The sequence below is a fragment of the Candidatus Ruminimicrobium bovinum genome, from assembly GCF_902760015.1.
GTDB lineage: Bacteria > Elusimicrobiota > Endomicrobiia > Endomicrobiales > Endomicrobiaceae > Ruminimicrobium > Ruminimicrobium bovinum.
In genome coordinates this window covers 1-57,671 of record NZ_CACWEU010000091.1, presented here as the reverse complement: position 1 = coordinate 57,671, position 57,671 = coordinate 1, and the positions used below count along the sequence as shown (strand labels likewise).

Sequence of the window (57,671 nt, the reverse complement as noted above, 5' to 3'; positions counted from 1 at the left end):
ACCGGCAACGGGGTCCTGTTGCAAAACAACACCTTCTTCATATTTGACGGATGCTTTTTTTGTAAGTTCCCCCAAAACAAGTCCGGATGCTCTTAACAAAATAGTTGCCGAACGAATGGTTTCTCCGGTTAAATTGGGAACATAAACTATTTCACCGCCCATACTGACTGTTATTCTTATGGTTTTACCTTCTTTTACGTTTGTTCCGGCAGGAGGGAACTGTCTTATCACAACACCGCTGGGAACATCCTGGTTATATTCGGCATCTTCTTTTATCATTGCCAATTTTGCTTGGGAAAGGGCTTCCAAACTGTCAATTAAAGTTTTGCCTTGCAAATCCGGAACCAAAACTTCACCTGTTTCTCTTACAAAAGAACTCATCACGGCATTTATTGCATAATAACCTAACCCTGCAAGAACCGCTAAAACAAAAATAATTTTTAATAAAATAATAAATAATTTTTTCATAATTAAAGTATCCCGTAAAATTTATATTATATCAAATTAACTTCCATATATTGTATAATATTGAAAATAATATTGAAAATGAAGGTGCTAAATTGCAAATTTGGAACATTTTTAAACAAAATATAATTGAAAACAAGCTTGTTGTTACGGGTGATAAAATTTTATTGGCGGTTTCCGGCGGTCCGGATTCGGTTGTAATGGCAGACCTTTTTAATAAGTTAAAAAACATATTACGAATAGAGTTTTTAATAGTTAATTTCAATCATAAACTCAGAAAAGAATCCGAAAAAGAAACAGAGCTTGTTTATTCCTTGGCAAACAGATATAAAGTAAAATTTATTTCAAAAACCATTGCAACAAAAAAATATGCTTCTTCAAATAAAATATCAATAGAAGCTGCAGGCAGGCAATTAAGATATAAATATCTTGAAGAAATAGCAAAACAAAATAAATGTAATAAAATAGCAACGGCTCATAATATGAATGACAATGCCGAAACCGTTTTAATGTGGCTTATACGGGGGACCGGTACTAACGGTTTGTCAGGTATTCCTTGTGAAAGAAAAATAGGTAAAAATTTATCAATAATCCGTCCGTTATTGGCAATAAACAGAGAGCTTATTGAAGAACATATCAAAAAAAATAATTTAAAATGCAGTATAGATAAATCCAATTTTTCACTCGACTATACAAGGAATAAAATAAGACTCGGTATAATTCCGGAACTTAAAAAAATAAATCCGCTTGTTGTAAAACATATTTATGAACTTTCAAATATTATTCGTAACCAAAATTTATATTTGGAAGATAAAATTAAAAGCTTTATCGGTAAAAATATAACAAAACAAAAAAATAAAATAACTTTAAACATAAAAACTTTTTCAAAAAAAAGTAAATTTTTGCAATATATGATTTTACGTGAAATTTTACCCGATAAAAAAAGAGCCGTTCAAATAAAAAGTATTATTAAATTTATCAATGATAAAAAACAGTTAAATTATAAACTTTCAAAAAATTGGTCTGCAGTAAAAACAAAACAAAATATCATTTTAAAATCCGTTCAATAATTTTGAAAATGAAATTATTTTTATTAAATGAATTTTAATTTTCTTTAATTTAATAGTATAATATTAAGGATAGTATTTTGAAAGGCAGTATTAAATTTGTCATTAAAAAATTATAAATTAATTTTTTTAAGGAAAATAAATTGTTAAGTTCCGAAATTTTATCAAAAATAAAAAAAATAGAACTAAGGTCAAAAAAACTTGTCGATGATGTTTTTTCGGGTAAATATCACAGTGTTTTTAAAGGACAGGGGCTGGAATTCAGTGAAGTAAGAGAATATGTTCCGGGCGATGATATAAGAAGAATATCCTGGACCGTTACAGCCAGGCGTGATAAAGCATATATTAAAAAATATGACGAGGAAAGAGAACAAACCGTTATGTTTGTTACCGATTTAAGTGCTTCCGGAACGTTCGGAAGCAGTGACAAAACAAAAAACGATTTGATAGCCGAACTTACTGCCGTTCTTGCATTTTCCGCATTAAAAAATAATGACAAAGCGGGACTGCTTGCTTTTACCGACATTATTGAACAATATGTTAAGCCGCAAAAAAACAGAAAACATATTTTACGGCTTATAGATGTAATACTGAGTTATAAACCTAAAAATACAAAAACAAATATTGAAAATGCCCTTCAATATTTGAATAAACTTTGTAAAAGGAAAGCACTTATTTTTTTAATATCGGATTTTCAAGACAAAAATTTTGATAAATTATTAAAAGCTACAGCCAACAAACACGATTTGGTTTGTGTTAAAATTACAGACCCCAAAGAAACCGAAATTCCAAAAAAAGGAATATTTACTTTACAAGATGGCGAAACCGGTATGCTTATTGATGTTGATTTTGCTTCAAAAGAAGTTCAGACGGAATATTATAAAAATTTTAACGAACATGAAAATTATTTAAACGATACTTTTAAAACGGCTAAGGCCGATGTGATAGATATACGAACGGATAAACCTTATATAATAGAACTTATAAAGTTTTTTAAGAGCAGGGAAACAAAAGTATTAAAAAAATATTAAAATGAAAAAATTATTAATTTTATTATTATTGTTTTTTGTATCAAACATATTTGCTTTTGACGAAACTTTTGAGCCGAAAGAAAATTTAACCGTAGGTGACAGAGCCGTATTATCCGTAAAAGCAAACGGTTTAACACTTGACAGTTTGGATAAAGAAAAATTGTCCGGTTTAAATTTCGGTGATTTTGAATTGCTTGATATAAAACAGGGTACGAATGGTGCAGTTGATTTTGTTTTAACAAGTTTTAAAGCGGGTAAAGTTGAATTATTATCCGTTGATATTCCTTACATTGTAAACGGCGACAGCAAATTCATTAAAACAACGGCACTTCCAATAGAAATAAAAAGTGTTATGGACCCGCAGAAACCAAGTTCCGATATAGCCGATATTAAAGGTATTTTTGTTTACGGACACGGTATAAGTTGGTATTTAGTTTTATTATTGATATTTGTATTGATTGCAGTAACAGGTTACCTTATATACCTTTATATCAAAAAAAGAAACAGAAAACCTACACGGGAAGAAATTATTATGGCAATACCGCCGAAAGAATATGCAATAAGTCAGCTTGAAAAGTTAAAGGAAGAAAATCTTATAGAAAAAGGACAAATAAAAGAATATTATGACAAGCTATCGGATATTTTGAGATTTTACGTTTCAAGGGTATATCAAATAGACGGTATGGAAAAAACTACAACGGAATTATATCATTTGTTAAAAAATTATGCTCCGGCGGATTTTAACAGAGATTTAAAACAATACTTAATAGCATGCGATTTTGTTAAATTTGCAAAAGTTGTTCCGTCCGAACAAGATATGCAGGACGATTTTGTAAAAGCAAAAGGATTTGTGGAAAGAATATGAGATTTTTATATGTTTACTTACTTGCTTTAATACCGGTAATTTTTATTTTGTTTTTCTTAAAGGAAAAATATTATAAAAAAACTACCGTTAAATTTTCTTCCGTTTCTTATTTTAACAACAAAAAGAGTTTACGTGTAAAATTTCTGTGGCTCCCGAGTTTATTTATTTTGTTGGGGTTAAGCTTTTGCATTGCCGCACTTGCAAGGCCGCAAAGCTCGTCAAAATATGAAACTTTTTTTGCCGAAGGTATAGATATTATGCTTGTTATGGATACATCAACAAGTATGCAGGCAATAGACCCTTCGGCTAATATTTCAAGAATAGATTCGGCAAAACAACAAGCCAAAAATTTTATATTAAAAAGAGTAAACGACAGAATAGGTATAGTGGTTTTCAGCAGCATAGCATTTACACAATGTCCGCTTACGCTTGATAAAGATGCTTTAATAAATTTTGTTAATTCCATTGATACCGATATAACAAAAGCCGACGGAACGGCTATCGGCAGTGCATTGGCAACGGCAGTTAACAGATTGTCTAAAATAGAAGCAAAAAGCAAAGTTATTATTTTATTAACCGACGGTAATAATAATTCCGGTGAAATAGATCCGCTTGTTGCCGCACAACTTGCAAAAGATACAAATATAAAAGTTTATACCGTAGGTATCGGAAGCACTAAAGATTACTATATAATTAACGATTCTTTTTTCGGTTCAAGGCGAATACAGGCACAAGATGACCTAAACGAAATATTATTAAAAGAAATAGCAAAAAAAGCCGACGGAGAATATTTTGCAGCTAAAACTTCAAAAGGTTTGGAAAATGCTTTTGACAGCATAGATAAATTGGAAAAAACAAAACAGGAATGGACAAAGTCGGTAAATTATAACGAACAGTATTTAAAATTTTTAATACCCGGTTTTTGGCTTTTGGTATTGGGATTTTTATTAAGAAGAACTGTTTTTAAAAGGTTACCTTAACAATGTTTGAACATTTTTCATGGCTTTTAGGATTATTTGCCGTAATATTTATTTTATTGATAATTTATGTTATTACATATAAATTATCATCAAAAACAATCTGTAATTTTACAAGTAATTTTTCTTTAATAAATATAAACTTTAAAAGAAATTTACTTAAAAATATTTGTTTCTTTTTGGCTTTAATTTTTATTGCATTTGCAATAGCCCGTCCTAAATGGGGTTTAAAGCAGGTTGAGGCAAAAAGTTTATCAAGTGATATTGTTATAGCAATAGATGTTTCAAACAGTATGTTAGCACAGGATTTAAAGCCCGACAGATTAACACGTGCAAAGATGGTATTTAAGGATTTAACCGAACATTTGAAAGGGCAAAGAATAGGTTTAATTGCTTTTGCCGGTAAAGCATATTGGCAATGTCCGTTAACTTCGGATATGAAAGTATTTGAAATGTTTTTATCTTTGCTTGATACCGATACCGTTCCTTTTGCCGGAACCGATATCGCCGCGGCAATAAATTTGGCATGTAAAAGTTTGGAAAAAATTCCTTCAAACACAAAAGCGGTAATAATTATTACCGACGGTGAAGATTTGGAAGGTAACATTAAAGAAGCAATTGATTTTGCAACAGAAAGCCAAACTAAAATTTTTACAATAGGTATAGGAACAGATAAAGGTGAACCGATACCTACTTATGAAAACGGACAATTTAAAGAATATTTAAAAGATGAAAAAGGTAAAACCGTTATTACAAAACTTGATTCTGCAACATTGGAAAACATTGCAACGGCAACCGGCGGAAAATATTATAATTTAAACCAAAATCCTACATTAACCGGTTTGGTCGGCAAACTTAATAAACTTGATAAAACGGAAGGCACATCAAATATTTTCAATAATTTGGAAGACAGGTTTTATTATCCGTTAACAATCGGAATAATTTTCCTTTTAATATTTTTATTTATTCCGGTAAGAAGTAAGGACAAATAAAAAATGAAACAGATATTATTTATATTATTTATGTTATTGTTTGTAACCGTTTCTTATGCGGATGAAACACTGTATAAAGGTTCAAAACTTTATCAAAAACAAAAATTTAACGAAGCCGTTGAAAAATTTCAGCAAGCTCAAAAAGAAAACCCCGATGACCCGATTATTAATTATAACTTGGCTTCTTCTTATTACAGAATAGGCGATTATGATAAAGCTTTGGAATGTTATGATACTGCTTTAAAAAATTCAAAAGATATAAAGTTTAAAAGTACCGTTTTATATAATATGGGCAACTGTTGTTACAGAAAGCAGGATAACGATAAAGCAATGCAGTATTATAAGGAAGCTTTAAAACTTAACAGTTCCGATATTGCCGCAAAACATAATGTTGAATTTTTACAGAGTGACCAAAGTAAACAGCAGCAACAAAATAATAAGGATAATAAAGATAACAAAAACGACAAAAACAATCAGCAAAACCAACAAAATCAGCAGAATAATAAAGACAACAAAGATAAAAACAAAGATAATCAAAATAATGATAAACAAGATAAAGATGACAAAAACAATGATGATAAAAATCAACAGGATAAAGATAAAAACGGTAACGATAAAAATGATAATGACAAAAATCAAAACAAAGATAATAAGGATAACGGGCAGGATAAGCAAAACAATAATGACAAACAAAAGCAAAATAAAAACCAACATTTGTTAGACTATTTTGATAAACAGGATAAACAAAACCAAGGCAAAGCAAAGGATTATGTTCCCGTTAAAGCCAATAAAAAAGGAAAAAATTGGTGAACTGTATGAAATTAAAAAAATTATTTTTTTCATGTTTAGTTTGTATTTTTATATTCGTGTTTGCATTTGCGGATAATTTGCAAATGGATTCTTCCGTATCAAAAACAACCGTAGCTTTAAATGAAACTTTTCAATTAACCGTATCTTTTACCACCGATTCAAAATCTTTACCTGATTTTACAATTCCGCAATTAAATGATTTTAATATTTACTCAACTTCACAATCTAAAAATATTTCCATAATCAACGGTAAAGTAAAAAATACGGTATATTATGTTTATACATTAAGCCCTAAAAAAATGGGAGAATTTTATATTCCGCCTTTTACTTTGAATTATCAGGGAGAACGTTATGAAACAAAAGAAATTAAAATAACGGTTGAAAAAGCAAAAACGGTAAGTTCGGTTCCTGCAAGCCAAACATCAGCCGGTAATGCAAGTTCGTCGACAAACGGTAACCTGGTACAAAATAATAAACAACCTGTTTATAATTTGGATACAACAAAAGCTGTTTTTGTGCAGGCAACCACCGATAAGAAAACGGCTTATGTGAACGAAAAAATAATTTATACATTTTATTTTTATACATCGGTAAATATTTTATCAAACCCTGCATACAGGGGACCCGATTTCAGCGGTTTTTTTATAGGTGAAACTTCGCAAAAAAATTACAGAACATATATAAAAGGCAGAGAATATGTTGTAACCGAAGTTTCAACCGAATTGTTTCCGCAAAAACCCGGAACACTTACAATAGATAAAGCAATGTTGCAGGTATCGATTGAAGATTTTTCAAAAATGCACGACGATTTTTTTGCAAGTTTTTTCAGAAGTGCAAGAGCCGTTGACCTTGCTACCGATGAAATAAAAATTAAAGTGTTACAAACTCCTGCCGATGTTGATATGATAGGTAAATATAATATAAGTGCATTTGTAGATAAAAAACAAAAAAAAGTTGACGAACCTTTTGATTTAATCATAAAAATAACCGGAAACGGAAATATAAAAACAATTAAAGAACCGGAAATAATGTTATCTGAAAATTTAAAAAAATATGAAACTTCCGAACAGATAATTAAAGACGGTGAAAAAGAAACAGGTAAACAGTTTACAACATTAATTATGCCTTTGGAACAAGGAGAGGGCACAATCAAAATACTTCCGATGAAGTATTTTGATTTGGAAACAAAAATAACAAAAAGTTTACCGCAGAAACAAATACAGGTTCAAATTGATGAAAACAAAGACAGAAAAATTCAACAACCTGTTGCGGAACAAACAATAGAAGCGGATAGCACAAAACAAAATCAATTGCCGCAAAATATGGATTTATCATTTTTGTTTAAAATTTATGCAATTGTTACAAGTGCAATGTTTTGGAAAATTGTAGGGTTACTTGTATTATTGTATTTAATAATAAAATTATTATTAAGATATAGGGCATATTTGAATAAAGACCAACAAAAGTTAAAAAATAAAAAAGCATACAGAAAGTCAAAAAAATATTTTCAAAAAGCCAAGAAAGCAAAAAACACAAAAGATTTTTACGAAAATATGTATAAAGGATTACTTGAATATTTTGCATCCGTCTTGGGACAGTCGGCGGAAGGTTTAACTTCATATAAAATAGGAATGGGTTTAAAAGATAAAAATATTGACGATAATTTAATAACCGAAGTAGACGGTATATTGGAAGAATGTACAATGTTTTTATATGCAAAACAATCGGATAATTTAACAAAACAAGATTATAATAAATTTTATAATAAAACTTTTGATATACTCAAAAAAATGCCTTAAAAATTGTAATAAGATTTTTAGTATAACATAAAATAAATTTATGAAGTAAATTATAAAAAGGAGACAGAAAAAGATGAAAAGTTTTTTTAATGAATTTAAGAAGTTTATCGCAAGAGGAAATGTAATGGACATGGCAGTAGGTATTATAATCGGTGCCGCATTTACAAAAATTGTAAATTCTTTGGTTGCCGATATTATAATGCCGCCTTTGGGAATTCTTTTAGGCAACATTGATTTTACAAACTGGTTTGTAGTTTTAAAAGACGGTGCGGAAACCGCAGCTCCTTATGTATCTTTGGAAGCTGCAAAAGCAGCAGGTGCCGTAACAATAAATATAGGTTTTTTTATTAACAGCATAATTTCATTTTTAATAGTTGCTTTGGCAATATTCTCAATTTTAAAAGTTATAAACAAAATGAAAGAAGAACCGGCACCGGCTCCTTCAGAACCTACAACAAAGGAATGTCCTCATTGCTTTTCTACAATTAATATAAAAGCAACAAAATGTCCTAATTGTACATCAGATTTAAAATAATGAGAGACATTAATAAATTTATAAACAAAGTTATAAATTTAGCTGTTGTAAATGTAACGAAAAAAAACGGTGGTCCGTTTGCCGCTTTGATAGTTAAAGATAACAGAATAGTATCTTACGGCTATAATAAAGTCACTTCAAAATGCGACCCGACTTTGCATGCGGAAATTGATGCCATAAGAAAAGCTGCAAAAAAATTAAAAACATTTGACTTGGCAGGCAGTGAAATTTATTGTTCCTGCCAGCCGTGTCCTATGTGTTTGGCTGCAATTTATTGGGCAAATATAAAAACGGTATATTATGCAGGCACAAAAGAAATTGCGGAAAAATATAAGTTTCAGGATAATAAAATTTATAAAGAGTTAAAAACAAAAATAAAATCGGTTAATTTAATTCCGATAAAAACCGGTAATGCCGAACATGCTTTTATTGCATGGAATAATAAAAAAGATAAAATTTTATATTAGATAATGAATAAGTTTTTAAAAATTCTTATAGCACCTTTGGGAGTTATTATATTTATTGTGGCTATTGTTTTGTTAAGCCACGAGATGAAAAACTACAGTTACCAACAAATACTTGATACATTAAAAGCAATTCCTTCCGTTAAAATTACAATGGCATTAATATTATCTTTATTGTATTATTTAATTTTGGGCGGTTATGATGTAGTTGCATTCAAATATATTAATGTTCCTTTAAAATTTAAAAATGTACTATTTACCTGTTTTATAAGTAATGCTTTGGGAAACAATACCGGTTATTCAATGTTGTTCGGCGGTTCAATAAGATACAGGTTATATTCGTTATACAACGTGTCTATGATGAATGTAACAAAAGTTTTATTTTTTTCGTCGGCAACAATATGGTTCGGGTTATTAATAATAGGCGGTTTTGTTTTTACTTTTTTCCCTGTAGATTTTTCAAATACGAATTTCTTTTTTAATACATCATTACCTTTGGGAATATTTTTTTCAACAATAATTTGTTTATATGTATTACTTAGTTTGTTCAAATCTCATCCGATAAAATTATTTAACAAATGGACTATAACATTTCCAAACATTAAAATAACTTTATGGCAAATATTACTTGCATGTTCGGACTGGATTATTGCTTCCTGCACATTATATATTTTACTTCCTCCGGGCGAAATTCCTTACATTACATTATTGCAAATTTTTCTTGTTGCACAAATGCTCGGTATATTAAGTCAGGTTCCCGGCGGTATGGGTGTTTTTGAAACTGCCATTGTTATGTTGTTACCGCAAGCTACGGAAAGTTCTTATGTTATGGGTGCACTTCTTGCATACAGAGCAATTTTTTATTTTTTCCCTCTTTCAATAGCATTACTTCTTCTTGCAAGCCACGAATTTTTCAGAGCAAAAAAAAGGTTTAAAGTTCTTGCAAGGTTTTACGGCGGAAGAATGGCTTCCATTATACCGCAGGCATTATCGGTAAGTATATTTTTCAGCGGAACAATAATTTTATTTTCCGGTGTGACAACTGTATCATCTTCAATAATAAAAACACTTGTTGCATATATTCCTTCAATAATTTTGGATTCCCTTCATTTTTTAATAAGTGTTATAGGAATAATGCTTTTGTTTATTTCAAAAGGATTGCTCTCGAGAATAAAAAGGGCTTACACTTTTGCCGTTACTTTGTTGGCTTTGCTTTTTCCGTTGGCTTTAATAAACGGATACGGATATGAAAAAATTTTGTTTCTTATAGTTATGCTTGCACTCATAATTCCGGCAAAAAAATATTTTTACAGACCGTTAAGTTTGTTGTCGGTAAAAATTAATATGTTGTGGTTTTGGTCAATAACCGGTGTATTCGTAACTTCAATATGGTTATGCCTTTTTATTTACAGAACCGATATTTACGGTTGGACAAATTTTTGGACGGGAATATTTTCCGCAACAGATGCTTCAAGAGCCGTAAGAATTTGTATAGGTATGCTTATAACAATTGCACTTGTTATAATATCGGAAGCATGGAAAAGATACAGATATAAACAAACATCGGTTGAAATTGACGACATAAAAAAACTTACCGCTTCATCGAATTATATTTACGGCAGTTACGGTTTTGATAATAAAAAAATTTTTAGTATGAACGATGATTCTTTTCTTATGTATTCGCAAATAAACAACAGTGCAATAGTTTTCGGTGACCCGATAGGAATAAATAAAGCAAACCGTGAACTTATATGGAATTTTAAAGAGATGACGGATTTAAAAAGAATAGTTCCTGCTTTTGTTTATTTGGGATATAAAAATTTAAAAGTTTATGATGATATAGGGCTTGATATTGCTTCATTCGGTGTGGATGCAAATATTTTGTTAAATAAGTTTAATCCGCAATCCGAAACACTTACCGATATCAAAATTTTATCGGAAAAAATAAAAAAAGAAAATTATTCTTTTGAAGTTATTGAGAAAGAAGAATTTGTAAAAAATAAAAAATATATCGGTTTTGTGGATTACCAGTGGGAAAAAGAGTTCGGTAATGTTAAAAATAAAATGTTTGATGTATCTGCAGATATAGCAAACAAATATATAATAGTCAAAAAAGATAATTTTATTTCCGCTTATGCATATTTGTTGTTAAGCAAAAATAAATATGAAGCATTTGTTTCAAACATCAGGTACGGAACTGATTGCCCGCAAGATATTTTCAAATTTATTTTATTTAGTGCTGTAATATGGGCAAAAGATAACGGTTACAGATGGTTTAACATGGGCTTAACGCCCGACAACAAAATAATAATAGATGACGATTTTACAAAGAAAGTTAAAATTTTTGTCTTTGCCGAACATTTTAAATACGATATGAACATGCTGAAAGAATTTAAAGCTAAATTTAACCCTGTTTGGAAAAATAAATATGTTGCTTTTTACACAGGCAAACAGGTAATTCATTTCTTAAAAGATTTCTTATATATATATTCTTAAAGGTATATAATGCTGCCTATTCATTTTATTTTGTGCGGTATAATAAGCATTTTGTTGCAAGTTTTTTTGCTTAGGGAAATTGCCCCCGTATTTCACGGGAACGAATTTACCATAGCTATTGTTTTGGCAAATTGGCTTTTTGCATCTGCTTTTGCAAATTTTACGGCACATAAAAAATTGCAAATACAAACCGGCAATATTGTAATATTTTTTTTATGTTTAATAATATCCGTTATTTTTTCTTTTGTTTTTATAAGAAGTGCAAATTTAATATCACCTACAAGTATAACAGACGGATTTTCTTTAAAATTTTCGTTGATACTTTCTTTAATTGTTATTTTCCCGGTAAGTTTTTTTATTAATTTAATTTTCAGTTTATTTGTTACAAACAGTAAATTCAGTATATTAAACATATTTTATAATATAGGTATTATTGCAGGCGGAATAATTTGTTCTTTTTATATGAGTTCTTTTTTAACAGCCGTTATAATTGCAATAATTATTTCATTGATTTTTTGTGATTTAATTATTTTATGTGATGGGATATTTTTAAAAATTTTAATGTTTATAAGTTTATGTTTAATAATTTATACTGCATTTAATTATACCGATAAATTTGAAAAAAAGACAATTCATAATAATTATAAAACAGCTGAAAGTGTAGATATAAGTTATTTTGCAAACCAGCAATATATTTGGACAAAAACAAAAGGAGAAGATGCTTTTTACAATAACGGGGTTTTAAACTTTGCTTTTCCGAGTCCGACAATTTTTGAAGATGAAGATTTTGCACACCTTGCGATTTTACATCATACAAATCCTGAAAATTTGCTTCTTATAGGCGGTATAAGATATCTGTCGTCAATAGTAAAATACAAATTTAATGAAATAGATTATCTTGAACCGGATAAAGTAATTATTGAAAAATTAAAACAAAATATTTATGCAATTAATGAAGTTTTTAACGATGAAAGAATTCATACTTACAGTTTAAATATAAGAGATTTTTTTAAAGTTAATAATAAACAATACGATGTTATTTTAATAGGTTTGGATTTACCGATAAACACAAATATCAATCGTTTTTATACAAAAGATTTTTTTGAAATAGCAAAACAGCATTTAACCGATGACGGTTTTATTGCTTTAAAATTGCCCGGGAACCTTGTTTACTGGGACGAGCTTATGAGCAAATTAAATTCCTCCGTATATTACACTTTAAAAAATGTTTTTGAAAATGTTCAAATAATTCCCGGGACACAAAATATTTTGGTAGCCACAAAATATAAAATTCCTTACAGGTTGCATTTAAAAAAAAGGTTGCAACATGTTCAAGGTTCAACTTTTGTTCTTTCAAAATATTATGTAGATGAAAAAATGGATACACAAAAAACAAAATGGCTTAAATTTCAATTAGAAAAAGTTTCAAAGAAAAAATTGATAAATACCGATAAAATTCAAAAGACAATGATATATTCCATTATGTATTGGCAATCAAAATTTTCTCCGTTTTTAGCTAAATTTTTGCAAACGGTTATAAATTATTCTTACATATTTTTTCTTATACCGGTAATATTATTTTTTTTACCGAGGCATATTCATAAAATAACTTCGTTTATTGCAGGTGCAAGTGATGTTTGGGTTCAAATGGTATGTTTTTGGGCTTTCCAAATTTATGCGGGACATATTTATAAGTGGTTTGGTATTCTTATTGCAATATTTGTTGCGGGTAATATTTTAGGTATAATAAGCTGCCGTTTTAACAAACCGAAAGTAAATAAATTATTTGCACAAAGCGAAATTGCATATTTGTTATGGATTATTTTATGTGTTGTTGCAATAAAAACGGATTTTCTTAATTGGTTTAATATTTTAATATTTCTTTTCGGAACCGGTATTTTAAGCGGATGGCAGTTTGAAGAAATTTTAAAAATTTATTCACATGTTAGGGATACAGCTTCACAAATGAAAATTTATGCTTCAAATTCTTTAGGCGGTGCATTTGCGGCAATATTGGGCGGAGCTTTTTTAATTCCGGTATGGGGAATAGAAAAATCTTTAATGTTTATTTTGTTTTTAAAATTTTTAACTTTTTCCTGGTGGAAATATTATAAAAAAAATGAATTGTAAAAAATGATTTTATTTTCAATTAGTTTGATATTTTTATTATTGTATATTATTTTTAATAAATCGGCTAAAGCCAATAATATTTTAGGTGTTTTAGCTTTTATATTTATATGTTTTGTTTATGTTGTTTTGGTAACAAATTCTACAAAGCCCGAGTTTTTTTATCCTAAAAAACAATTGCAAATATATCCGTTTACCGGAAATTATTATAATTGGCTTACTATTAATTTAACAAAATTTAAATTGGATTTGGGAATTGATGAACAATTTATAAATGATTTAACAAATAATATTGATAAAAGTTTATTAAAAGCCGATAAAGTTGATATTTCGGTAAAAATGTTGTACGACACAAGTATTTATAAAAATAAAGTTTATCTTTATTTTGGATTAACTCCGGTAATATTATTTTATTTGCCTTTTTATTTAGCAACAAAATATTTTATATCAGACCATATTATTGTTTTAATTTTATCTATATTTATTTTTCTTTTACACATATTAATTTATAGAAAAATATTAAATTTATTGAATAGACAAAATTATTTTACCGTAATACCGATACTTATATTTGGGTTGGCAAGTGGAATAGTATTAACTTATGTTTCAATAACAATTCATTTAATACCGATACTTACCTCTGTTTTTTGCTCACTTACAGCATTGTATGTTTTTTTACTTTTGTCCGATGCTAAGTATAAAAATTTAAAAATGTTTTTAATAGGTTTATTTTTGGCACTTGCCATCGGTGCAAGACCAATAAGTATAATACTTGCAATTTTTATTTTTATTGCCATTTTAATAATGGATTCAAAAAAATATATTTATAATTTCTCAAAGTTTCAAAACTTCCAATCTTCCAATCTTATAAAAAAATATTTATGTTTTTTTGTGCCGCTTATTATATACGGAATAATTTTGGCACTATACAACTATTTTAGATTTGATTCAATTTTTAATTTCGGATATACTTATCAATTTTCTCCGATTTATCAAAAAGGTTTTGCTCAAAATTTAAATCATTCATTGATAGATTTTATTAAACATATTTTTTTAAATCTTTTTCATTTACCTGTATTTACTTCAATTAATCCGTTATGTGTTTTTAAAAATTATGAAAATGTATCTTATTTTGAACCTATGATAGGCGGCTTTATTATTTATCCTATAGTAATTTTTATATTATTTATTAAAAATTTTCTTACAAAAACTTCTAAAAAAAATAAAAATATTCATGTATTATTTATTATAATGTTAAGTGTAGGATTTATATATTTTTTGATAAATTCTTATATAGGTTCAAATGCAAGGTTTGTTGCCGAGTATTTATCTTTACTTTTAGTTCCGAGTTTGGTGTTATTTTATAATTTGATAGAAATTGTAAATAATGATATATTAAAGAACATAATAAAATTTTTGTTTTTATGTTTTATAATTTTTAGTTTATATGTAAATACAAATTTAATAAATTGTATTATTTTAATGTCAAAAAACGGTTTGATTTAAACTGATTTGAAAATATTATTGTTTAAGACCGCGGTATGAAAAAAATAACAATAAAAGTTATTTTTATTTTTTTTGTTTAGTGTTTAATATTTAGTATAATAAAGATATGTATTTTATTGAAAATGAGGGCTGAAGTGAAGAAAAAAGATGTAGGTATAGTTAAAACCGAATATTTTACTTTTAAAAATTTTACTCTTGAAAACGGTAAAATATTACCGGAAGTTACAATAGCTTACGAAACTTACGGAAAATTAAACGATAAAAAAACAAATGCCGTTTTGATAACACATGCTTTTACCGGTAATGCACATTGTGCAGGTTATCATGAAGGTGATGAAAAACCCGGATGGTGGAATATGTTGGTTGGTCCGGGTAAGGCATTCAATACGGATAAGTATTTTATTATATGTTCAAATGTGTTGGGCGGTTGTGCGGGTTCAACCGGACCCTCATCAATAAATCCTGCTACCGGTATTGAATACGGAACCGATTTTCCGGCAATAACAATTTCGGATATGGTCCGAGCTCAAAAAAAATTAGTTGAATTTTTCGGCATAGAAAAACTTTTATGTGTTGCAGGCGGCTCTATGGGCGGTATGCAGGTTTTACAGTGGGTTATGGATTATCCGGAATATATATACTCGGCAATTCCTATAGCGATAACTTTAAAATCGACTCCTCAGCAAATTGCTTTTAATGAAGTTGGAAGGCAATCCATAATGGGTGATGTTGCATGGAAAAAAGGGCATTATTACGGCGGTCCCGAACCTGATAAAGGGCTTGCCGTTGCAAGAATGTTAGGGCATATTACATATATGAGCGACTATTCCATGCAAAAAAAATTTCCCGTTAAAAATCCTGAACTTAACGAAAATTTTGACTTTAATGCGGATTTTGAAGTGGAAGAATATTTAAGATACAGGGGCAGTTCTTTTGTAAAAAGGTTTGATGCCAACAGTTATTTGTATTTATCAAAAGCAATGGATTATTTTGATGTTCAAAAAGATAATTTTTTACCGGAAGAAAAAAATTTGAATATAAAATTTTTAGTAATATCTTTTAAATCGGATTGGCTATATCCTCCGTATCAATCCGAAAATATAGTAAAACAATTAAAAGCTAAAGGACAGGAAGTAACTTATTGTAATATATATTCTACTTACGGACATGATGCATTTTTACTTGAAGTAAAAGATGAAACAAATTTAATAAGAAATTTTATTGATAATTTATACAAAGAGGTTTTTGAAGGTGGCAAGTAATAAAAATCTTTTATTATCGCATTTTAAAATTGCCGATATTGTTACCGAGAAATCTAAAATTTTGGATTTGGGTTGCGGTAATGGGGATTTAATGCAATATTTGGAGCAAACGAAAAAAGTTAATGCACAAGGTGTTGAAATTTCCGAGGATGCAATATATAAATGTGTTGAAAAAGGTTTATGTGTTTTGCATTCAGATATAGATAATTCGTTGGATTCGTATCCTAATAACAGTTTTGATTTTGTTATTTTAAGCCAAAGTATGCAGCAGGTAAAAAAAATAGATGAAGTTTTTAAACAATGTACAAGAATCGGTAAAAAAATTATAGTTTCATTTCCTAATTTTGCACACATAGCATTAAGAAGTATGCTTTTTTTTAAAGGTATGGCTCCGGTTGCAAAAGCATTGCCTAATCAATGGAATGATACCCCTAATATCAGATTTTTCAGTATCAAAGACTTTGAAAATTTTTGTAATTATAACGGTTATAAAATTTTAGAAAAATATTTTATAAGTAACAGTAAATATGTTCATGTAATGCCGAATTTATTTGCACAACAAGCAGTATTTGTAATAACAAAATAAATTTAACATTTTGAATTTTACTAATGAAAAAATTTTCTAAATTATTATTAACGGTAATATTTTCGCTTTATTTGGTTCAATTTATTTTTTCAATTCCCGTAAATTATAATACGGATACAAAACAACTTTATCAAAATATAAACACCGGAATATTTTCACAAATACTGCTTTGGTATAATCTTGATTCAAATATTGATTTCATAAGTAATTCAAAACAGGTATATATTGATGAAAATGAACAAGTTGCATTGGAACTTGAAACACCGTATATGACGGAATTTGATTATGAACCCGACACAGAAACAACGTTATTAGAGTATGATAAACAAGATATAATTTCAATTAAAAGCGAAGGTAATACCGTCATACATGTAAAATATATTGATGCATACAACAATAAAGTATCGGCAGGATATCCGAAAATTTATTACAGGAAATTAAATTCCGAAGAATCTTTTACGGAAGAAAGTTTAAAAAGCAAAGGAGACAATAATTTTTATACCGATTTGAATTTGGACTACGGACAGTATGAATATTATTTTACGGCTAAAAATGATTATTATCCTAACGAATATATAACACATCCACAAAAACTTGTAATAACCGAAAGACCCAAAAATTTTACGGTTATTTCTCCTGAAAATATAGAAATTGACGATGAGAAAAAAGCAATACTTGATACAAATATAATTTTTAAATGGAATGTTCAACCGGGTAGCGACGGAGATATTTTAACAAATACTTTTTATTACGGAACAAATAAAACAGATATGAAACAGGTTGATTTGGCGGAACAAACGGAATATGAAATTGCAAAACTTGCCCCGAGAACAAGATATTATTGGAAAGTATCCGTGCAGAACCAATACGGAGCAAAGTTGGAAGAAGAACAAATTTACACTTTTATAACCGGAGGTAATATTAAAAAAGTTTACAATGCTCCAAATCCTTTCAATCCGCAAAAAGGTGAAAAAACCGATATAGTTTTTTACATGGCGGATTCCGGCAAAATTGAAATAAATATATATTCGGAATATGGTGATAAAATAAGAAATTTTTCGGTCAATAATTTATCAGGCGGTAACAATTATGTTACTTACGACGGCAGAGATGATAAAGGAAATATTCTTTATAACGGAACATATCTTTGCATAATAAAGAAAAAATATACGGAAAGAGAAGAAACCGAAAAATGCAGATTATTAATAATAAAATAATTATTATTTTTAGTTTGGTAATTTTAGCTGCGGTAAATATTTGTGCCGGGCAAAGAAAAAATTTTTTTTCACACGGACCGTCGGTTTCTTCTTTTGCACAAGGTGAAACGGTTTTAAATAATTTAAATGAACCGTCGATAATTTTTTATAACGGTTCGTTAATGTCTTTTTTTAATTATAATTCCGTAAGTTTGGCAAGATATAATTTATTTGAAGGGTCATCATACAACAGTGCATCTGCAAATATCAAAATATTAAATAATTTACATTTGGGTTTTTCTGCAATCAATTTGGCAAGCGGTGATGTTGAAATAAGAAAAAGTATTTTTGATACGGCAAAAATAATTAATACAAATCAATGGGAATATATTTTAGCGGCATCTTTTATGATACAAAAAATAGAAACTTCCGTAGGTGTAAATGCAAAGTATTTTGTTATGGATTTGTATGAAGCAAAAGATTCCGGAGCAGGTTTTGATTTTTCCGTATCTAAATTTTTTAAAAATGTGGATTTACACTTAACACAGGCAACAATAGGTGTGGGACTTTCGGCAAATAATATTATCGGAACGGGAATTAAACTTGATACGTATAAAGAGGATTTTCAGAATATTTTTATATTAAGTTCGATGCTTTCAATTCCCACAAAATTAAGATTACAATCGCAGGATACTTTTACCGTTTCAGTTGATATAAGAAATGAAGATTCGTATAACGATATATATACCGGCTTGGAATATAAACTTCTCAATAAATATTCCATAAGGGCAGGTTATTATCCCGAACACATTACTGCGGGCTTCGGTTTGGCAATTTCTTATTTTGTTATAAATTATAGTATGGACTTTAATGAAATAGATTTGATAAACAGATTTTCGCTTGCTTTCAGATGGGCAAATAAAAATAAAGTAAAATCGGATAATGACCAATTAAAACTTGAAGCCGAACAAATGCTTGCTACCGAAAAATTGTCTCAAAAGGAAGCTGATAAAACTTTTGTTGAAGCAAAAAATTTCTATTCAAAAAAACAATATTTATATGCGACCGAATTATTACAAAAATTAATAATAAATTATCCGTCTTACGACTCTCCGTTATTTTACTACAACAAAATAAAAAAACAAATGACGGACAATTCGGTTTCGGCAGCAGAAACCGATTTTGCTTCTTATGCTTATTGGGCAGGATATAAGTATTATTATGAAGCAAATTATGAACAAGCATCAAAAGAATGGGCAAAATATTTACAATTCGATAAAGAAAATAATGAAATAAGCGAATATTATGATAAAGTTCAAAATATTTTAAAAGATGAATTTGAAAAACAGGAACAGAAAAAATTTGAACTTGAAGCAAATACTTTATTGGAAGACGGAATACTTAAATTTGATAATAAAAAATGGATAGCATGTATAAAACAAATGGAAAAACTGCAAAACTTTGTTACGTCTTCAAACAGAACTTCATCATTTAATTATTATCAAAAAGCAAAAGATTATATAGACAAAGCCGTTTACAACCTTTCTTTAACTTTAAAACAAAATAACAGTATTCCTGCTCAAACAAAGCAAAATGAAAAAGTTACAAAAGAAGAAATTGTTGAAATTGATGAAAAAACCGCCGATATAAAATATAAAGAAGGATTAAGTTTATATGCAAAGGGGAAATATTTTGAAGCCGAAAGGATGTGGGAACTTACTTTAAGGTTAAATCCCAATCACATAAAAGCCCGGACAGCCCTAACTCATATAAGAAATAAAAATACAAAATGAAAAAAATTTTAAATTATTTTATAAATTTTTTCTTTCCGAAAGTATGTTCGTGTTGTAAACAAAATTTACCGATAAATTATAACGGTAATATTTGTGATAATTGTTTGGATAAATTACCTAAAAACGACGGTTTAAAATGCTCTGTATGTGATGTTCAAATAGATTCGCAAAAACATTGTTACGATTGTTCCCGTAATAAAAATTATTTTGATTTAATAAAAGCACCGTATAAATATGAAAAATCCGTTAAAATATTAATACATAATTTTAAATATTCAAACAGATTTTTTTTGGCAAAAGATTTTTCAGATATGATGGTCAACGTAATTTTACAAAATAATTGGGATAAACAAACTGATATTGTAATACCTGTTCCTTTATTTATAACAAGAAGGTTTTTAAGAGGTTATAATCAGGCCGGTTTAATAGCCGAAGAAATATCAAAAAAAATAAATATAAAATGCAATAATAAAATTTTGATAAGAAAATTTTATACAAAAGCTCAATTTTTGTTAAACAGAAAAGCAAGGCAGGAAAATTTGCAGCAGTCGTTTTACGTTAATAAAAAATATATTGATAAAATAAAAAACAAAAATATTTTACTTGTTGATGATATAGTTACAACTTGTGCTACGGTTAATTCCTGTGCAAAAGTTTTAAAACAGGCAGGTGCCAAAAAAATTTTTGTAATATCAATTGCAAGGACGGGTTTTTAGTATTCGGCAGTAGTTAATTTTTTAAAGCCCGTTTTTGTAACAAGAACGGTATCTTCTATTCTGACGCCGAATTTGTTTTTTAAATAAATCCCCGGTTCTATAGTTATAACCATACCTTCCTTTAAAATTGCTTCGTTTTTGTGCGAAATTGCAGGGGCTTCATGTATATCAATACCTACACCATGTCCGGTAGTATGTATAAAATATTTTTCAAATCCGTCAGTTTTAATAATATTTCTTGCCGTTAAATCTATATCACAAGCTTTTATATTCGGTTTAATTTTTTCCATTGCTTCGTCGTGGGCTTGTTTTACCGTGTTCCATATTTTTTGTTGATATTGTGTAGGTTTACCGACGAAAAAAGTTCTTGTAAGGTCGGAACAATATCCGTTGCAAATACAACCCATATCAATTAAAACAATATCGTTTTTTTTAATTTTTCTTTCACCGCTTATATGGTGAGGATTTGCAGCATTAGGGCCTGATGCAACTATTGTTTTGAAACTTGCAACCGTGTGATGTTTTGCAAATTCCTGTTCAATTAAAAAATGAATATCAATTTCTTTCATGCCGCAAATAATTTTATTTTTAACGGTTTCAAATATTTTTGAAACAAGTTCACATGCAGTTTTAATATTGTTTATTTCATCTTTGTTTTTAATAATTCTTAAATTGTTTGTAACGGAATTTATTTGTTTAACGGTGATATTGCTTAATTTAAGTATTTTTTCAATTAAAGTAAAAGTTGAAACCGAAAGCTCCGTGGTATCGACAAGTAATCGGTTTACGTTATATTGCTTGATTATTGCAACAAGTGCTTTTATAAAAGAAGTATCGGTAACAATTTTTATTTTATTTTTAAATTCGGTTTCAATTTGTCCTTTAATCATTTGTGAGGTAATTGCAAAAAGTTTTTTCTTTGCCAAAAGCAGCCAAAAACCTTCAAATTCCGCATCCGTTAAATAAAAAATATCTTTAGGGTTTGTAATTAAAATAAAATCTTTCGGATACTGTTTAAAAATTTTATTAATTTTATTATTCATCAAAAAAAATCTCCCCGGAATTTAAAATTACATGTTTGTTATTTGAATTTATAATTAAATTTCCGTTATTATTTATACCTTCAATTTTCCCTTTAAATTTTTCCCCGTCTATATAATAAATAACAGTTCTATTTGTTATTAAATATTTTTTATATTCGGTTATTATTTGTTCGTTGGTTGCATTATTATATAAATCAAAAAAATTATTTGTAATTTCCGCAATAAATTTATTTCTTGAAATACGGACATTTAAAGAAGTTGCAATATTTTTTAATTCTTCCGGAAAAATTTTGGTGTTAATATTAAGGCCTATGCCGATTATTACACTTTCTGTTTTATTTATTTGTGTGTTAAAAACGGTTTCGGTTAATATGCCTGCAATTTTTTTATCGTTAAAAAAAATATCATTTACCCATTTTATATTTACGGTAATACCTGTCAAATTTTTAATCGCTCGGACAACGGCAACGGCAGCCGTTAATGTTACAAGTAAGATATCTTCGACGTCTTTTTCCGGAAATATGACAAAAGTCATATAAATACCTGTTTGTGCAGGTGAAAAAAACTTTCTGTCAAATCTGCCTCTGCCTGCAGTTTGAGTATTTGCCGTTATTAAAGAATTTTCGGTTATTTGTTTTTGCCAAACGGCATTTTTTGCATAATCATTTGTTGAAGTAATAGTATCAAAAATTTCTATTTTGATGTTGTGATTTTTTTTATCTAAAAAATTTTTTATTTCTTGTTCGGATAAATTCATTTTTTAATTAAATATTTTTACAAAATAGTTTGTAATCAACGAAAAATTATTTGTTATAACCAAAATACCGACTATAATCAACAAACTTCCGGTAATTATTTCAATAAGTTTATAATGTTGTTTTATCTTTTCAAATAAAAATAAAAATTTGTTAACAAACAATGCCGTTAAAATAAAAGGAACGGCAAGTCCCGCGGAATAAACAAGTAATAAAAAAGTTCCTTGCCCTATAGTTTGGCTTGTTGATGCAAGTAAAAGTATTGAAGCAAGTATCGGGTCAACACAAGGTGTCCAACTTAAAGCAAAGGCACAACCTATTAAATAAATTGTAAAATAATTTGAAGTTTTTTTAATTTTATCTGTCCAGGAAAATTGTTTGTATAAGAGAGGAATTTTAATAATTCCCAAAAGATGTATTCCGAAAATTATTACTACCGTTCCGCCTATCCATCTTAAAAGATTTATGTTGTTTAAAACAATTTGTCCTATTACCGTTACCGATAAACCGAGTATTACAAAAATTGTGGTAAACCCGGCAATAAATGTAAGTGAACATAAAAGTGCCGGTAAGATATTTTTTTTATTATTTAATTGGTCTATGGAAAAACCGGTAATAAGTGTGATGTATACGGGAATCAAAGGTAAAATGCAAGGACTTATAAAAGTTAAAATCCCTGCAATAAAACTTGTAATGACCGGAAAATTTCCTAAATTTTCCATTATGAAGGTTTAACCTCTAACATTCTTTGTATAGGTATAATTGCTTTATCTGCAATTTCTTTAGGAACTTTCACTTCGTTTGTCATTTCTTCAAGAACATTTAAAACTTTTTCAAGGTTATTTTTCTTCATGTTCGGACACACTGCCAAATCCGTAACAGGATAAAATTTTTTATCGGGATATTGTCTTTGTAATTTGAATGTTATTTCGTTTTCGGTTCCTATAATAAATTCTTTTGCATCGCTTTTTGCTACATAATTTAAAATTCCGGTGGTGGATAAAACTTCATCGGCAAGTGCAACCGTTTGCGGCGGACATTCCGGATGAACCAAAAACAAAGCATTCGGATGTATTTCTTTTTGCAATGCAACATATTCCGGCAACATTTTCATGTGTGTAGGGCAAAAACCGTTCCACAAAATAAGTTTTTTATTTAATACTTTTTGTGCATAAGAACCTAAATTTCTGTCGGGACAAAAAATTATTTTGTCGTTTTTAACACTTTTAACTACATTGATTGCATTTGATGATGTGCAACAAATATCGGTTTCTGCTTTTACAGCAGCCGAAGAATTTATATATGTAACTACGGTTGCACCGGGATTTTCTTTTTTAAATTGAATAAGCTGCTCGGCAGTTATCATATCGGCCATCGGGCAACCTGAAGCCGAATCCGGCAACAAAACTTTTTTATCAGGGCTTAATATTGAGGCGGTTTCCGCCATAAAATGAACCCCGCAAAAAACAATAACATCTGCCGTTGTATTTGCGGCTTTTCTGCTGAGTTCCAACGAATCACCGGTAAAATCGGCAATATCCTGCACTTCTTTTTTTTGATAATTATGCACAAGTATTACCGCATTTCTTTGTTTTTTCAATTCCGATATTTTTTGTATAATCTCTTCTTTCATAAAAAGTTCCTCAATTTGTTTTAAAACAGTATTATACTATATTATAAAACTTTTGTCCGCAAAATTTGCTTCGAAAATTGTTAAAAATGCTATAATCTAAAAATGAATACTAAAGCAGAAATTTCTGAAATAAAAGAAATAACGGAATTTATTAAATATTTACAGGGTGAAAGGAATTATTCAAAACTTACTGCCAAATCATATAAAACCGATATGTATTTATTTGTCGATTTTTTGAATACAAATTATAACGGTGTAGGACTTACAAAATGTTCAAGAAATATTATCAGGGCATATTTGGCTTATTTGTATAATCAGAAACTGCAAAAAAGTTCCATTATCAGAAAGTTTGCAACATTAAGATCTTTTTATAAATTTTTGGTTTTGAATTCATATATTGAAATAAATCCGATATCGGCAATGTCAACACCGAAAGCCGAAAAGAAAATACCTAAATTTTTAACCGAACAGGATATGTTAAAACTTTTTGATATGGAAGATATTTCTTTACGTGATAGGGCAATGCTTGAGCTTTTATATTCTTCCGGTATAAGAATAGAAGAAATGGTATCATTGAATTTAAAAGATATTGATTTGCTTTACGGAACGGTAAAAGTGTTCGGGAAAGGTTCAACCGAAAGAATAGTTCCTATAGGTTATAAATGCTGCATTGCAATAAAAAAATATCTTGATCAAAGGAAACAAACAGACGGCTTTAATTCGCCTTTGTTCCTAAACAAAGATAATGTAAGAATAACATCAAGAGGAGCAAGAAAAATTTTACATAATTGGTTTGTAAAGGCGGGATTTATAAAAAAAGTTTCACCGCATACAATAAGGCATTCGTTTGCTACACATTTACTTGACAGGGGTTGTGATATAAAAAGTGTTCAGCAAATGTTAGGACATAAAAATTTGGCAACTACACAAATTTATACACATGTTACACTTGAAAGTTTAAGAAAGGTTTACGATAAAACACATCCAAGGGTTTAACTTATGATTACGGAAAATATAAAAATATTAATGGAAGATACGGGTTGTAGCCAGCATGAAGCCGAGCAGGCATTGGAAGTTGCCGGCGGTAATTTGGAACAGGCAATTATAAATATAGGCGTTATGTTAAAAAACATAACAGCATATAAAGCCAAAATAAAAAACAAACAAAAAAATATTTACGGGCTTATCCATATAATTACGAATAACAAAAATTTAGACTTGTTAAGGTTTAGTTCGGTAATGACATATAACCCCGTTGTTTACGAACAGGAAGTATCAATGGATTGGTTTTCGTTTGAAAAAGCAATTTTTTATTATCGTTTGGAACCCGGCACAATAGAACAATATACAAGAATGGTGGATACCGATTTTGCGATATTTATAACCGATAAATTAAAACAGCATCAAATTATATCTTTGGAAGATATGAAAAATATGATTGAAGAGTTTTTTGTTTTGGAAGATGTGGAAATTGAAATAATTGCACAAGAATTAACTTTAAGAGAATTTAAAAGACTTCCTAACAGCGAGCATATAATAATTTCCGAAACAATAAAATCAAATGATGCGGGCGAAATAAAACTTGATACCGTTATTATGGAAGATGATTTGGGCAAAAAAATTGATAATATTGTTGCCGAAGATGTTGTTCTTGCAACAATTACCGATACCAGAGATATAGCTCACTATTTAGGTCATTTAATCGGTGCAAGAAAAGATAATGAAATGATTTCTATTCCCGTTACTGTAAAAAATGTAATAAAAAAAGAAGAAGTTTATACGGTTTATTTAAAATATGCCGATTTAATTACCGGAGTTGCAAAAGTTAAAAGCGGTAAAAAATTAAAAGTTCTTTCAACAAAAAAGAAACCGTGGTGGATGAGCTTGAAATTGAAATCAATTTTTACCAAAAATTAAAATTACATTTTAAAATTTTTAACTCTTTTTATTTCATCATTGCGGGGCAACTTGTTGCCGTGGCAATCCGTGAGTTTTTTCTTTAAAAGTATTTTTCTTTTTTCTGTGCCGGAACTATTCACTCGTATTTTTTAGGCACGGGCTCCAACTGTGTTTTTCTAACAACCTAATGTAACGAAAAACGCCACGAACAATGTCGCCCTAAGAATTAAAGTAAAAAATTCTTACCTAAAAATATATCATTCATAAGCAGTTCCTAAGGCACTTTCAAAAAGAAAATATTTCTAAAATTTTGTTTGTCGTTCAACTCTAAGCTCTCAGCTCTAAACTTTAAACTAAAAAAATTTGCACTGCAAAATTTTTTAATGTATAATACCTAACATAGTTAGTTAAAAATAAAGTCGGTAAATTTACCGACTTAAAACAAAAGGAGAGAAAAAGTAAAATGAAAAAAAGTTTATTGGCAATGTTGTTGGCAGTAGCACTTGTAGCACCTGTTTTTGCAGCAAAAGATATGTGGATCGGCGGAAGTTTAGGGTATGAAAATGTCAGTATGACAAACGGACCTAAAGATTCATCAGTTTCCTGGTCAATCAGTCCTGAATTCGGATACAGCATAAATGAAACTTGGGATATCGGTATTGATTTAAGTTATTCATCTGACGAAAATTCCGGAGAATTTAGAAAAATAAATATTGGAGACAGTAAAGTAACGGCAGTTGAAATTGCACCTTTTGCAAGATATAAATTATTTTCAATAGGTTCTTTTGATGTTTTAGCCAAAGGTAAACTCTTTTTTGTAAGTGCAAAAGCAGATGATGCCGATGCTACAATTGACGGTTATGGAATAGCAATAGCACCTGTTATAACATACAGCATAAACGAAACTTGGTCAATCGGTTGCACACTTAACTTTGCAGAACTCGGATATACACATGTAAAAGGTGATAAAAATCTTAACGATCAAGAAGCTAATATATTCGGATTTAATGCAAACGACGGTTCAATAATAAGTGTAGGTTTCTCATACCATTTCTAAAAAATTGCCGAAAGGCAATTTTGGGCTGATAAGCTTAAATGCTTAAAAGTTTAAAAACGGAATATAAAATAATAAAAAAGAGCAGAAGATTTTTCTTCTGCTCTTTTTTGTTTAAGTTTTATTATTCTAACGGAATACATTTTACCGTTTTTTAAAAGATAAAATTGCCTTTTTTATTACAATCTTCCAATTCACTGTAGTAAACAATAATTAAATTTTGTAAAATCAATATTCAGTGTTAAAAGGGGGATTTTTTAATGATTAAATTTAAAATAGTTTTTATGCTTTTTAGTATAATATTAATTTCGTCTTGTGCTACAACGTATAAAAGGGCAAGTTCTCCCGAAAGTGTCGGTTATTACGATAGTCTTTTACAACAAAATATGTACGAAGTAACTTTTAACGGAAATTCAGATGTTTCAACAACAACGGCACAAGATTATGCTTTATTAAGAGCAGCGGAAATTTGTATTGAAAACGGCTATAAAACGTTTGATATCATAAATTCAAAAGATAATTCAAAAACAGAAACCGGTGCATATACAAATCATTACGGAAGATTTCAATCGGCTACATATATTTCTTCAAGTACATATCCTAAGATAGCATTGATAATAAAATGTTCAAAAGAAAATAATCTAACCTTTATAGCTGAACAGATAAAAGAAAATTTAAGAAAAAAATATAAACTTGAAGATAAAAATAAATAGATTATTAATATATCATTTGATAATTGATAAATTATATAATAAAGTTTCGGTTTTGTTTGACAAAAGCTTTATATTTTGATATTCTAATGACTCCGAGAATATGTAGTATACTTTATATGCATGCCGACGTAGCTCAGCTGGTAGAGCAACGGTTTTGTAAACCGTAGGTCGAAGGTTCAAACCCTTTCGTCGGCTTTCTTTAAATATCTGGCAATTTTATGAAAAGTGAAATGAGATACAGTCTCAGTTTTAAATTCACGTTAGTAATTTCAATAGTTATCATAATTACCTCCGTAGTGTTAAGTTGGTTTTTTATCAACGGACAATCATTGTTGTTACAAAGTTCAATAGAAAATAAAGGTATTATAATAGCGCACGGTTTAGCCGGTTCTTGTGAATACGGTGTTGTTGCCAAAAATCATGATTTTCTTTTAAGTTTAACAAAAGATACAATAAAAAAAGACGATGTCCTTTATGCCGTTATTTATGACGAACTTGGTAATACTTTAGCTGAATCGTTGGTTTCCACAACAGATATTAATAATTTTGTTACGGCATCTTCTTTTGATCAAAAATATATTGCTTCTCTCGATAAAAACGGTTTACAAACAAAAATATTAAATATCAAAGAAATAGGTGATGTAGTTGAAATATTTGTTCCCATGGTATCATATAATACGGGGTCATATACTTTTATACCGACAAATCCAATGATGATGCCGAAAGCAAAAACTACTAAAGTAATCGGGCTTGTTCGTGTAGGGCTTACTTTGGAAAGAATAAAATATCAGATATCCAAAGTTAAAAGAAGTATCATTATTTTGACGGTAGTTGTAATTTTAGCCGCAATTATAATATCAATATTTTTAATCAAAATAATTATACGGCCTATCAACGAATTGTTAATAGGAACAAATCAAATAGCAAAAGGGATATTAAGTTACAGAGTTCCGTTAATATCGAAAGATGAATTCAGAGATTTGGCTATTTCATTTAATTCAATGGCGTCGGATATGGAAGCTCAAATAAAAGAATTAAACAGAGAAAAGAAAAATTTATTGACACTTAAGATTGCATTTGAAGAAAGAAGTCGCGAACTTGAAAAAACTTTGGATAAAGTTCAAAGCATACAAAAAGATTTGATAAGTGCCGAAAAATTTGCAACTATCGGTAGATTATCTTCATCTGTTGCACATGAATTAAGAAATCCGCTGGCAAGTATTAAAAATATTTCTTACTTTTTATTAAAAATGGGAAATTATACAAATGAAAAAGAAAAGAAGATGATTCAAATGTTATCCGATGAAGTTGTTCGAGCAAACAAAATTATTACCGAGCTTCTTGATTACTCAAAAACTAAACAGATAAATAAATTGGAAATAGATGTAGGTGTGTTAATAGATAAAGCCATAAAATCGGTTCCTGTTGCCGAAAATATTAAAGTTATAGATCAATCGGGCAGATTTATTGTTTCAGTCGATCCGGACAGAATAGTACAGGTTTTAATAAACCTTATTGCAAATGCAAGGGATGCAATGCCGCAAACAGGCGGAACAATTACCTTATCGTCATCAGTATCGACGGATAATAAATTTATGATAAAAGTATCTGATACGGCTTCGGGAATGACTGATGAAACAATTGCAAAGTTATTTGAACCTTTGTTTACAACAAAATTAAAAGGTATCGGTTTAGGTTTACCTATAGTAAAAGAAATAATAGAAGCCCATGGCGGAGTAATAACCGTTACAAGCAAAGTGGGTGTTGGAACCGAATTTATAGTTTTGTTACCGATTAAATAAAAAAAGGGTTTTTTATGGATGAAAAACATTTGAAAATTTTAATAGTTGATGATGAAGAAGCATTAAGGGAATCTACTTCAAGTATTTTGGATTTATACGGATACGAAACAAAAACGGCATCTTGCGGTACCGAAGCTATTGAAATGGTGAAAAAAGAACAATTTGATATGCTTTTTTCCGATATGAGAATGCCCGATATTACGGGGACCGACGTTATAAGAGCCGTAAAGCAAATTCAGCCGGACTTAATTTGTATTATAATGACAGCTTATGCTTTAAATGAATTGATAGTTGAAGCTTTGGAATTAGGTGCAAATTTTTGTTTAACGAAGCCCTTTGAAATAGAAAAGATGTTAGATATAATAACCGAATTATCAAATCAACCTTTTGTTGTGGTTATTGATGAAAAGAAAAATATTTCCAGAAATTTTTTATCCAACTTAAAACAAGACGGCTTAAATACAGTTTTTATAGAAAAAACAACGGCCGATATAAGTTTTATGAAAAGACACTATCCGGATAATTTAATTATTGGTATTAACGATAGTGTTGACCAACAGGCACAAACAATAATAAATAATATAAAATCTTTAAACGATAAATTACCTAAAATTATTTTAACAGGTCCGAAAAGTGCCGAATCTTTTATTGATAACATTAAAAATTTAACGGATCAACCTGTAAACTTTTTAGAAACGCCTGTTAATATTAATAATATTTTTTATTTAATTACGGGCAGGGCAAGAAAATTAAATATAGCTGCTATTGCCATAAATGACGTTAATTTTAAACAGTTATTTCCTGAAGATAAATACAACGTATTTGAATATGAAACTCAACAAAAATTTTTAGACGAGTTGAAAAATGATTTTTTTGATATAGTAATAGTAAATATTAATAATGAAGATTTATTGTTAGAATTTCATAAACAAATTCATCAATTAATGCCTAACGAAAAAATTCTTTATTTGGTTAACAATACGGGAATTTTATCTTCTTTGGAAGAAAATACTTTTTATTATATAGCAAAACCGTATTTACCGCAACAACTTTTGGAACAGGTTACTGATATTATAGGCGGTGCAAATAATGGAAAATAAAGTTTATAATTTAACGAAAAAAGAATTGAATACCGAAAAAAATAAAGTAATTGCAAGGTTTGCTTCAATTGCTTCACATGATTTAAAAAACAGTCTCGGCGGTTTGTCGAATATTTCATATTATTTTTCAAAAGTTTTTAAAATTGAAGGCGAAGTCCCTAATAAAATGTTGGAATTATTGTCGTCCGAAGTTAAGCATTTAAACCAGCTTATTACTGATTTGTTGGATAAAACAAGAGTAAAACAAATAACAAAAACCGAGTGTGATTTAAAGCAGATAATTGAGCAGGCAATTGAAAATTCAAAAACTGATAAAATAACATTTAAAACAAATTTAACATCCGCAAATATTTATGCCGATAAAGATAAAATGGTACTTGTCTTTTTTAATATAATAAAAAATGCAAAAGATGCAATGGAAAATAGCGGTGCAGTTGATGTAAATATGGCAATTTCGGATAATAAAGTAACAGTTACGGTTAAAGATAACGGTATAGGAATGGATGAACAAACGCTTGAAAATTGTTTTGACCCTATGTTCTCTACAAAAACAGCTAAAGCCATGGGGATGGGGCTTTCGGTTGCTTTACAAATAGTTGAAGCTTGTGACGGAACAATAAATATTGAAAGCCGAAAAAATGAAGGAACTTCCGTTGCAGTAACGCTTCCGTGTAAATAACTTAAAAATTTAATTTCATTAAAAGTGCGTTAGAAGAATTGTTGTAATATTTTTCTCTTAACGAATATTGTTTAAATCCTGCATTTTTATAAAGGTTTTGAGCAACAATATTATTTTGATGAACTTCCAAAAAAATAACATTACAATTTTTTTCCTTAATATCTTTAATCGCAAAGTTTAAAATATATTTACCCGCTTTTATACCTCTGAAATTTTTATCAATTACAATATCTAAAATTTCGGCTTCATCAAATACAATTCTGTAAATTATAAATCCTATAATTTGATTATCTTTTTTTATAATTTTAAATACGGAGAATTTATTTTTATACTCATCCAAAAACATTTGTTTGGTCCAATGTGAATATTCGGATTGTTTTTCTATTTCAATAATTTTATCGATGAGTGTTTTGTTGAAATCGGAAATGTTAAATTTTAAAATCACTTTTTATATTGCCTGTTTGTTTTATTACAAATTGTTTGATAATTAAATGATGTCTGAAATATACAAATAAATTTGTTTTGTAGGAAACATTATTAAAATAATTTTTTACATTAATATAAGAATCTTCATTTTTATATTCGTAAACAAATGCTCCGGTTGAATTTCTAAATTCATCCGGTAACGGCCATAAATCATATTGACTTTTTTTTGTTTGATGCGGCAAAACCGCAGTTTTTATTTTATTTTTTGAATAGTATGCTATTGTTGATGAAAGTTGATGAGAAGGCGTCATAACAAAAGAATAATTTTCATTTAACAATTTTTTTGTTAATTCATCATAACTGTAAAACCAATTTGTAGTATCGGCAACAGCAGCATCCTCGGATATAAGTTCAACGGGAAATATTGTAAATTTTGCATGAAGGCCTACTAAAACGGATATTACTATATTAAAAATAATACTTATCTTTAATATCTTTTTTTTAAATTTACTGCCGTCCAAAAAATATACCGCCGCAATTATTGCAAATGTAAAATATGCGGGTATTGGCCAATTGCCTCCGGGTAATCTTTTTAATGCGGTTATTACGTAAAATAAAATTACCGGAACTGAAAATGAAGCAAGAAATATATTTTTTGTGTTTTTTGAAAATAAATATTTTATACCGATATACAAAATCGGTAAAAATAAAAAAACGTTGAAAACACCTGCTTGTGTTGCCAAATATTCGCCTATATAATTAAATCTTATTCCTTCATTTGATAACCCGTGTCCTATTTGATAGGAAAAAGATGCCCAGTTATATTGCCAGTTCCAATATATTACCGGTAAAAAACAAATAAAAGAAATTATTAATCCCAAATATAATTGGTAACTTTTGAACCAATATAATTTTTTATCGAGTAACATATAAATAAACAGACTCATTAAAAATAAACAAGCCGTATATTTTGATAACATGGATAAACCGAAAAATAATCCTATTATATACCAATAGTTTTGATTTTCGGTTTTTATTAATTTCCAAACAAAAAAAGTTGCTAACGATAAAAACAAAAATACCGGAGTATCCGGTGTTGTTATAATTGAAACCGAAAATAAAATCGGCATTGAATGTAAAATTATTACCGAAGCCGAAGAAATAACTTCATTTTTAAATAATTCTTTTACCAATTTCCACAGTAAAAAACTTAAAATAACCGTTACTATTATTGTGGAAAATCGAACTGCAAGTTCCGATGATGAAAATAAAGTTGTAAGTTTTATAAAGTATGCAACCATAGGAGCATGGTCATAATAACTTAATTGCAGTTTTGTCGACCATAACCAATAATATGCTTCATCAGGATGCAAACATAAAGCAGCTGCCAAAAATATTTTCCAGAAAATTGAAAAACATACAAAAATTATAGTGTTTTTTAAATTAAAGATTTTTTCCACTTGTTCCCCAAAGGATAAGCCATACAAAAACAAAACCTATAAGAACAGGAATCATTGTTTCGGGTAGTATTACGCTGTGTGTATTTGCGGTAAATAAATTTGCAAAATAAAATAATGCACAGTCGAAAAACAATGCAAATAATAAACTTATAAAGCGGATTATTGTTTTAAATTTAAAAATTGATAAAAATACAAATATAAAAGATATTATCATATAAAAACTTAAAATATATTTTGCTTTAGTATAAGTTAAATAATTTATTAGTGCATAAAACGGTTCAAAAATATATCTTATGATCGATTGATTTCCTCTGACATTATGAACTATAACCTGTACTTGCGGTTTTTCTTTTAACAATTCAAATAAATTTTTGTTTCCGTCATTTCTTATTACGGACCAAACGTTTGTCATATAACCGTAGCCGTGCCAATCGGTTGAACCCAACATAAGTAAGTTGTTTTGTTTGCATATATCAATAAGTTCCTTTCTTGTTGAATCCGTAATATATCTGTACCCGCAGTTGTATATTTCAAATCCGTCAATTCCGCAGGATACAACTTCATTTAAATCAGGTCTGTGCCATTTCCACCAATGCGGCATAATTACCAGCATATTGTTTTTGTGTGCCAAATTTATTAAATCTTTAAGAGAATTTTTTGCGAAATCTTCGTAACGAAAAAATTTTGAAGAAAGAAGTAAAACCGAAATTCCTTCGGTTGTTCTTATTTGTATTCCTGGAAAAACATGGTTCCTTTTTTGTCCCGAAGGGAATAAAAAGAAACCTCTTGTAGTATCATGTTCCGTTATAAAAAAGTCCGTATAACCCTGTGAAAAATGAAAATTCATACTTGAATAAATATTTGAAATTACATCTCTTGATGAAATTGTATGCGAATGCGGATCAAAAACAGTGTAATTATTCGAGGACGGTATAATTTTAGGTCCTTGAACCGGTAACAGTATTACAAGACAAATTATTGAAGCCACTAAAAATACGGAAAATACGGGGAAAAAAATTTTCGCTTTTCTGCTTAAATTTTTTGCTTTGGCAAAAACTATTGCAAAAACTGTTGTCCAAACAAACCATGAGACAAGTGCAAAAATGTAACCTGAGCGTTCCATGGTCAAAATATGGTATGCGAATGCATAAAACGGCTCAATAAAAAGTCTTAATAAAGGCCATTGTAAATGAAAAGAATTTACCGTTTGTCCGGTTGCAATATCAATTAAATTCGGAGCATAGCAAAAATAATTTATTAAAAAAGATACAAATAATACAGATATTAAAATATAAACTTTTTTCATTTTTATTTTTTTGAACTTTTTGTATCAACGGCTAATGCAAATTTTGTAACCCCCGTTTTTTTTGCCTTATCTATTATTTGAATTATTAAATCGTATTGAACATTTTTGTCGCCTTTAATAACTACGGCTTTATCGGGGTTTGATCTTGTAAGTTTAAAAATTGCCTCTTCAAGATATGCCATGTGAACTTGTTTGTTATCGATATATATAAAACCGTCTTTATCCGCCGTAATTTCTATATTTTTAGATTTTGCATTTTCGGTAACTTCCGCTTTTGGCAGATTAATTTTTATTTCGTTATTTGACAACATTGGTGTTGTTATCATAAAAATTATAAGCAGCACCAAAACCACATCGGTAAAAGGAGTTATATTTATATCTGAAACTATTTTATTTTTTCTTTTCATTATTATTTATAAACCGATTCCTTTGGTAATAACTTTATAATATCATCCGTTGCAGATACGGCATATTCCATATCAACCGTAAAATTATCAATTGCTTTTGAAAGAAAATTATATGCTACAACAGCAGGTATTGCAACTAATAAACCGGTTGCCGTTGCAATTAACGATTCTGCCACACCGCCTATAACAACACTTATTCCTCCGGAACCTGCCAGTGAAATATTATGAAATGAATGAATAATACCTATTACCGTTCCGAATAAACCTATATAAACCGACACGCTTCCGATAGTTCCTATTATTGTTGTATATCTTTCCAATTTTACCGTTTCCAATAAGATTTCTCTTTTCATTGCTTCTTTTACATTTGGTTTTCCCGTATGCAAGAATTGGGTTAAACCGGCTTTTACAATATTTGCTACAGGAGAATTTATTCTTTTACAAAATAAAATTACTTCCGTAATATTATTATTTTCTTGCAGAAGCTTATGAATTTTTTTCATAAAGTTTTGAACCGAAATTTTATTTTTACTTTTAAATTCAAGTATTTTAAAAATAATTACGGTAACCGAAATTATTGAAGCAAACAACAATACATACAGGGTTGCCCCGCCCATTGATAAAATTTCAAAAATGCTTTTATTTTCAAACATAATTTCTCCAAAAATGAAAATCAGTTAGACCACGCCGGAGTGAAAGAACTTCCCGGAATATCGGCCAATTTTCTAATGCCCGAGCCGTCAACTCCCATTATATATATTTCACTTTTACCCGACCTTGTGGAACTGAATGCTATAAATCTTCCGTCGGCAGACCATACCGGTGACTCATTGTTTCCCTGAGCTTCCGTTAATCTGAATAATTTGGCTTTCGGTAAATCATAAATAAAAATATCATAAAATCTGTCTGCTTTCATTGTAAAAACAATTTTATCACCTTTAGGGGACCATACCGGAGTATCACAAGGTCCTTTTGAAGTAAGTCTTCTTAAATTTACTCCGTCTATATCCATTATATAAACCTGCGGATATCCCGCTCTGTCGGAAATGAATGTTATTTCTTTACCGCTCGGTGAAAACGACGGGCTTGTGTCAATATATTTTCCTTCCGTCAATCTTCTTAAAACAACACCGTTACTGTCCAAAAGGTATAAATTAGGAAAATTTCCTCTTGATAAAGTTGCAACCATTGTTTTCCCGTTAGGTGCAAATGATGTAGGGGCATTTAAACCTTGAATTGTGGAAAGTGCCTTTCTTTTATTTTTGGTTATATCCACAAGAAATAAGTCCGGGTTATTGTAAAGATAAGTTGTGTAAATTATTTGGTTTGTATGCGGAACCCATTTCGGAAGAATGTTTATTCCGTTGTCTTTTGTTATTCTTCTTAAATTATAGCCGTCATAATCTATTACATAAATTTCTTTATATTTTGTATTGTTATTTGAAAATGCTATTTTTGAAGTGGCAATTCCAACTTCTCCGGTGAACCTTTTTACAATTTCATCACTTATTTGATGAGCTACGATTCTATAATTTACCGTAGTATTATTATATTTGTCTTCCCAAATAAGCTGCCTGCTGTCAACGTCATACATCTTAACCGTAATTATTAATTTTGTCAATTCAACTACGGAAACTTCTCCTGTTAAAATTACGGAAACATTTTTTTGTGCCCAATAAGAAAAATGAGATTTCATGTCGAATTTATATGAAGTATTTGCCGTAGCTACATTAAAATGTCTTGATAAAATTAAATCGTTTTCCAATACATCTCTAAAATCTTTTGCTGTTTCCATTTCTTCAAATGTTCCGTTTACGGGAACAAAATCCGCAAGCCCTATTCCCGACCTGCTTGCATTGCTTCCGGACAAAGACAAATAAATGTCGTCCTGACAAAAACCTGCCGTAAAATATGAAAACAAAATGAATAATGTTACAAAAAAGATGTTTGTTAATTTAGTTAAATTTAAATTCAAAATAAACTCCTAAATCATCTTCCGTATATGCCTCCGGTAAAGGAGCAAAAGGACTTGATAATATAATTGCTCTTGTTGCATTTTCATCAAAGTCGCTGTTTCCGGAAGATTCTTTTATTCTTGTGGCAACAACATCGCCATCTCTGTTAATTTTAAAATATATAACGGCTCTTAATGCCCTGTATGCACCGGCCCATTGCCAATTTCTTCTTATTTTCTTAACTATGGAATTTGCATAGTAAGAAAATTTAAAGTTTGTGTTTTCAAACATAACGCCTTTGCTTCCGCTGTTTGAAGGAACATTAAAAGGATCCGTATCACTGCCTGTTTTTGCATCCGCAAAAACATCATTTTCTTTTTGAACTGAAGTTTCTTTGGTTACTTCCTTATTTACTTCTTTTTTCGGTTTTTCTTTAACTTTTTGTTTTTTTTCTTCAGTTTTTTTCTTTGCTTCTTTTTTCTTTGACTTCTTCTCTATTTTTATACTGTCATTATCAATTTCTTTTTTTGTTTCCTTCACCACGGCTTTCTTTTCATATTTTTCAGTTGCGGATTCGGACTTAGCCGGGTTGTTATTTGCAAAATTATTTGTTTCTACAGGTGAAATAAAATTAACATCTATCGGAATTTGTATAAAATTTTCTTCTTTTTTTGTGTTATAAAAAATTGCAAATAATACAACCAAATGTAAACAAAGCGAAAAAACAAAAAAAGGAAAAAGTTTATTTGATTTATCAATTTGCATATACTTTCAGCTTTTCTTTAGCCGTAAATGCCTCGGCACTTTTCGGAAAATCCTGCAATATGGATTTCAATACTATAACCGTTTCGTTTTTCTTTCCCAAAAGTTCCAAACATAAAGCCATTTTTAATCTTGCCGAGGATGCAAATTCGGAAGTTTGATAAGAAGATTCCACTTTTTTATATTCTTCGTAAGCATCAGCCCAACTGTTTCTTGAATATAAACATTCTCCTATATAATATTGAGCATGTACGGCTAATTCATGTTCCGGATATTTTTTTAAAAATGATTTAAAACCCATTTCCGCAAGTTCATACCTTCCGACAAGAAAATCATTATAAGCATTATTATAAACTTCCGACGGACTTGCCTGCAAGTCGGGTTGCTTTGTGTCCGAAATTTGATTGTTTTTCTGGATAAATTCCAAATCCTGAATTTTTTGTTTTAATGAAGAAACCGTTTTGTTAAGCGCCTGTATTGAAGCATTCATTGTATCTATCGTCGCTAAACTTGCATCATATTTGGAATATAAATCTACTTGCTTTTCCTGTAAATTTTTATTGGCAACCTGTAATTGTGCAACTTCGCTTCGCAAATCGGAATCGGTTTGTTGGTTTAACGCCGCGCACCCCGATATAAAAAATAAAACCGGTAAAAAAAATATAAATTTATTGTATTTCATTTAGTTTACTTAACGATAACTTTTGTTTCGGCTCTTCTGTTTTTAGCCCAAGCAGACTCATTGCTTCTTTTATCCTCGGGTTTTTCTTCACCGTAAGAAATTGTAGCTATTCTGCTTGGCAAAATACCAAGTTGAACGTAATATTCTTTTACTTTTAATGCTCTTCTTTGTCCCAATGATAAATTATATTCGGAAGTTCCTCTTTCGTCGCAATGACCTTCAACAACAAGTTTTAAATTTGCATTGTTTTTTAAATATTTTGCATTTTCTTTTAAAATTTCTTTTGCTTCTTCGGTTATGGAATTACTGTCGTAATCAAAATATATGGTAGCTAAGCCGGCTCTTTTATCCGTAGCAGAATTTCTTAAAGAAGGTTCATCCGTAAATCTTATATCATCAATTGATATCGGCTCACCTTGAGAAGAAAAAGCATCATCTCCTCCCAAAGTACCGTCAGGGTTTGTTGTTTGTTTTTTTGCACAAGCTCCGATACATAAACATAATGCCAACAACATAATTACAGATAAATTTTTCATATATCCTCCGTTTATTTTTATTCTAACAAATATTTAGATTATTTTATCTAAATAATAATTTTTCGTCAACATATATAAACGGTATAATTTAAGTACAAATTTAACGTTTTGATACTGTTAAATATTTTCCCAATTTTATATAATTCTACGATAATTGAAGGTATTAACGGTTAATAAAAATTATTAAGAGGTAATAAAGATGAAAGACGAATCAAAATGTTTGCATTCCGGATACACTCCGGTAAACGGCGGTCCGCGAGTTATGCCGATATATCAAAGTACTACTTTTCGTTATAATTCAACACAGGAAATTGCGGAAGTTTTCGATGACCCTACAAAAAACCATATATATTCAAGATTTACAAATCCGACCGTGGATGTTGTAGAAAAGAAAATTGCAGACCTTGAACACGGAGTTGCCGCAATGTGTACATCTTCGGGGCAAATGGCATCGTTACTTTCAATACTTAACCTTTGTAACTCGGGGGACAGTTTTGTAAGTACATCGGCTATTTACGGCGGAACAATAAACCTTTTTGCTTTTACGCTTAAAAAACTCGGTATAGAGTGTATTTTTGTCAGTGTGGATGCAACGGAAGCAGAAATACAAAAAGCAATAAAACCGAATACTAAAGCAATTTTCGGAGAAACATTAACAAATCCTTCTTTGCAAATATTCGATATAGAAAAATTTGCCAAAGTTGCGCATGCAAATAAAATTCCTTTAATAGTTGATAATACTTTTGCAACACCCATACTTTGTAAACCTATAGATTACGGAGCAGATATTGTTGTTCATTCAACATCAAAATATATGGACGGACATGCTTTGCAGGTAGGCGGAGTAATTATAGATTCCGGAAAGTTTGATTTTACTTGCGGAAAGTTTCCGGAATTTACCGAACCCGACGAATCTTATCATGGAACCGTTTACACAAAAAAATATCCGTTTGCACCGTATATTATAAAAGCAAGAATGCAACTTATGAGAGATTTCGGTGCATATCCTTCGGGACATTCCGGATTTTTATTAAATATAGGTGTAGAAACACTTGCCGTCAGAATGGAAAGATATTGTTCAAATGCAATAACCGTAGCAAAATATTTGGAAAAACATCCTAAAATAGAATCGGTAAATTATCCGGGGTTGAAAGGCAATAAATATTATGATTTGGCACAAAAATATTTACCCAAAGGACAAAGCGGAGTAATGTCTGTAACAATTAAAGGCGGCAAACAACCTGCAATAAAATTTATGGATAATTTAAAAATGGCTTCAAACGAAGTTCATGTTGCAGATATAAGAACTTGTGTTTTGCACCCTGCATCCGCTACACACAGACAGCTTACCGATGAGCAATTGGTAGCATGCGGAATAAACCCGGGAATGGTTAGGTTTTCCGTAGGGCTTGAAAATGTTGATGATATTATTGAAGATTTGGAAAATGCTTTAAAAGCTGTATAAACAGAGGTTTTTATGTTAATAGATTCTCATGCACATACAACCGATACAAAATTCGATACGGATAGAAATGAAGTTTTAAACAGAGCATTTGCAAACGGACTTGAATACATAATAGAAGTGGGTTGCGAACCTCCCTTTTGGGATAAAGTAGCCGAGCTTTCAAAAAATGAAAAAATTTATTCAATGTTCGGGCTTCATCCGCAGGATGCCGATAAATTTAACGATGAACTTTTTGATAAATTAAAAACTTTATTGAATGATAAAAAATGTGTGGCAGTTGGTGAAATAGGGCTCGATTACCATTACGAAAATTATGACGGTAAGTTGCAAAAAGAAGTTTTTATAAAACAAATAAATTTAGCTTTGGAAATAAATAAACCGATTTGTGTTCACTGTAGAGATGCTTATGATGATATGGTGGAAATTTTTAAAAGTTTTACCGGTTTACCAAAGGGTGTAATACACTGTTTTTCCGGAAGTTTTGAACAGGCAAAAGTTGTGCTTGATATGGGCTTTTTAATAGGTATCGACGGACCTTCAACTTATCCCAAATCCAACAAACTTACAAAAGTTATTGAAAATGTTCCTTTGGATAAAATTTTAGTTGAAACCGATTGCCCTTACCTTGCACCTCAGAAATACAGAGGAACAAGAAACGAACCTGCTTATGTTGTTGAAGTTGCAAAAAAAATTGCCGAAGTTAAAAATGTTTCTTTTGAAGAAGTTTGTGAAACCACATTTGCAAATACATTGAAACTTTATAATATAAAATAATTTTTATGAAAAATTTGATTTTGATATTATTATGCTTTGTTTTGTTTTGTTCATGCTCAGTTCTTGATTACCCGAAAAGAATAGCAGGATACTCTGTTGCAAATTTTGAAAACGAACGGGAAGGCAGGTTTGCAATGGATATAAATTTACCTGCGCAAAAAGCATACAATAAATGTAATTTGTTTATATTTGAAAAACATCTTAAAACAAATTTTAAAAATGATAAAAAATTATATGTAGTTGCAAGTCAGTGTTCGCTGCTTTATGAATTTTGTTTGGATTCCACGGAAGTCGGTTTTTTTGTAAAAGAAAAAGATGACAAATCATCAACAATAGAAATAATTTCGAACAATGTAAACCTTGCTAAGTTTATTTTTCAAAAATTTAAGGATTATAACAATTAGAAATATCTTTTACAATTTATAATTTTTAATTTTTGATTGACACGGAATAAAAAAATAATTATAATTTTTTTATTGTTTATTTAAGAATGGAGGAAAAAAATGAATTTAATTAAAAATTTTGCAGTTTGTATTGCAGTTGTTTTAGTTGCCGTTTCTTTTGTTTATTCGGCACAAAATCCCGCTATAAGTCGTGATGCTTCGGGTGCTTATGTTTATGAAACAACTATCGGTTCTCTTGTTCAAAGGAGAATGTATGAAGAAATTAAAATGATAAACAATTCGTCTTATCCGCTTGCATATATTACTTGTAAAATTGTTATTAAAGGTGTGGAGCATGATATGAGACCGATTCCTTTTTTAAAAGTTGCCGACAGCGAAGGTTTTGACGGATATTATGAAGATGATATCAGCAGAGAAATTCCGAAATATTTCGGCAAAGACGGAAAATTTTCAAAGAAAAATAATAATGTAGTTAAATTTATTTTTAAAATGAGAGAAAATGAAGACAAGGTTGCAATAACGGATGTTTACGATTCCGAAGATGATTTATGTTTTATAATTTCCGATACTCAAGACAATTATCAACCTTCCGTAGCTCCGGCTGCCGTTGCGCCTGTTGCTCCTTCCGCACCTGCTGTTGCTGCACCTGCTGCACCTGCAACACCTTCGGTTGCACCGGCAACGGATGATACTACCGTTGTTATTGACGGTAAAAAATATTTGATTCATGGCGGAAAAGCTTATCCGGTACAATAGTTAAAAATATTTACGGAGTTTATATGAGAAAAAATTTCGGGCAACAAACATGGTTTTACCCTATGCCTGTATTAATAGTTGCGGCTTATGACGAGCATAATAAAGCCAATGCAATGAATGCGGCGTGGGGCGGAATATACGATTATAAAAAAGTTATTATTTGTTTGGATGAAAGTCATAAAACAACAAAAAATATAAAAATTAAAAAAGCTTTTACAATAAGTTTTGCGGATGTTAAACATGTAAAAGAATGTGATTATTTAGGCATAGTTTCAGGTAACGATATTTCGGATAAAATAGAAAAAGCTGGTTTTAGCATAACAAAAAGTTCTTTTGTTGATGCGCCCGTAATAAACGAACTTCCGATGACTTTGGAATGTAATTTGTTAAAATTTGATGACAACGGAAATATTATAGGTGAAATTGTTAATGTAAGCGCAAAAGAAGAAATTTTAAATGATAAAGGTCAAATTGATCCGTTGAAGTTACAACCTATATCTTATGACGGTGTCGGACATAAATATTTAAAAATAAGCGAAATTGCCGGAACTGCATTTTCTGACGGAAAAGCAATAAAATAATTTTTTACATGTTTTTGTTGGGAGTATAAAATGACAATTATAGAAAAACTTAAAGAAGATTTAAAAACATATATGAAAGCGAAAGATATGGTAAGTTTAAATACGGTTAGAGCCATACTTAATGAGATAAATATAAGAGAAATGAAAAATATAAAAATTAACGATGAAGAAATTATAAAGGTTCTCAGAAGTGAAGCAAAAAAGAGAAAAGAATCTATTGAAACTTTCCAAAAAGCAGGCAGAACCGATTTGACGGAAAAAGAAGGAAAAGAACTTAAAATAATAGAAGGATATCTTCCTGCCGAAATGTCAGATGAGGAATTGATTGCAAAACTTAAAGAAGTTGCGGCTTCTTGTTCGGATAAAAATTTTGGAACGGTAATGAAAGCCGCCGTATCTGCACTTAAAGGTGCAGCAGACGGCAAAAGAATATCCGCTTTATTAAAACAAATACTTTAAATTGTAATTAAAGAAAGAAATATTTTATATATTTTTACCGTAAATACCCGACAATCCTTTATTTAGAAAATTCGGAGAAAATTTTGCTTAATAATTTATCGATAAAAAATTATGCTTTGATAGAGGATATTTCGATTGACTTTACAAAAGGTCTTTCAGTATTAACGGGTGAAACAGGCGCCGGAAAATCAATAATAATAGGAGCTGTCGATTTATTGTTAGGTGAAAGGGCATCATCATCGGCAATAAGAAACGGACAAAAAATATGTACGATAACGGCAAGTTTTGATATTTCTTCAAACAAAAAAATAAATTCCGTATTTGAAAAATACGGTCTTGAACAAACCGATGAACTTATAATAAGAAGGCAACTGGATATTTCCGGCAAAAATAAAATTTTTATAAATGACACCCCCGTAAGTTTAACCGCATTAACGGAAACAGGAAAATACCTTATTGATTTTTATGCTCAACATAAAAGTAATATGCTGTTTGACGGTAATTATCAACTGCAACTGGTTGACGATATTGCCGAAAATAAAAAATTGTTATCGGAACTTAATGAAAAATATACAATTCTATCCGAACTTCAAAATAAGAAAGAAAATTTAATTTCATCTCAAAAAGATAAAGAAATAAAACTTGATATTTATAATTATCAGTTAAATGAATTAAAAAAAGCGGCATTAAAACCCGATGAAGAACAACAAATTCAGCAGCAACTGCCTTCTTTAAAAAATGCCGAAAAAATAATAGCACTTTCAAATGAAATTTCATTTTTGCTTTACAAACGTGATAATTCCGTTTTGGATTTGGCGGAACAGGTTGCAAAAAAAACGGATACCTTAAATTCTTTGGGTATAAATACGGAAAACATTTCAAAAATGATTAACGGTGCAATTGCTCAATTGAATGAAGTTTATAATGAAGTATATGATATTGCAAATACCGTCGATTCCGATCCGAATGCATTGAATAACTTGCTTGAACGCCAACAGCTTATTAAACAGTTAAAATCGAAATATAAAAAAACTGTTGACGAACTGATTGCTTTTGAAACCGAACTTGAAACAAAAATTAAAGAAATAACATTTTACGATTCCAATTTGGATAGTATTGAAAAAGAAATTAAATCCGCACAAAAAGAAGTTGAAGATATTTGTTTACAAATTTCAAATAAAAGAAAAGCCGTATCAAAAAAACTTTCCGATGATATAGTAAAACAATTGAAAGATTTGAATATGAAAAATGCACAATTTGCAATTGATGTTAAACATGCTTCGTTAAGTCGCAACGGTTACGATAAAGTGGAATTTTTATTCAATTCAAATTTAGGTCAGCAATTAAAACCGCTTGCCGATGTTGCTTCCGGCGGGGAATTGTCAAGGGTATTACTTGCAATAGCGGTAATTTTATCGAATTTTTACAGTGTAGGAACAATTATCTTTGATGAAATAGATACCGGTGTAAGCGGTTTAACCGGTGAAAAAATCGGTAAAAAATTAAAAAATATTTCAAAACAAAAACAGGTAATATTAATAAGCCATTTGGCACAGGTAGTTTCCAATGCCGACAAACACATAAAAGTTTACAAAGATATTGTTGATAATAAAACGGTAACAAAGGTTAAAGTTTTAAACGAACAGGAACATATAAAAGAAATTGCAACACTGATTTCAGGTGAAAAAATTACCGAATATGCAATAAAACATGCAAAAGAGTTGGTTAAATAAACAGTTGAAAATTAACGAATATTTTAGGTATGATATTATGATTATGAAGAAATTTTTAAGCTGTGTTATATTAATATTTTTTATATTTGCGGGGTGTTCGAAAAAACAGGAACAGGTAACGGAACAACAACCGGTTGAAGAAATTCCGGAAGTTGAAACTTTTGTTTTTTATCAGGGCACTAATTTTAACGATCTTTTGCATAAAAGTAAATTACAACCTTCGGAAATTACCGAAATTTTGGCAGAACTTAAAAAAATGGTCAATATAAATAATTGTAAGCCGAACGATTTTTATGAAGTTACATATTCCACGGTTGTTCCGTCATGGCAAAATTTTAAATATTTTCCTTCAAGCGAATTGTTTTTTTATGAACTTACAAAGTCAACGGATAATATAATTAATGGACAAAAAATTCAATTGGAAACAACAAAAAACCGTTATGAAATATCGGGAACAATAGAAAATTCTTTATGGAATTCAATGGCAGCTGAAAATATAAGTCCGAATATAATTATTTCTTTTGCAAATATGTTTGCATGGCAATTTGACTTTTTAACCGATACAAGAAACGGGGATAAATTCAAAATAATTTATGAAACTGAAACTTTAACAAAAACACAAAATATAATATCTGCAAAAATTTTGGCGGGACAATATAAAACCGCAACACATACTTTTAATGCAATAGCTTTTAAGGATTCAAAAGGATATGAAAATTATTTTGATGAGAACGGCAAGTCGATAAAAAGCAGTTTTTTAAAAGCTCCGCTTCAATTTAAAAGAATAAGTTCTTATTTTACAAAAGCAAGGTTTCATCCGATACTAAAATATTACAGACCGCATGAAGGTATAGATTATGCCGCACCTACGGGAACACCCGTATCAGCGATAGGTGACGGAGTTGTGATAAAATCGCAAAAAAGCGGCGGCTACGGTAATTTGGTAATAATAAAACATCCTAACGGTTACAGCACTTATTACGGGCATTTATCAAAATACGGCAGAGGTATAAAAAAAGGTGTTCGTGTTAAACAGGGGCAAGTTATAGGTTATGTCGGTGCAACGGGGCTTGCAACCGGACCTCATTTGGATTTCAGAATACAATTGAACGTAAAATTTTTGAACTTTTTAAAATTAAAAACGCCCCCGAATATAACTTTAAAAGGACAAGATAAAATAAAATTTGACGAATATAAAACAGAATTGTTGCAAAAGTTAAACAATCTTTAAATTTAATTAAGGAGAAATAAAATGGCATTTTATTTTGATGAACCGTCTCATACTTTTAACGAATATCTTTTGGTTCCGGGATATTCGGATCAAAATTGTATTCCGGATAATGTCAGTTTAAAAACTCCTCTTGTAAAATTCAATAAAAAGAAAAAAGAAAAATCATCTTTAAGTATAAATATACCTATGGTTTCTGCAGTTATGCAGGCGGTTTCAGACGATAAAATGGCTATTGCTCTTGCAAAAGAGGGAGGTATAAGTTTTATCTATGCAAGCCAAAGTATTCAAAATCAGGCGGATATGATTTCAAGAGTTAAATCTTACAAAGCGGGTTTTGTAACATCGGATTCAAATGTTCGTCCGGACCAAACATTGGAAGAAGTTATTGCTTTAAGTAAAAAAACGGGACATTCCACATGTGCCGTAACCGAAGACGGAACGGCTCACGGGAAACTTGTCGGAATAATAACATCCAAGGATTTTAGAATTTCACACTGTAAACCGAACTCAAAAGTTGCTCAATATATGACAACTCTTTCCGATATGGTAACAGGTCAGGAAGGAATAACGTTAAGCAAAGCAAACGAAATTATTTGGAATAAAAAAATTAATCAGTTACCCATTATTGATAAAAAAGGAAATTTGGTTTCTTTGGTTTTCAGAAAAGATTATGCCACACATGAAATACACCCGTTGGAATTGCTTGATTCAAACCGCAGATATATCGTCGGTGCAGGTATTAATACAAGGGATTATATGGACAGAGTTCCGGAATTAATTAAAGCCGGTGCCGATGTTTTTGTTTTGGATTCAAGTGAAGGTTATTCTTACTGGCAGGCAAAAGCCCTTAAAGATATTCATAAAACTTTCGGTAAAAATATAAAAGTAGGCGCAGGTAATGTGGTTGATGAAGACGGTTTTAATTTTCTTGCCGAAGCAGGGGCTGATTTTGTAAAAATAGGTATCGGCGGCGGTTCAATATGTATTACTCGCGAACAAAAAGGTATAGGGCGCGGTCAGGCAACAGCAACAATAGAAGTTGCAAAAGCAAGAGATAAATATTATAAAAAAACAGGTATTTATATTCCTATTTGTTCCGACGGCGGAATAGTGCAGGATTATCACATAACGTTGGCTTTGGCAATGGGTGCCGATTTTGTTATGCTCGGCAGATACTTTGCAAGGTTTGATGAAGCCCCTTCAAATAAACTTGTCGTAAACGGAAATTATGTTAAAGAATATTGGGGTGAAGGTTCAAACAGAGCAAGGAATTGGCAAAGATATGACTTGGGCGGGAAAAAATCTTTAAGTTTTGAAGAAGGTGTGGATTCTTACGTTCCTTATGCAGGTCATTTACATGACGGTATTTCCGTAACTCTAAGAAAAATAACACATACAATGTGTAATTGCGGTGCTTTATCAATTTCAGAATTACAACAAAAGGCAAAACTTACGCTTGTCAGCCAAACAACAATAAGCGAAGGTTCGGCACACGATGTTATAGTTAAAAACACATCAATGCAAAGCTAAAAATTCCGTAGGAATTTTTGAGGAATAGAAGTATTGAAGTATAGATGTATAGAAACGACAATAATATAAACTTAATATGTAATAAAAAAACAGGAAGAAAAATTCTTCCTGTTTTTTAATTTTTAAAATCGCTAATTACTAATTAGTTGTAAATCGTTTTTAGCGGTTTATAACATTGTTTTTCTAAGTTCTTCTGCGGATTTTGCGCTTAAATATGCAGGTGCAATATCAAATATTGTTCTTGCTCCGGATTGTCCTTCTTTATTTAATCTGTAAGCTGCTCTTGCAAATGCCACAAGAACACTTGATGTAAATTCCGGATTTGATTCAAGTTTTATATTATATTCTATTACATGTTTTGTTAAGCCTGTTTGTCCTGTTCTTATAACACAACCGCCGTGCGGAAGTCCGGAGTGATTTTTTTTCATTTCTTCTGCGGTAATAAAATGAACCGTGGTATCATAGTCGGAAAAATAGTTCGGCATTTGTTTTATTTGTTTTTCTATTTTTGCTTTATCGGCACCTTCCGCTGCTACAACAAAACATTCCCTTGTATGTTTTTGCCTTGTTGTAAGTGTAGGGTTTTCACCGTTTTTTACCGCTTTAACGGCAGCTTCAACGGGAATTGTATATTGTCTTGCATCCAAAACACCTTCTATTCTTCTGACGGCGTCCGAATGCCCCTGGCTTACGCCTTTACCCCAAAAAGTATAATCTTTTCCGTCAGGTAAAATAGCATTTGCATACATTCTGTTAAGTGAAAAAAGTCCCGGGTCCCAACCGACCGAAATTATTCCTATTTTTCCTGCCTGTTTTGCTGCTTTATCTACATTGGCAAAATGTTCGGGAATTCTTGCATGTGTATCAAAACTGTCTATTACGTTGAACATTTTTACATATTTCGGAGTTTGAACAGGTAAGTCGGTTGCACTTCCTCCGCATAAAATTAAAACATCTATTTTATCTTTCCAATTTTCAATTTCCGCCACATTTACAACGGCAGCATTAGATTTTACTTTTAAATCTTTAGGATTTCTTCTTGTAAATATTGCAACAAGTTCTACATCAGGGTTTTGCTTAACGGCATTTTCTACACCTCTTCCCAGGTTTCCGTAACCTACAATACCTAATCTCATAAAAACTCCTATTTTATTAAAAATTTAATTTTTAAGTTTCTTTTGATTATACTTTTTTTTATTTCTACTATCAATAAACTTTAAATTTTAAAACAGATAAAACTGTTCATCAATATTTTTATAATCCGGATAATTTATTTCTTTTTCTTTTAACGGATATTTTTCGGTTATTCTGTTTAACATCGTATTTAATCTTTTTTTATATGCGGAATTTACATAAGCACTTTTATAATAAGAATTTATTTTTCCATATAAATGCGGTAATTTATTTTTAATAAAATTTAAAAACTGTATTTTTGTTTCTCCTCTTAAATTTAAAATAGCAGTAATTGCATAATTTACGTTATTTTGTTTTGCAATTTTATATAACAAACTTAAATTATTATATGAATCGGTAAGCTCCGGAATTATCGGCATAATAAATATACCTGTGTTAACATTTGTTTTTGAAAATTCTTTTAAATTATTGAATCTCTCCAATGATGTTGCGGCATTAGGTTCAATAAGTTTTCTTACTTTTTCATTTACAGTTGTAATAGTACATGCTATATTGACAGGAACAAATTTTGATAATTCTGCAAACAAATCAAAATCTCTTAATATAAGTTTTGATTTTGTTGATAAAGTTACGGGAACTTTATATTTTATACATAGTTTTAAAATTTCAGGCATTAATTTATATTGTTTTTCCGCAGGTTGATAACTGTCCGTAACTCCACCGATATTAACAATGGTTCTTTTCCATTTTTTTGAAGATATTTGTTTTTCAAAACATCCTACTATGTTTTTCTTTACATATATATTATCAAAAAAATTGGTTGAATTGATATATTTGTGAGAATACAAAGCAAAACAATATTGACATTTATGTTCGCAACCTCTGTAAATATTTAAATCCCAATTGAATGGAAGGAAATTGCTGTCAACTTTATTACAAGCCGTTTTTGAATTTATTTCTATATAGTTTGCCATGATTGTCGTTAAAGATATGGTGCTAATTTTGCTAAAATTCCGTTCGTATAAGGAATTTCGCCCAAAAGAGTTTTTCTTATGGATACAACTTCTTCCGTTGAAACAGGTTTTAAATGTGCAACTTTGTTTCTTATACTTTTACATTTTTGTAAACTTTTATATTCTCTGTTGTTCAAATTTGCTTTTTCTCTTATATCTCTGATACCGTTATCCAATATTTTTTTCGGATCTATTTTATTTTTAATATTTTGCTGCTCGTCCGGAACTTTTATATCATCTTGCTTTTCAAAAGTTTCAAAACCGTAAGCGCTAACCATAACAATTCTTTCAAATGCCTTAACATAACAGTTTGCTATTGCCGACGGTTCCATCGCATTCGTGTTTTTATACTTGTTATATAAAAATTCACCGGTAGCAACATATTTAACCATAATTGAATCTTGCACAAATTTAGAAAAATCCTTAAAAGCAATTTTTATTTCATTTTCAAGTTTTGTTATTTTTAAATTAAAATCATTTTCTTCTTTCAAATGTTTTAATAAATCGTTATATTTATCGTTTAATAATTTATGCTCCGAATAATATTTTTTTACTATTGTCTTTTTAAAAATTATATAAACTATAATAATTATAATTGCTACGAATATTAAATTTACAAGTATAATATGTAAACTGTATTTTAAAACAAAATCCAAAATTCTCGGATTTTTTGTAAAAAGGCCAAGAAATTTATCTACGGATATAAAATCTTTGTTTTCTATGATACCTAATATTCTTACTTTTCTTCTTATTGAATTATAATCACTGTCTTTTGCAGGAGCAAATCTTATTGTTTCGTTATCTTTAAACAATTCCAAAAATGTTTCTTTTACAACATTAACGATTTCCGGATATTTTTTTTGAAACTCCCTGTTTACCCATAAAGGGTCGTTAGGTATAGGTGAGTTTATTTCAAAAACTTTTATTAAAGAATTATTTTGGAATAACGAATTGTCTTGAAATAACGGTGTATTTTCAAACAATCCGTAAATATCATCATCATCATCATCAAACAATTCCATTAAATTTTCTTTTACAAAATTAATGGTCTGCATATATTTATTTTGAAATTCGCCATTTATCCATTTATTTTCATTATATACGGGAGATTCAATAATTCTTATTAAACTGTCATCCTTAAATAAAGGATCATTTTCAAATAGTCCGTAGAAAGAACAACAGGCATCCCATTTTCCGCTTATAACATAATTATAAACATCTTTTGCACTCGGTGAATTATCGTTTGCAAATTCCTTTTCTATAGTTATGTTATTTTCAATTAAAAATAATTTCGGGTACAAATAACCTGATGCGGAATTTTGATTTGTAAAATAAAATTTTTTACCTTGCAAATCTTGTATTGTGTTTATATTTCTATCTTTTCTTGCAAGTATAACAGGTAAATAACAGGTTTTCCACTGGTCATTAATTTTATAAAGTGATTTTAATATAACCGTATTTGATAATGAATAAACATAAGTTAAAGGAGACCCTTTATAAAAATCGCTGTTGCCTCTATCCATATCAATCATGAAAATATCATAATTCAAAACTTTTATTACTACTTCTTTATTCAGTTTTTCTTTTAAAGCTTTTGATATTTGTTGTTTATAATTATTAAGGTTGTCGCCTTTTAAAATAGTAATTGTAATTTGTTCTTTTTCAGCAGCAAAACATCCTGTTGATGTAAACAGGCAACAGAAAAAAAACATGGATAATATTAAAAATTTTATTTTTCTCATTGAAGGATATTTTACAAAATTCAGTGAATATTTACTATAAAAATTTATTTAGCAGAAGTTATATATTTTTCTGTATCTTAAAAAATAAAATATTGATACCAATATTGAAAGAAATTCTGTTGTCGGAACGGCCAACCAAATTCCGTTAATATTCAAAATTAAAGGTAATAACAAAATTGCCAAACTTAAAAATACAAGAGTTCTAAGGAACATAATTATTGAAGCAATTTTTCCGTTGGAAAATGCGGTAAACATTGCTGCCGAAAAAATATTTATTCCGGTAAACAAAAACGAAACGGCAAAAATAAAAAATCCTTTTAATGCAATATAAAACACATGCATATTTTCTTTTGCAAAAATATCTATTATGTAAGGGGCTGCCGGTATTGAAAATAAATAAATTAAAACGGAAGATAAAATTATAAAAATCATACTTATTTTAAAAGTGTTTTTTAGTCGGTATGTGTTTTTGCTTCCGTAATTGTAACTGAATATCGGTGCAACTCCTGAAGAATATCCGTAAAAAATTGATGTTAAAATAAATTCGGCATAAAGGACTATTGTAATTGCCGCAACACCGTCAACACCGATATATTTCATCATTTCTATGTTAAACAAAAAAGTAGTTACCGATACGGATAAATTTCCTATAAATTCCGCAATACCGTTATAACAACTTTTAACAATTGCAAGCAAATTTAAACTCGGTTTAACAAAATATAATGCGCCTTTTCTTTTAAATGTAAAATAAAAAAAACCTATTGTGTTTTGTGCAATAAAACCTGCAATTGTTCCGTAAGCTGCTCCGGAAATGCCCATACCCATTACGGCAATAAAAATATAGTCAAAAATTATATTTGTTGTTCCTCCTGTAAAAGTGGCAATAAGCCCAATTTTAGGTTTACCTGCCGCAATAAAAAACGAGTGAAATATCATTTGCAATATACATAAAGGTGAAAAAATTAAAATAGGAACAATATAATCGTAACAATATTCATAAATTAAATCATTTGAACCTAAAATATAAAGTATGGGTTTTATAAATATTAAACATATTAATGCAAAAATTAAACCGATTATTGCCGAAGAAATAACTATTAAAGAAAAATATTGTTTTGCCCGTTTGTTTTTTTGTTCACCCATCTTTTTTGCAACTAAAGCACTTCCTCCGGAAGCAAGCATGGTTGATATTGCAAACAATAAACTGAACAACGGATAAACTATATTTATTGCGGCAAATGCACTTGTGTTAACAAACCTGGAAACAAATACACCGTCAACCATAACATATAACGATACAAAAAATACCATTATCATTGTCGGTAATGCAAATTTTATTAAACCGAAAAATTTAAAATTTTGTGCCAACTTGTTTTCCATAATGTTAGTATGATACCAAAAACGGCAAAAGATTAGAAGGTAAAATTAATACTTATGTCAAATTTTATATATAATACGTCGGGAAATAACATTCTTTATTAATGTTTTGTTTTAAAGGCAAAGTTTCCTTTTACAAGAGATTATAATTTGGTACAATATTCCGATGAAAAAAATATTAATAACATTTCTGTTACTGTTTTGTTTCATATCTGTTACACACGCTTCCGATACGGACTTAAGAAAAAAAATCGCACAAATGATAATAGTAGGTTTTAACGGAACCGAAATTACACAAGACAATCCTATTTATGACGATATAATAAATGAAAGACTTTCCGGAGTAGTTGTTTTTTTAAAAGATAGTGCAAAGATAAAAGCTAATGAAAAAGATATTACAAAAAATATTAAATCACCAAAACAATTAAAAAAATTAATTAAACAAATAAAAAAACTTTCACCGCAAAAATTGTTTATTTGTATAGATGAAGAAGGCGGACAAATTACAAGGTTACCGTCTTCAATGGGCTTTAAGGCACAAGTATTGTCGCATAAACAATTAGGAGAAAAAGACAATATAAAACTTACATTTAAACAAGCTAAAAAAATTGCCAAGAATTTAAAAAAATTCGGTATAAACGTTAATTTTGCACCATGTCTTGATTTGGCTATAAATAAAGATTCTCCAATTATATATAAAAGGGAAAGAGCTTTTTCCGATAATCCGCAAATTGTCGCAAAACATTCACAAGCATATATACAAGCACATAATAAATATAATATTTTAACGGTTACTAAACATTTTCCGGGACACGGCAGTGCAATAGGCGATTCACATAATGGATTTACCGATATTACTTCAACATGGGACAAAATTGAACTTGAACCGTATATTGCTTTAGATGATGAAGGTTTACTAAATGCCGTTATGATTGCACATGTTTTTAATGAAAATTTAGATGAAATTTACCCTGCAACTTTATCCAAAAAAATTATAACCGATATTTTAAAAGAAGAAATAGGTTTTGACGGACTTGTCATTACCGACGATATGCAAATGAAAGCAATATCCGATAATTATACTTTGGAAGACAGTATAATAACGGCAATTAATGCCGGTAACGATATTTTGCTTTTTGCAAATAATATTAAAAGCAATAACAATATGGTAAAAGAATTTAACGATATAGTTTTTAATGCCGTAAAAAGCGGTAAAATTTTACCTGAAACAATAGAAAAAGCTTATAAAAAAATAACGGAAATAAAATCCCGTTTAAAATAAAAATATAAGGCATTTAAATGTTATTGGGTTTTATGGTTTTTAATTTTTACTTTTATAAATCTGTTTTATCTCGAAAAAGTTCCCTGCCGGATTCCGAAAATTAGAATTTTTTAATTTCTATTTAAGATTTGATGAAACAATTAAAACAAATCGGCAACAGTTAATGATAAAAACTCTTCAAAAGTTATTCCTTTTTGTCCGACAAGAAGAGTTTTATAAGGTTTAAACTTCTTATTAAAAAGTTCCATACCGGATAAATTTGTTGTATTTCTACCGCTTTTAACTTCAATACCAACGGATTTATTATCTTTTGTTACAACAAAATCAACTTCGTAGTTTCCTTCTCTGAAATAATTAAGTTTGTATCCGTTACATATACAATCATTTAACATGTGTGTCCCGACTGCAATTTCACAATATCTTCCCCATTTGTTCAAGTCGGATTTTACTTCTTTAAAAGTTTCCGTTTCAAATGCAGATACCAAAGCACTGTTATAAACCTGAAATTTTGGTATAGAGCTTTTTGTTTGAATTTGATTTTTTGAGTATTTTTGTAACCCACATAACAATCCTGCAACATTCAACAAATTAAGATAATTTGCTAATGTTGTTGTGTTTCCGGCATCCTGTAATTGTCCCAATATTTTTGTATAAGACAAAATTTGTCCGGAATAAATACTGCCTAACTGAAACAATTGTCTTAACAATGCCGGTTTTGTTATGTTTGACATTAATAACACATCTTTAGTTATTGCGGGCTCTATTAAAGAATCTTTAACATATTGTTTCCATCTTTTTTCATCTTTAATTAAATCTATACTTCCGGGATATCCTCCGAAAAAAACATATTCATCTAAAGACAAACCGAATGCAGATTTTATTTCTTTATAAGACCAGTGTGGTATTCTTATAATCTCATATCTTCCGGCAAGAGATTCACTTAAACCTTTTTGAACAAGAATTGATGAAGAACCAATCAAAACAACTTTAATATTTATTTTGTTTCTTGTATCATAATCCCACTGACTTTTTACAACTTCACTCCAATTTTTTATTTTTTGAATTTCATCAATTACAAGAATCAATTCTTTTTTTGAAGAAGATTTCAATTTTATTCTTGCAGTTTCCCATTGCTGTGTAAGCCAAACGGAACTTGCATTTATTTCATTATCTGCAGATACAAAAATATACTCTTTGTTTATGTCTTCCAACACTTGAGTAATTAAAGTTGTTTTACCGACTTGTCTTGCACCGAACAAAATTTGAATAAATTTTCTCGGCTCTTTCAGTCTTGATAAAATTAATTTATACTGGTTTCTTTTATATGTTCGGTTCATATTTATTTTTACTCCAATTTTATTTTACTCAGCCAACTGAGTAATTTTACTCAATCCATTGAGTAAAGTCAAGTTTTAAAAAATTCTTTTCAACTTTTTAAAATTTTTTAGAGTTGTTTTAGGTTCAACTTTTGGTGTTGGAGGTTTTAACGAGACTAATAAATTATTATTAATATTTTTTGATTATTTATTTGATAAAGCAGATAGAATATCTTCTATTAGTTCAAATGTGCCACTAATGAAACATCTTTAGCATTGAAACCTTTTTAATGTATGCTTTAAACTGCATTGAATTTTTAAATTTCATAATAAAATCTGTAGATATTTTGTTATTTTATTTTTTACGATATATTTGCATATATAAATAGTGTTTAAAACAACTTTTCTATTACGATAAAATGCGTATTTACGCACTTTCCCGTAATAGAAATTATACAATTACAAATCTAAGCTGTTAGGATTTAATAGAAATTCTTGTATATCCATTATCAATATACCATCATTATTTCTCCATACGGGAGATGGCATTTTTGTTACAACTATTTTTTTGAAAGAATCTTTTATATTGACTAAAGATTTTGTTTCCTGCTCGGTTTTTTCTCGTGTGGGAAGAGCAAATACCGCTTGAATATAAAATCTTTTACTTGCTTTATTACAAACAAAATCCACTTCCAACTGCTTACGCTGACTTATATTTTTTTTATTTTTTTCGTTTATCTCAACAATACCGACATCCACGGAATACCCTCTGATTTTTAATTCATTATAAATAACATTTTCCATTATATGGTCTTGTTCATCTTGTCTGAAATTTATTAAAGAATTTCTTATCCCTATATCGGTATAATAATATTTTAAGGGCGTTCCTATGTAACGATTACCTTTAACATCATATCTTTTTGTTTTCTGTATTAAGAAAGCATCTTCAAGATGATCTAAATATGTACTGATAGTTTTATCGGTAACTGAAATTTTCAGTTCGGTATTAAAAGTATTGGCTAATCTTACAGGATTAGTAAGAGAGCCTACATTTGAAGAAATAATTTCTATCAAAGTTTCTAAAATATCTTTATTTTTAATACGATATCTTTCAATAATATCGTTAAGATAAATGTTTGTTGCCTGATATTTTAAATAGTCCGACTTTTTTTCAATATTTTCCTGTAAAGTAACATCGGGCAAACCTCCATAAAGGCAATATTCATCCCAAGCTTTGTAAACATCAAACTTCTTTTTCTTAGCAGAATAAAATTCGGCAAAACTTAACGGGTATACTCTTATTTCATCGCCTCTGCCTCTAAACTCCGTTAAAACATCTTTTGATAGAAGTTTTGAATTACTGCCTGTTACATATACATCAACATTATCTAAATGTAGCAATCCGTTTAATACGCCGTATAATTTTACATACTTATCATAATTTTTATTCAATTCTTCTTTTGTTATGGCAAGCTGTATTTCATCTAAAAAAATAAAATATTTTTTTCTTTTATCTTTTATTTTTTCTCTAAGATATTCGTAAAGAACTTTACAATCTCTATAGCGGGAATTTTTTTCATCGTCCAATGCAAGAGTTATAATATTCTCTTTTTTTATCCCTTGTGATATCAAATAATTTTTAAAAATTTTAAACAACAAATAAGATTTACCGCAACGTCTTATTCCGGTAATAATTTTTATCATTCTGTTATTTTGGCTTGCTATTAACTTGTTTAAATACTGGTCTCTTTTTATTTCCATTTTAAACTCCTATTACGGAAAAATGCGTATTTACGCACTTTTTCGTAATAAAAATTATACAACAAAATTAATATCAAATCAAGAATAATAATAATTTTTTTATTATTATCTTTTCTTTAATGGTTTATTTTGTAATCTTGGTCTTGTTCTTTTCATATAATATTTTTCTATTTCTTGCTTTGGTAATATTTCAATTGTCTTTTGTAACAAAGCT

54 protein-coding genes and 1 tRNA gene (1 of these 55 running past the window's edge) are annotated in these 57,671 nt (G+C 29.6%); 35 read left to right on the top strand and 20 right to left on the bottom strand.

What is annotated here, in order from left to right; genetic code table 11:
• On the bottom strand, positions 1-468 hold the 5' portion of the coding sequence (locus tag ACMUOV_RS03385) for a PASTA domain-containing protein (protein WP_413853684.1). Its footprint begins 492 nt before the window's first position; 468 of the gene's 960 nt are visible here — the first part of the coding sequence; it begins with the start codon at positions 466-468; its stop codon lies off the left edge, out of view.
• A 92-nt stretch (positions 469-560) separates the two neighbouring features.
• Here ACMUOV_RS03385 and tilS point away from each other — a divergent pair, with 92 nt between their 5' ends.
• From tilS to ACMUOV_RS03300, 17 genes are all read left to right on the top strand, one after another.
• Positions 561-1,535 carry a tRNA lysidine(34) synthetase TilS gene (gene tilS, locus ACMUOV_RS03380; RefSeq protein ID WP_413853682.1) on the top strand — a complete coding sequence of 325 codons (975 nt, stop codon included), beginning with the start codon at positions 561-563 and terminating at the stop codon, positions 1,533-1,535.
• A gap of 140 nt (positions 1,536-1,675) precedes the next feature.
• Complete coding sequence (locus ACMUOV_RS03375) at positions 1,676-2,563, top strand: DUF58 domain-containing protein (RefSeq protein WP_413853681.1); 888 nt, start codon at positions 1,676-1,678, stop codon at positions 2,561-2,563.
• A 1-nt stretch (position 2,564) separates the two neighbouring features.
• A complete protein-coding gene (locus ACMUOV_RS03370; protein WP_413853679.1) occupies positions 2,565-3,428 on the top strand; it encodes a hypothetical protein in 864 nt (287 codons plus the stop codon).
• Positions 3,425-4,408, top strand: coding sequence for a vWA domain-containing protein (locus ACMUOV_RS03365; RefSeq protein WP_413853677.1), 984 nt, complete (start codon positions 3,425-3,427; stop codon positions 4,406-4,408). The genes ACMUOV_RS03370 and ACMUOV_RS03365 overlap by 4 nt, the downstream gene beginning before the upstream one ends.
• 2 nt (positions 4,409-4,410) lie before the next feature.
• Entirely contained in the window at positions 4,411-5,397 is a 987-nt protein-coding gene (locus ACMUOV_RS03360) for a VWA domain-containing protein (protein ID WP_413853676.1), read from the top strand.
• 3 nt (positions 5,398-5,400) lie between these two features.
• Complete coding sequence (locus tag ACMUOV_RS03355; RefSeq protein WP_413853674.1) at positions 5,401-6,207, top strand: tetratricopeptide repeat protein; 807 nt, start codon at positions 5,401-5,403, stop codon at positions 6,205-6,207.
• 5 nt (positions 6,208-6,212) lie between these two features.
• Positions 6,213-8,006 (top strand): BatD family protein, encoded by a 1,794-nt coding sequence (locus tag ACMUOV_RS03350; protein ID WP_413853673.1) that lies wholly within the window; start codon positions 6,213-6,215, stop codon positions 8,004-8,006.
• Between the two features lie 73 nt (positions 8,007-8,079).
• Positions 8,080-8,541: a large conductance mechanosensitive channel protein MscL gene (gene mscL / locus ACMUOV_RS03345; protein ID WP_413853671.1), complete on the top strand. Its 462-nt coding sequence runs from the start codon at positions 8,080-8,082 to the stop codon at positions 8,539-8,541.
• Positions 8,541-9,008 (top strand): nucleoside deaminase, encoded by a 468-nt coding sequence (locus ACMUOV_RS03340; protein ID WP_413853670.1) that lies wholly within the window; start codon positions 8,541-8,543, stop codon positions 9,006-9,008. Before mscL ends, ACMUOV_RS03340 begins: the two co-directional genes overlap by 1 nt.
• A gap of 3 nt (positions 9,009-9,011) precedes the next feature.
• Positions 9,012-11,501, top strand: coding sequence for a phosphatidylglycerol lysyltransferase domain-containing protein (locus ACMUOV_RS03335; RefSeq protein WP_413853668.1), 2,490 nt, complete (start codon positions 9,012-9,014; stop codon positions 11,499-11,501).
• A gap of 66 nt (positions 11,502-11,567) precedes the next feature.
• The gene (locus tag ACMUOV_RS03330) at positions 11,568-13,631 is read left to right on the top strand and encodes a hypothetical protein (RefSeq protein WP_413853667.1); all 2,064 of its coding nucleotides are present in this window, start codon (positions 11,568-11,570) and stop codon (positions 13,629-13,631) included.
• Positions 13,632-13,634: 3 nt separating this feature from the next.
• Positions 13,635-15,134: a hypothetical protein gene (locus ACMUOV_RS03325; protein ID WP_413853665.1), complete on the top strand. Its 1,500-nt coding sequence runs from the start codon at positions 13,635-13,637 to the stop codon at positions 15,132-15,134.
• Positions 15,135-15,268: 134 nt separating this feature from the next.
• Complete coding sequence (gene metX / locus ACMUOV_RS03320; RefSeq protein WP_413853663.1) at positions 15,269-16,396, top strand: homoserine O-acetyltransferase MetX; 1,128 nt, start codon at positions 15,269-15,271, stop codon at positions 16,394-16,396.
• Complete coding sequence (gene metW / locus ACMUOV_RS03315) at positions 16,386-16,982, top strand: methionine biosynthesis protein MetW (RefSeq protein WP_413853662.1); 597 nt, start codon at positions 16,386-16,388, stop codon at positions 16,980-16,982. Before metX ends, metW begins: the two co-directional genes overlap by 11 nt.
• A gap of 23 nt (positions 16,983-17,005) precedes the next feature.
• The gene (locus tag ACMUOV_RS03310; RefSeq protein WP_413853661.1) at positions 17,006-18,199 is read left to right on the top strand and encodes a hypothetical protein; all 1,194 of its coding nucleotides are present in this window, start codon (positions 17,006-17,008) and stop codon (positions 18,197-18,199) included.
• Positions 18,175-19,971, top strand: a complete 1,797-nt coding sequence (locus ACMUOV_RS03305; RefSeq protein ID WP_413853659.1) for a hypothetical protein — start codon at positions 18,175-18,177, stop codon at positions 19,969-19,971. The genes ACMUOV_RS03310 and ACMUOV_RS03305 overlap by 25 nt, the downstream gene beginning before the upstream one ends.
• The gene (locus ACMUOV_RS03300; protein WP_413853658.1) at positions 19,968-20,687 is read left to right on the top strand and encodes a ComF family protein; all 720 of its coding nucleotides are present in this window, start codon (positions 19,968-19,970) and stop codon (positions 20,685-20,687) included. Before ACMUOV_RS03305 ends, ACMUOV_RS03300 begins: the two co-directional genes overlap by 4 nt.
• Here ACMUOV_RS03300 and ACMUOV_RS03295 read toward each other — a convergent pair.
• Genes ACMUOV_RS03295 through nadA form a run of 4 tightly spaced genes read right to left on the bottom strand, consistent with a single transcriptional unit; the run spans position 20,684 to position 24,118 of the window.
• Entirely contained in the window at positions 20,684-21,730 is a 1,047-nt protein-coding gene (locus ACMUOV_RS03295) for a M24 family metallopeptidase (protein WP_413853656.1), read from the bottom strand. The genes ACMUOV_RS03300 and ACMUOV_RS03295 overlap by 4 nt on opposite strands.
• Entirely contained in the window at positions 21,723-22,487 is a 765-nt protein-coding gene (locus ACMUOV_RS03290; protein WP_413853654.1) for a biotin--[acetyl-CoA-carboxylase] ligase, read from the bottom strand. The genes ACMUOV_RS03295 and ACMUOV_RS03290 overlap by 8 nt, the downstream gene beginning before the upstream one ends.
• 3 nt (positions 22,488-22,490) lie before the next feature.
• On the bottom strand, positions 22,491-23,207 hold the full coding sequence (locus ACMUOV_RS03285; protein WP_413853652.1) for a cytochrome c biogenesis CcdA family protein: 717 nt from the start codon (positions 23,205-23,207) through the stop codon (positions 22,491-22,493).
• On the bottom strand, positions 23,207-24,118 hold the full coding sequence (gene nadA / locus ACMUOV_RS03280; protein ID WP_413853650.1) for a quinolinate synthase NadA: 912 nt from the start codon (positions 24,116-24,118) through the stop codon (positions 23,207-23,209). The genes ACMUOV_RS03285 and nadA overlap by 1 nt, the downstream gene beginning before the upstream one ends.
• A 102-nt stretch (positions 24,119-24,220) precedes the next feature.
• On the opposite strand from nadA, the gene xerA reads away from it, so the two are divergent.
• The 8 genes from xerA (at position 24,221) to ACMUOV_RS03240 (ending at position 31,365) form a co-directional block, all read left to right on the top strand.
• Positions 24,221-25,114 (top strand): site-specific tyrosine recombinase/integron integrase, encoded by an 894-nt coding sequence (gene xerA, locus ACMUOV_RS03275; RefSeq protein ID WP_413853648.1) that lies wholly within the window; start codon positions 24,221-24,223, stop codon positions 25,112-25,114.
• A 3-nt stretch (positions 25,115-25,117) separates the two neighbouring features.
• Positions 25,118-26,035, top strand: coding sequence for a hypothetical protein (locus tag ACMUOV_RS03270; RefSeq protein WP_413853647.1), 918 nt, complete (start codon positions 25,118-25,120; stop codon positions 26,033-26,035).
• 445 nt (positions 26,036-26,480) lie between these two features.
• Complete coding sequence (locus tag ACMUOV_RS03265; protein ID WP_413853646.1) at positions 26,481-27,074, top strand: outer membrane beta-barrel protein; 594 nt, start codon at positions 26,481-26,483, stop codon at positions 27,072-27,074.
• 257 nt (positions 27,075-27,331) lie between these two features.
• Positions 27,332-27,784 (top strand): CC0125/CC1285 family lipoprotein, encoded by a 453-nt coding sequence (locus tag ACMUOV_RS03260; protein ID WP_413853644.1) that lies wholly within the window; start codon positions 27,332-27,334, stop codon positions 27,782-27,784.
• A gap of 122 nt (positions 27,785-27,906) precedes the next feature.
• Positions 27,907-27,979, top strand: a tRNA-Thr gene (locus tag ACMUOV_RS03255).
• Between the two features lie 23 nt (positions 27,980-28,002).
• Positions 28,003-29,586, top strand: a complete 1,584-nt coding sequence (locus ACMUOV_RS03250; protein ID WP_413853643.1) for an ATP-binding protein — start codon at positions 28,003-28,005, stop codon at positions 29,584-29,586.
• Between the two features lie 14 nt (positions 29,587-29,600).
• A complete protein-coding gene (locus tag ACMUOV_RS03245; protein ID WP_413853641.1) occupies positions 29,601-30,686 on the top strand; it encodes a response regulator in 1,086 nt (361 codons plus the stop codon).
• Positions 30,676-31,365 (top strand): sensor histidine kinase, encoded by a 690-nt coding sequence (locus ACMUOV_RS03240; RefSeq protein WP_413853639.1) that lies wholly within the window; start codon positions 30,676-30,678, stop codon positions 31,363-31,365. The genes ACMUOV_RS03245 and ACMUOV_RS03240 overlap by 11 nt, the downstream gene beginning before the upstream one ends.
• A 1-nt stretch (position 31,366) precedes the next feature.
• Here ACMUOV_RS03240 and rimI read toward each other — a convergent pair whose 3' ends face one another.
• From rimI to pal, 9 genes are read right to left on the bottom strand one after another with little or no spacing between them, the layout of a single operon-like run.
• The gene (gene rimI / locus ACMUOV_RS03235; protein WP_413853637.1) at positions 31,367-31,810 is read right to left on the bottom strand and encodes a ribosomal protein S18-alanine N-acetyltransferase; all 444 of its coding nucleotides are present in this window, start codon (positions 31,808-31,810) and stop codon (positions 31,367-31,369) included.
• Positions 31,794-33,251, bottom strand: coding sequence for a glycosyltransferase family 39 protein (locus tag ACMUOV_RS03230; protein WP_413853636.1), 1,458 nt, complete (start codon positions 33,249-33,251; stop codon positions 31,794-31,796). The genes rimI and ACMUOV_RS03230 overlap by 17 nt, the downstream gene beginning before the upstream one ends.
• Positions 33,235-34,557 carry a PHP domain-containing protein gene (locus ACMUOV_RS03225; protein ID WP_413853635.1) on the bottom strand — a complete coding sequence of 441 codons (1,323 nt, stop codon included), beginning with the start codon at positions 34,555-34,557 and terminating at the stop codon, positions 33,235-33,237. The genes ACMUOV_RS03230 and ACMUOV_RS03225 overlap by 17 nt, the downstream gene beginning before the upstream one ends.
• Before the next feature lie 2 nt (positions 34,558-34,559).
• Positions 34,560-34,964, bottom strand: a complete 405-nt coding sequence (locus tag ACMUOV_RS03220) for an ExbD/TolR family protein (protein ID WP_413853633.1) — start codon at positions 34,962-34,964, stop codon at positions 34,560-34,562.
• Positions 34,965-34,966: 2 nt separating this feature from the next.
• The gene (locus ACMUOV_RS03215; RefSeq protein WP_413853632.1) at positions 34,967-35,617 is read right to left on the bottom strand and encodes a MotA/TolQ/ExbB proton channel family protein; all 651 of its coding nucleotides are present in this window, start codon (positions 35,615-35,617) and stop codon (positions 34,967-34,969) included.
• Positions 35,618-35,637: 20 nt separating this feature from the next.
• On the bottom strand, positions 35,638-36,939 hold the full coding sequence (locus tag ACMUOV_RS03210; protein ID WP_413853630.1) for a hypothetical protein: 1,302 nt from the start codon (positions 36,937-36,939) through the stop codon (positions 35,638-35,640).
• A complete protein-coding gene (locus ACMUOV_RS03205; RefSeq protein ID WP_413853629.1) occupies positions 36,920-37,684 on the bottom strand; it encodes an energy transducer TonB in 765 nt (254 codons plus the stop codon). The genes ACMUOV_RS03210 and ACMUOV_RS03205 overlap by 20 nt, the downstream gene beginning before the upstream one ends.
• Entirely contained in the window at positions 37,674-38,363 is a 690-nt protein-coding gene (gene ybgF, locus ACMUOV_RS03200) for a tol-pal system protein YbgF (RefSeq protein ID WP_413853628.1), read from the bottom strand. The genes ACMUOV_RS03205 and ybgF overlap by 11 nt, the downstream gene beginning before the upstream one ends.
• Before the next feature lie 5 nt (positions 38,364-38,368).
• A complete protein-coding gene (pal, locus tag ACMUOV_RS03195) occupies positions 38,369-38,899 on the bottom strand; it encodes a peptidoglycan-associated lipoprotein Pal (protein WP_413853626.1) in 531 nt (176 codons plus the stop codon).
• Between the two features lie 199 nt (positions 38,900-39,098).
• On the opposite strand from pal, the gene ACMUOV_RS03190 reads away from it, so the two are divergent.
• The 9 genes from ACMUOV_RS03190 to ACMUOV_RS03150 all read left to right on the top strand — a co-directional run bounded on the left by ACMUOV_RS03190 (position 39,099) and on the right by ACMUOV_RS03150 (position 47,832).
• Positions 39,099-40,364: an O-acetylhomoserine aminocarboxypropyltransferase/cysteine synthase family protein gene (locus ACMUOV_RS03190; protein WP_413853624.1), complete on the top strand. Its 1,266-nt coding sequence runs from the start codon at positions 39,099-39,101 to the stop codon at positions 40,362-40,364.
• Between the two features lie 12 nt (positions 40,365-40,376).
• Positions 40,377-41,138: a TatD family hydrolase gene (locus tag ACMUOV_RS03185; RefSeq protein WP_413853623.1), complete on the top strand. Its 762-nt coding sequence runs from the start codon at positions 40,377-40,379 to the stop codon at positions 41,136-41,138.
• 5 nt (positions 41,139-41,143) lie between these two features.
• The gene (locus ACMUOV_RS03180; RefSeq protein ID WP_413853621.1) at positions 41,144-41,542 is read left to right on the top strand and encodes a hypothetical protein; all 399 of its coding nucleotides are present in this window, start codon (positions 41,144-41,146) and stop codon (positions 41,540-41,542) included.
• 99 nt (positions 41,543-41,641) lie between these two features.
• Positions 41,642-42,298, top strand: coding sequence for a hypothetical protein (locus tag ACMUOV_RS03175; protein WP_413853619.1), 657 nt, complete (start codon positions 41,642-41,644; stop codon positions 42,296-42,298).
• Positions 42,299-42,321: 23 nt separating this feature from the next.
• Positions 42,322-42,879: a flavin reductase family protein gene (locus tag ACMUOV_RS03170; RefSeq protein ID WP_413853617.1), complete on the top strand. Its 558-nt coding sequence runs from the start codon at positions 42,322-42,324 to the stop codon at positions 42,877-42,879.
• A gap of 30 nt (positions 42,880-42,909) precedes the next feature.
• Entirely contained in the window at positions 42,910-43,338 is a 429-nt protein-coding gene (locus ACMUOV_RS03165) for a GatB/YqeY domain-containing protein (protein WP_413853615.1), read from the top strand.
• An 83-nt stretch (positions 43,339-43,421) separates the two neighbouring features.
• Positions 43,422-45,071, top strand: a complete 1,650-nt coding sequence (recN, locus tag ACMUOV_RS03160) for a DNA repair protein RecN (RefSeq protein ID WP_413853614.1) — start codon at positions 43,422-43,424, stop codon at positions 45,069-45,071.
• A gap of 43 nt (positions 45,072-45,114) precedes the next feature.
• Positions 45,115-46,302, top strand: coding sequence for a peptidoglycan DD-metalloendopeptidase family protein (locus ACMUOV_RS03155; protein WP_413853612.1), 1,188 nt, complete (start codon positions 45,115-45,117; stop codon positions 46,300-46,302).
• Between the two features lie 21 nt (positions 46,303-46,323).
• Entirely contained in the window at positions 46,324-47,832 is a 1,509-nt protein-coding gene (locus ACMUOV_RS03150) for an IMP dehydrogenase (RefSeq protein WP_413853610.1), read from the top strand.
• A 167-nt stretch (positions 47,833-47,999) separates the two neighbouring features.
• Here the strand turns inward: ACMUOV_RS03150 and ACMUOV_RS03145 are convergent, their stop codons facing one another.
• The 4 genes from ACMUOV_RS03145 to ACMUOV_RS03130 all read right to left on the bottom strand — a co-directional run bounded on the left by ACMUOV_RS03145 (position 48,000) and on the right by ACMUOV_RS03130 (position 53,101).
• The gene (locus ACMUOV_RS03145; RefSeq protein ID WP_413853608.1) at positions 48,000-48,968 is read right to left on the bottom strand and encodes a diaminopimelate dehydrogenase; all 969 of its coding nucleotides are present in this window, start codon (positions 48,966-48,968) and stop codon (positions 48,000-48,002) included.
• A gap of 87 nt (positions 48,969-49,055) precedes the next feature.
• Positions 49,056-49,940 carry an SPL family radical SAM protein gene (locus tag ACMUOV_RS03140; RefSeq protein WP_413853606.1) on the bottom strand — a complete coding sequence of 295 codons (885 nt, stop codon included), beginning with the start codon at positions 49,938-49,940 and terminating at the stop codon, positions 49,056-49,058.
• An 8-nt stretch (positions 49,941-49,948) separates the two neighbouring features.
• Positions 49,949-51,721: a phosphate/phosphite/phosphonate ABC transporter substrate-binding protein gene (locus ACMUOV_RS03135; RefSeq protein WP_413853604.1), complete on the bottom strand. Its 1,773-nt coding sequence runs from the start codon at positions 51,719-51,721 to the stop codon at positions 49,949-49,951.
• Positions 51,722-51,769: 48 nt separating this feature from the next.
• Positions 51,770-53,101: an MATE family efflux transporter gene (locus ACMUOV_RS03130; RefSeq protein ID WP_413853602.1), complete on the bottom strand. Its 1,332-nt coding sequence runs from the start codon at positions 53,099-53,101 to the stop codon at positions 51,770-51,772.
• A gap of 163 nt (positions 53,102-53,264) precedes the next feature.
• Between ACMUOV_RS03130 and ACMUOV_RS03125 the strand changes: the two genes are divergently transcribed.
• Positions 53,265-54,380 carry a glycoside hydrolase family 3 protein gene (locus tag ACMUOV_RS03125; RefSeq protein ID WP_413853601.1) on the top strand — a complete coding sequence of 372 codons (1,116 nt, stop codon included), beginning with the start codon at positions 53,265-53,267 and terminating at the stop codon, positions 54,378-54,380.
• A 140-nt stretch (positions 54,381-54,520) separates the two neighbouring features.
• Here ACMUOV_RS03125 and ACMUOV_RS03120 read toward each other — a convergent pair whose 3' ends face one another.
• Both ACMUOV_RS03120 and ACMUOV_RS03115 read right to left on the bottom strand, forming a co-directional pair.
• A complete protein-coding gene (locus ACMUOV_RS03120; RefSeq protein WP_413853599.1) occupies positions 54,521-55,717 on the bottom strand; it encodes an ATP-binding protein in 1,197 nt (398 codons plus the stop codon).
• 438 nt (positions 55,718-56,155) lie between these two features.
• Positions 56,156-57,457 (bottom strand): ATP-binding protein, encoded by a 1,302-nt coding sequence (locus ACMUOV_RS03115; RefSeq protein WP_413853597.1) that lies wholly within the window; start codon positions 57,455-57,457, stop codon positions 56,156-56,158.
• Positions 57,458-57,671: the final 214 nt, after the last annotated feature.

Bases quoted from the DNA above. Each gene is read 5' to 3' on its own strand.
- ACMUOV_RS03305 (WP_413853659.1), top strand. From the start codon at position 18,175: ATGCAGATTATTAATAATAAAATAATTATTATTTTTAGTTTGGTAATT.
- ybgF (WP_413853628.1), bottom strand. From the start codon at position 38,363: ATGAAATACAATAAATTTATATTTTTTTTACCGGTTTTATTTTTTATA.
- mscL (WP_413853671.1), top strand. From the start codon at position 8,080: ATGAAAAGTTTTTTTAATGAATTTAAGAAGTTTATCGCAAGAGGAAAT.
- ACMUOV_RS03360 (WP_413853676.1), top strand. From the start codon at position 4,411: ATGTTTGAACATTTTTCATGGCTTTTAGGATTATTTGCCGTAATATTT.
- ACMUOV_RS03220 (WP_413853633.1), bottom strand. From the start codon at position 34,964: ATGAAAAGAAAAAATAAAATAGTTTCAGATATAAATATAACTCCTTTT.
- ACMUOV_RS03190 (WP_413853624.1), top strand. From the start codon at position 39,099: ATGAAAGACGAATCAAAATGTTTGCATTCCGGATACACTCCGGTAAAC.
- ACMUOV_RS03140 (WP_413853606.1), bottom strand. From the start codon at position 49,940: ATGGCAAACTATATAGAAATAAATTCAAAAACGGCTTGTAATAAAGTT.
- ACMUOV_RS03265 (WP_413853646.1), top strand. From the start codon at position 26,481: ATGAAAAAAAGTTTATTGGCAATGTTGTTGGCAGTAGCACTTGTAGCA.
- ACMUOV_RS03125 (WP_413853601.1), top strand. From the start codon at position 53,265: ATGAAAAAAATATTAATAACATTTCTGTTACTGTTTTGTTTCATATCT.
- ACMUOV_RS03340 (WP_413853670.1), top strand. From the start codon at position 8,541: ATGAGAGACATTAATAAATTTATAAACAAAGTTATAAATTTAGCTGTT.
- ACMUOV_RS03295 (WP_413853656.1), bottom strand. From the start codon at position 21,730: ATGAATAATAAAATTAATAAAATTTTTAAACAGTATCCGAAAGATTTT.
- nadA (WP_413853650.1), bottom strand. From the start codon at position 24,118: ATGAAAGAAGAGATTATACAAAAAATATCGGAATTGAAAAAACAAAGA.
- ACMUOV_RS03170 (WP_413853617.1), top strand. From the start codon at position 42,322: ATGAGAAAAAATTTCGGGCAACAAACATGGTTTTACCCTATGCCTGTA.
- ACMUOV_RS03225 (WP_413853635.1), bottom strand. From the start codon at position 34,557: ATGAAAAAAGTTTATATTTTAATATCTGTATTATTTGTATCTTTTTTA.
- ACMUOV_RS03325 (WP_413853665.1), top strand. From the start codon at position 13,635: ATGATTTTATTTTCAATTAGTTTGATATTTTTATTATTGTATATTATT.
- ACMUOV_RS03180 (WP_413853621.1), top strand. From the start codon at position 41,144: ATGAAAAATTTGATTTTGATATTATTATGCTTTGTTTTGTTTTGTTCA.
- ACMUOV_RS03245 (WP_413853641.1), top strand. From the start codon at position 29,601: ATGGATGAAAAACATTTGAAAATTTTAATAGTTGATGATGAAGAAGCA.
- ACMUOV_RS03135 (WP_413853604.1), bottom strand. From the start codon at position 51,721: ATGAGAAAAATAAAATTTTTAATATTATCCATGTTTTTTTTCTGTTGC.
- ACMUOV_RS03205 (WP_413853629.1), bottom strand. From the start codon at position 37,684: ATGCAAATTGATAAATCAAATAAACTTTTTCCTTTTTTTGTTTTTTCG.
- ACMUOV_RS03310 (WP_413853661.1), top strand. From the start codon at position 17,006: ATGAAAAAATTTTCTAAATTATTATTAACGGTAATATTTTCGCTTTAT.
- ACMUOV_RS03150 (WP_413853610.1), top strand. From the start codon at position 46,324: ATGGCATTTTATTTTGATGAACCGTCTCATACTTTTAACGAATATCTT.
- ACMUOV_RS03290 (WP_413853654.1), bottom strand. From the start codon at position 22,487: ATGAATTTATCCGAACAAGAAATAAAAAATTTTTTAGATAAAAAAAAT.
- ACMUOV_RS03155 (WP_413853612.1), top strand. From the start codon at position 45,115: ATGAAGAAATTTTTAAGCTGTGTTATATTAATATTTTTTATATTTGCG.
- ACMUOV_RS03175 (WP_413853619.1), top strand. From the start codon at position 41,642: ATGAATTTAATTAAAAATTTTGCAGTTTGTATTGCAGTTGTTTTAGTT.
- ACMUOV_RS03270 (WP_413853647.1), top strand. From the start codon at position 25,118: ATGATTACGGAAAATATAAAAATATTAATGGAAGATACGGGTTGTAGC.
- ACMUOV_RS03120 (WP_413853599.1), bottom strand. From the start codon at position 55,717: ATGAACCGAACATATAAAAGAAACCAGTATAAATTAATTTTATCAAGA.
- ACMUOV_RS03355 (WP_413853674.1), top strand. From the start codon at position 5,401: ATGAAACAGATATTATTTATATTATTTATGTTATTGTTTGTAACCGTT.
- pal (WP_413853626.1), bottom strand. From the start codon at position 38,899: ATGAAAAATTTATCTGTAATTATGTTGTTGGCATTATGTTTATGTATC.
- ACMUOV_RS03165 (WP_413853615.1), top strand. From the start codon at position 42,910: ATGACAATTATAGAAAAACTTAAAGAAGATTTAAAAACATATATGAAA.
- ACMUOV_RS03240 (WP_413853639.1), top strand. From the start codon at position 30,676: ATGGAAAATAAAGTTTATAATTTAACGAAAAAAGAATTGAATACCGAA.
- ACMUOV_RS03215 (WP_413853632.1), bottom strand. From the start codon at position 35,617: ATGTTTGAAAATAAAAGCATTTTTGAAATTTTATCAATGGGCGGGGCA.
- ACMUOV_RS03365 (WP_413853677.1), top strand. From the start codon at position 3,425: ATGAGATTTTTATATGTTTACTTACTTGCTTTAATACCGGTAATTTTT.
- ACMUOV_RS03185 (WP_413853623.1), top strand. From the start codon at position 40,377: ATGTTAATAGATTCTCATGCACATACAACCGATACAAAATTCGATACG.
- ACMUOV_RS03335 (WP_413853668.1), top strand. From the start codon at position 9,012: ATGAATAAGTTTTTAAAAATTCTTATAGCACCTTTGGGAGTTATTATA.
- ACMUOV_RS03285 (WP_413853652.1), bottom strand. From the start codon at position 23,207: ATGGAAAATTTAGGAAATTTTCCGGTCATTACAAGTTTTATTGCAGGG.
- ACMUOV_RS03370 (WP_413853679.1), top strand. From the start codon at position 2,565: ATGAAAAAATTATTAATTTTATTATTATTGTTTTTTGTATCAAACATA.
- ACMUOV_RS03260 (WP_413853644.1), top strand. From the start codon at position 27,332: ATGATTAAATTTAAAATAGTTTTTATGCTTTTTAGTATAATATTAATT.
- ACMUOV_RS03145 (WP_413853608.1), bottom strand. From the start codon at position 48,968: ATGAGATTAGGTATTGTAGGTTACGGAAACCTGGGAAGAGGTGTAGAA.
- xerA (WP_413853648.1), top strand. From the start codon at position 24,221: ATGAATACTAAAGCAGAAATTTCTGAAATAAAAGAAATAACGGAATTT.
- ACMUOV_RS03130 (WP_413853602.1), bottom strand. From the start codon at position 53,101: ATGGAAAACAAGTTGGCACAAAATTTTAAATTTTTCGGTTTAATAAAA.
- ACMUOV_RS03350 (WP_413853673.1), top strand. From the start codon at position 6,213: ATGAAATTAAAAAAATTATTTTTTTCATGTTTAGTTTGTATTTTTATA.
- ACMUOV_RS03115 (WP_413853597.1), bottom strand. From the start codon at position 57,457: ATGGAAATAAAAAGAGACCAGTATTTAAACAAGTTAATAGCAAGCCAA.
- ACMUOV_RS03300 (WP_413853658.1), top strand. From the start codon at position 19,968: ATGAAAAAAATTTTAAATTATTTTATAAATTTTTTCTTTCCGAAAGTA.
- ACMUOV_RS03250 (WP_413853643.1), top strand. From the start codon at position 28,003: ATGAAAAGTGAAATGAGATACAGTCTCAGTTTTAAATTCACGTTAGTA.